We start from the raw sequence: 53,447 nt of genomic DNA, 5'->3' as shown, positions 1-53,447 counted from the left end.
GCCAAGGTCCGGGTCTTGAGCGCCGCGGCCCTGGCGGAACGCCAGCGCATCGCGAGCCTGCACCTGGCGAAGCCCGCCGCCGCGAGCACCGCGCTCGCCACCGCGACGGAGGCCGCCACGGCGCTGGACCTTGCCCCGGGAGTCGTGACGAGCGCCCAGCTCACGAGCCTGAATCCCCAGGCGGCGATGGTGGCCCCCGAGTACGGCGACATCAAGCCGCGCAAAGGTGCCTCGCTGTTCATCATGAGCACGGGCAACATCAATACCGCCAACCTTCCGGAGCCGGGCACGGACTACCCGCCCCTGGGCACCGAAGGAGACGCCGTCGTCTTTCGCGTCACGCTCAACGTGCCGCGTGGCAGCAACCGCATGGCCTTCGACTTCAGGTTCCTGAGCGCGGAGTCCCCCGAATACGTCGGCACGCAGTTCAACGACACCTTCTCCGCGCGCGTCGTGGATCCGCTGGGGACGCGCACCGTCGTGGACTCGTCGGTGAACAGCGCCACCTTCTTCGACGTGTCCTCGACGCGCGCGGCGGGCACCGGCTACGACGTCCTGTTCGCCGATGATCCGTCGGGGGTCGACCTCTTCCCGGGCAACTACCCGCCCGAGATCATGCTCTTCCCGGACGCGGGCATCACGGACTTCAGGACCGTCAACTTCGAGGTCGCCAGCGGTGGCCCCGTCACGATTGAGTTCACGATCAGCGACCTGGGCGATGGCGTCCTGGACTCCGCGGTGGTCATCGACAACATCACGTTCGCCAGCATGGAGGCCGTCAACCCGAACCCGGTCCTCATCCACGAGTTCCTGGGCACCGTCGTCACGGACCCCGTGAAGCTGGTGAACGCGTCCGTGGCGGTTGCGCCGGTCCAGGGCGTGGCGGCGGACGGCGTGACGCAGGTCCTCCTGCGCGCCAAGGTGCCCTCGGCGGGAACCATGACCTTCACCGTCAGCGGGACCAGCCCGGCCAACGGCGGCGTGGGCGCGGTCGGCTCTTCCACCCGGACCGGCTCGGTCACCGTCCCCACCGTGCCCGTTGGAGGGGTGCACTACGCGTTCGCCCTGTACACCAGCCCCGCGGACTTCGACAGCGGGGGCTACGCGAACGTCTCCACGCGTCCGTTGACCCTCTCCGGCCAGTACGTCCCCACCACGGGAACGGGGTACACGTCGCAGGTCGAGCTCTCCATCGTCCGGCCGCCGCTGGTGCTCGTCCACGACCTCTGGTCCTCGTGCCTGTCCTGGCAGGGGGTGGGCGGAATCGCGGCCAGCTCCCTCTTCAAGGTGCACTGCGCGGACTACTCTTCGACGAGCTCGGCCCGCATGGACTCCGAGGAGAACACGCTCGCCGTCCCCAATGCGATCTACGAGGCCTTGCAGGAGATGCGCCTCGAGCAGATCGCCGTCACCCAGGTGGATGTCGTCGCCCAGGGCATGGGCGGACTGCTCACCCGCAAGTACATCGACTGGCCCAACTACCGGCGCCACGTCACCTTCAAGGAAGGGGACATCAACCGGCTCATCACCCTGAACACCCCCCACGGGGGCACGCGCATGGCCAATGAACTCGCCACCATGCGCGATTTCATCAAGGTCGAGGATCCCACTGTCTGGGACACGATCAAGGACGCCCTCGTCCTGGCGTCGCCGTCGACGAAGCTCCAGTTGGAAGTCGTGGGAGGCGCGGCCATCGACGACCTCAAGGTGGGCAGCCCCGCCATCAGCGGCATCAAGCAGACGGATGTCCCTTCGCACTTCATGGTCAGTCAGGGCGCACAGACCCTGCCGCGGACTCCCACCTCGGCCCTGCTCCCTGGTCCAATCAAGGTCCTGTACACCAAGATGGAGACCTACCACCCACGGGTCTTCGGCAACCAGGATGCGATGACGCGGCAAAGGCTCATCCTGGGCGTGGACAGCATGCTGTTCTGCGGAGACCCGCACGACACCTTCGCGGGAACGGCGGAACAACAGGGCGGTACCGCGACGGGAAGCACGGCCATCAGCACCTTCACCGTGGCGCTGGCGAATACGAAGTCGGGGCACTTCGAGGTCCAGAACGACGTGCCCCACCGCGACCGGATCATCCAGTTGCTCAACAGCCCCGTCAGCGGTCCGAACTTCGTCTCTTCCATTCCCAGCCCCAGCACCGTGCCCCCGGTGAATCAATGCACGGGCCTCACCGCGCGGCCCGAAGGCGACGGGACACCGCCGGACCTGGGGTTCTTCCGTCAGGCCCGCGCCAGCGCCGTGGCAGGCAGTCTGGCCATCACCTCCCCCGCGCCTGGCACGCAGGTCACGCCGGGCAAGCCGGTGACGGTGACCCTCTCCGCCTCGGGGGGCTTCCAGCCCGAGACCGTCATCATCGTGGGCGGGGGAAGCGCGACCATCCTCGAAGTGGCGCCGTTCACGACCCAGTTCCAGATTCCCGTGCAGGCCATCGGTTCGGTGGAGCTCGCCGCGTTCGGCATCGACTCGCTGGGACGGCTGCTTTCCTCCCCCCACGTCATCCTGCCCGTCGTCTCCTCGGCGCAGCTGAGCTCCATCCAGGTCCTCAACGGCGACGCCACCCTGCCCGGCCAGGGCTCGAAGCGGAAGCTGGTGGTGAACGGCAAGTACACGGACGGGGTGCTGCGCGACATCTCCTCGCCTGCGCTCGGGACGCTCTACTCGTCGTCGAACAACAGCGTCGCCACCATCACCGCCGATGGCACCCTGACGGGCGTCTCCAAGGGCGTGGCCACCGTCATGGTTCGCAACGGGACGGTGCTCACCAGCATCACCGTCACGGTGGGCGACGCAAGCGCGGCGCCCTGCATCGCGGTCCGCCTCGGTGAGTACAACCTCTTCGTGCTGGAGGACTACCTGCAGGGCAATGAAGTCCAGGGCAAGCTGGCCGCGGGCCGCAACGTGTCCCTCCAGAACTTCTCCGTGGGCGCGATGCTGTCGGAGAAGGACACCACCAACGTCCTGGTGGCGGGCGGGAACCTCTCCCTGGCCAATGGCAGCGTCTGGGGCGAGGCGCGGTATGGCTTGAAGCTCACCACCGACACCAACGTCACCTTTCCCCGCGGCAACGTGGCGCGAGCGACCCCCATCAACTTCGCCACGCAGGGCAGCTCGCTGAGGACCCTCTCCTCCGACCTCGCCGCACTCCCCGCCAACGGCACCACCACCGTCGAGTCCTGGGGCGGCGTCCTCCTGGCCGGCACCCACCCCAAGGTGAATGTCTTCAACGTCAATGCCAGTGCCTTCAAGGGCGCCACGCTGCTTTCGATCCAGGCCCCCGCGGACACCCTGGCGGTCATCAACGTCCGAGGGACGTCGCCGCTCTTGACCAACTTCGGCCACGCGTTCAGCGGCGGCATTGATGAACGCGGCATCCTCTTCAACTTCCCGGACGCCACCACCCTCACCGCCTATGATTATGGTTTCTACGGCACAGTGCTTGCACCAAACGCCAACGTCACCTTCAATGGCGGGAGCTGGGTGGGGGGAATCTATGCGCGTTCCCTGAAGGGCAATGCCGTGGGCCATCTCAGCCGGCTGCGGGACACCGACATCTGCAAGTGATGGCAGGTTTCAGCAGTGCGTGGACGAACCGCGACAAAGGGGTCCCTGGTGCTCAAAAATCCGAGGAGCAGCACGTCCACCCTGCTGGTGACGCTCGCATTCTGGATGGGCTGCGCGGTGGAGCCCTCCGGTGAAAGCCCTCCCGGCCTGGAACCCCAGGCGGGGGGGGCCGCGACGGCATTGCAAGGGCTCACCGTCACCGCCAGGGACCCGGAGCGCGACGTCCCGACGATGGTGTGGGCCAGAGCGGGGCAACCGCTTCCGCCCCTGGAGGCGCACACGCCCCAGGCGGCGGCACGGGCGTACCTGGAGCGGCATGCGGCCCTGTACCGGCTGTCTCCCGAAGCGCTGGGAGCCGCCTTTGTGCACCGCGTCCATGACACGGGCCAGGGCGGCATCATCGTCTTCTTCCGGCAGCGCGTGGGCGCCATCGACGTGGTCCGCAATGAGCTGAAGGTGCTCATGACGCGCGACCTGGAGCTGGTCGCCATCACCGGCAGCCTGCATGACGGGGTGGGCCAGGCCCTGGCCGAGGCCCGGGGAGCCCGGAGCACCTTCCGGGGCTCCCCCTCACAGGCCGTGGTGGGGGCGTTGGGCGACCTCCATGGGGTGTCGCTGGCGGAGGACGTCGCGGTCGAACAGGTGGGGGCCGCCCGGGCGGATCGACAGCGGTTCGAGCTTGCCCCCGGCAGCACGGGAAGAAGCGCTGGCATCTCCCTGGTCATCCCCGCCGAAGTCAGGCGGGTGTACTTCCCCACGGCGGACCGGCTCGTGCCCGCCTATTCCGTGGAGCTGCTCGCCGAGCGTGCCGGTGAGGAGACCCGGCGCGGCTACGAGTACGTGATGGATGCGGAATCAGGCGGCACGCTGCACCGCCGCAATCGCATTTCGCATGACGGCCATTCCTACCGGGTGTGGGCGGACGCGGACGGGACCCCCCGGGATGGGCCCCAGAAGGACTTCACGCCGCATCCCACGGGGCTCCCGGATGAAACCTTCGAGCCTGGCTTCGAGCTTCCACGCGACATCTCCGTGGAGGGGCGCATCCACACCGGCGGGGTGGACCCCTGGCTTGCCCCGGGGGCGACCTTCACTTCAGGCAACAACGTGTCTGCCTATGCCGACCACTACAACCCGGATGGCTATACCGAGGGCACCGACGTGCGGGCCCTGGTGAGTCCCGGCACCCGCGACTTCCATTACGATTACGACACCAGCCTCGGGGCCCTGGCGCGGCCATCCCAGACACACGCGGCGATCACCAGCCTCTTCTACACGACCAACTGGCTGCATGACTATTTCTACGCCTCTGGCTTCACGGAAGCCGCGGGCAATGCCCAGCAGGAGAATCATGGGCGGGGAGGCCTGGAAGGCGACGCGCTGCTCGCCGAGGCCCAGAACCAGGGCCCCAATCCCCGCATCCGCAACAACGCCTCCATCTATGTTCCCAAAGACGGCCAGAGTCCCCGGATGGAGATGTACCTCTGGGAGATGCCAGAGCTGCGGTCCTTCCGCGTCGCGAGTACGGACTACGCCACGGGCAGGGCCGAGTTTGGCAGGCAGGACTTCAACCTGGGCCCCGCCCGTCTCGTCCTGGCCAATGATGGCACCCCCGGGGTCTTCACCGGTTGCACGGCATTGACCAACGACGTCACGGGCGCCATCGTCCTGGCGGACCGCGGAGGCGGCTGCTCCTATGAGCTCAAGGCGGTGACCGCGCAGAACGCGGGCGCGGCCGGACTCATCGTCCTCAATCACACCCCAGGCGCCGCGCCGCCCGACATGTTCGAGGCGGACGCGACGCTCAATCCCACCCTCCCTGTGCTGTCCGTTTCCTTCGAGGCCGGCCAGGCCCTCAAGGCCCTGCTCGGCGTGGGCTCCGTGACGGGAACGATGGCGCGCATCCCTGGCCCTGAACGGGACGGGACCATCGACAACACCATCGTCGCCCACGAGTGGGGGCACCTGCTTCATCTCCGCCTGGTGGATTGCAGCGAAGCGCAGTGCGGCGCCCAGAGCGAAGGCTGGGCCGACTTCATCGCCCTCCACATGATGGTCCGGCAGAACGATGGGTTCGGATACAACGGCACCTATGGGGTGGGCGGCTACGCCGCGTATGTCACGGGTGACAGCCCCTACCATGGCATCCGACGAGCGCCGTACTCGCGCGACCCCACGAAGAACGCGCTCCGGTTCCGCCACATCAGCGACGAGGAGCTCCTCCCCGTGGAGCACCCGCTCCGCGACAATGGGGTGCTCAACTCCGAGTTCCACAACGCAGGAGAAATCTGGGCGTCCATGCTCTTCGACGGCTATCTGGCCCTGCTGGATGAAGCCCGGAAGCCGGACTCGCGCTTCGCATCCTTCGCCGAGGCGAAGCGGCGCATGGCGGATTACGTCGTCGCCGGGATGATGCTGGCCCCCGCGAACCCGACCTTCACGGAGCAACGTGACGCCCTGCTCATGGCGGCCAGGAGCTGGAAGCCCCAGGACCCGCGGGACATGCTCCTGCTGGCCGAGGCCTTCGCCAGACGCGGCGCGGGCACCTGCGCCAGCGCCCCCCCGCGAAGATCGCAGAACTTCACCGAGGTGAAGGAGGGGTACCAGGTTCAAGCGGACCTGCGCTTCGAGTTCGTGAAGGTGGATGACGGTCGCCGCGCGTGCGACGCCGAGGCCGACGGAGTCCTCGACGCGGAGGAGGCCGGTTCACTCCACCTCAAGGTCACCAATCTGGGGCCCGTGGCCGCGACGGGCGTCACCCTCACGGTCACCAGCAACAGGGCCGGCGAGCTGTCACTGCCCACGGGGGAGCTCTCCCTTCCCCCGGTGCCTCCCCTGGATTCCATCCCGCTGGTCATCCCCATCGAGCTGGCCTCGTCCCCCGCGTTGCCGCGAGACCTGGAGCTCACGCTCACGCCTGGCGGCGCCGGCTTCTGCCAGGGCCCCCTCCCCCAGAAGCACATCATCAAGCTCGACCATGACCTGGGCTCCTCCACGACGGACACGGTCGAGAGCCCCACGACGCAATGGCATTTGGAGGTCCTGAAGGGGGGGACGGACCAGCGCTGGCAACGGGTGCTGGCCCCGAACAGCACCGGGGACGCGGCCAACCACGTCTGGTTCATCAAGGACGGGGCCGACTTCGCGGATACGGCGCTGATCACCCCCCGGCTGACGGTGGTGGACGCCGCGCCCTTCAAGGTGACCTTCGACCATCGCTATCGCTTCGCCTTCGATGTCAACTCCCAGACGGGCCGGAAGACCTTCTGGACGGGAGGGGTCATCGAGCTCACCCTGGATGGGGGAAAGACCTGGGAGGACGTGAGCCGCTATCTCGACCCGGGTTACGGCGGAACCCTGGACTCGACCACCAGCAACAACCTGGGCGGACGGCAGGCCTATGTGGCGCAGAACAGCGCCTGGCCCCAGATGAACACAGGCAACACCCTGGACTTCGCATCGCAGCTCAGCGGGAAGACCGTCCAGCTGCGGTTCCGCTTTGGCTCGCCCTGGTTCGCGGAGGCCCATGGCTGGGAGATTGACAACATCACCGTGTCTGGCGTTCGCGAAGCCCCCTTCGATGCCATCGTCGACGATGTTGGCACCTGTCAGCCGAGCGCCAACGCCGGTGAGGACCGGCTCGTCGAGAGCGGCGCCTCCGTCACCCTTCACGGGTCGGGGAGCTCGACTCCGGTGGGGAGGGCGTTGACGTATTCCTGGCGGCAGCTCGATGGGCCTCCCGTGGAGCTGGCGGAGAGCGACACCGCGAGTCCCCACTACACCGGGCCCAACGTTTCGACCGAAACGCCGATGCACTTCGAGCTGAGCGTTGGCTTTGGACCGTTCTTCGCCAAGGACACGGTGGAGATCCGGGTCAAGCCAACGGAGCCGCAGGAGCTGCTGCCCCCGAATGTGGGAGGCGGCGGCGGCTGCGCCAGTGCTGGGGCGGGACGTGGGCCTTCTTCCTTCCCCCTGTGGCTGGCCGGTACCCTGTCGGCGCTGGCCATGGCCCGGCGCCGCCGCGCCAGGAAATCTGAGGCGCGCAGCCAGGTGCCTCCGGAGAAGAGGGAGGCACCTGGCGCTCGTGCCTCCCGTCTCGCTACGGCGCGACGGTGAAGATGCCGCGCAGGTTCTCGCTGCGGCTGATGGGCTTGTAGAGGGCGCCGTTGCAGTTGCTCGTGCAGTTGCTCCACGAGGTGATGCGCCACTGGTACGTCTGGCCCGTCAGCAGGGCCGGACCGTCGTAGGCCTTGGAGGTGGCATTCTTCGGGGCCTGGACGGCGGGCATCAGCGTCGTGGAGGGCTCGCTGCCCCAGATACGGCTGCCGTACGCGTCGAAGAGTTCGAGGCCGTAGAAGGTCTCGCTCGAGTCGTCCTCCCAGCGGAACGTGAGGCCCGCGGCGGCCACGCCGGGCTCATTGGGCACGTCATCGCGGCCCGGCGAGACGATGCTCACGTCGCCCGTCACCTTGAAGGTGCCCACGTCCAGGCTGCCGCTGGGCGCGTCTGCGGGCAGCGTGATGCGGATGGGCCGCGGGAGCTGCTGCGGATCCGGATCCAACACCAGGTTGTCGTTCGTGTACGACGCGAGGATGTCGTAGGTGCCCGCGGGGATGCCGACGAGGCTGAAGCGCTGGCCGGACGTCTGGATGCTCAGCCCGCGCGGCACCTCGCCGGTGGAGGCCAGCGCGAGCACGATGGACGTCTCATTGGCACCCGCAGGGGCGTTGACGAGGTTCACGCCTCCCGCCAGCGTGGTGAGCGCCGGGGCCGCGTCCGCGTTCAGGTTGACGCCGAGCTTGTCCTCGGCCGCCGCCAGAGAGAGGGCCGCCACGGGCGCGAAGCCCTTGCCCTGCACGAACGCCTTCACGTCATACGTGCCCGCCGCGAGGTTGAGCAGCATGAAGCTGCCGCTCGTGTCGGTGACGGTGGACGTGGCGCCCGAGGTGCCATTGACGCCTTCGGCCACCACCAGCACGCCGCCCTGCCCCGCCGCGCCTTCGGCCACCTTGCCGGCGATGGAGCCCAGCTCGGCCGGGTTGACGCCGGTGAGCGGCAGCAGCGCCACGTCACGCACGTTCTGCGCCGGCGCATTCGCGTCATCCGCGCGGTTCACCGTGAGGGGAATGGCCTGGCGGATGGCGGAGGGGAAGCCGAGGAAGCCCTCGGACTCCACGCGCAGGGTGTAGGTGACGGACTTCACGTCCGCCGCCGTGTCCGTGGATCGCGTGAGCTTCACGGGGATGCGGTAATTGCCCTGCGCGTCGGACGTCACCACGGTCGTGGCCGCTGCGCTCGTCGTGGCATCCAGCGCCACCAGGCGCGCGCCCGCCACGGGCTGCTGGCTCGTCGCGTTGAGGACCTTGCCGGTGATGGCCGTCTCGGGGAAGCACTGGGGCTTGCCGCCCTGCACCTCCTCGCACACCAGGCCCCCCCCGCAGGCGTCGGCCTTGCTGAGGTCGCAGCCCTCGTCGTCATCGCCACCACAGGCGCTCGTCATCACCGCCGCGAGCGCAGCCAGCAGCATCCTCTTGGACATCGCGTTCCCCATTCCCGCACGTGTTCAGGAGGAGGACCCCGGCCATGCGCCAGCGGACACTTTCACCGTGTCGTTTGACGGAGCGGCGGTGTGGGTGAGGACGGACAGGCAGGGCCGGAGGTGATGGGGCTCACCGGCCCTGCATGCCCTTGAGGTGCTCCCGCGGGCTACTCGCAGACGCCCGTCGGGTTGTTGCAAACCCCCGTGATGCAGGAGTACGTCCACGTAGGGAAGCCTCCATCCGGACTGCTGAAGCGGCAGCGCTCGCCGAGGCGCGGCTCCGGGGCGCAGGTGCCCCCATCCTCCCCGCGCGCGCAGACGAGGTATTTCGCGCAGGCCTCGGGACTGTCACAGGCGGCCCCCAGGGCCTTGCCCTCCGTACACTGCCCGTCGCGGCAGCGCTCGGCCCAGGGGCACTCCACGTCGTAGCGGCACTCGCCCGGGCCCGCCGCGATGCACGCGCCCAAGGCGCCAGGGCCGGCATCGCCCTTGTCGCACAGCAGGCCGTCCATGCACTCACCGGGGCCATCGCAAGTCTCCCCTTCGCTGAGCGAGGCGGGATCGATGCAGAGGCCGTTGGGTCCGACGCACAGCTGGCCGGGGCCGCAGCCCCTGCCCCGGAAATCGCACCGCACGCCTTCCGGCTGGCACTGCGCGGGAACCGAGGCATCCGGGCTCATGAAGGTGCAGAGCTGGCCGGACACGCACGTTCCCAGATTGCAGCCCGGCAGCGGCATGCCCTCGCACCTGGCACCGGGGGCCTGTCCGCACGTCTCGCCAGACTCCCTGTACGCACGGCAGGTGCCGAAGCCCGACATGTCCTCGGGGGCAAGGGGCCGACACCCGGGCGACGTGGCCTTGTCGCAGGGCACGGGCTCGATCATCCCCATCCTGCAAGCCTCCCCCGCGTTGGGCCGAGGCACGCAGCATCCCTGCGAGCAGTAGCCGTGGTCATCACACGGCGCGTCCCCCAGCTGTCCGCAGGCGCTGCCCACGGGACGCCGTTCCGGACAGGCGACGCAGACGCCCGCATCGCTCTCATCCTTGAGGCAGTAGCCCGTGCGGCAGTCGGCGTCCACGCCGCAGGCGCCGCCCACCGAGGAGCGCACGAAGGCACAGCGGCAGGCCTCGGACGACGGGTTCACGTCCCCCGTCAGGCACGCGGACGCGGCTTCGGGCCAGTACGTGAAGAAACCCGCATCCCGGACCGAGCGCGGGAAGCGGGACTCGCAAGTCCGCCGCTCACGCTCGAAGCAGCCCGACTCGGCCGTGGGGTCCACCGTGCCGGCGTCCACCCCGGCCGCGCACAGCAGGCGCGCGGAGTCCTCACACCAGCGATCCGCGGGAGGCACCGGGCCCGCCGCCGGCAGCACCAGCGAAGCGCACGTATCCGCCGGCAACCCGGTCCCACAGCGGCTGGCCCACGGGGCCCCCTGGGGCACAGGTACCGTGCAAGCGACACTCGCATCCGGCACCGAGCCGTCGCCGGACCCCGCATCGGGCGGTCCCACGCCTCCGTCCGTCACGGTGCCTGCGTCCTCGATTTCGTCCGGCGGGATGACCTCCGTGTCCGGGCAGGCGGCTCCCACGGTGAGCGCCAGGGCAAGGGCCACCCCCAGGAGTGCGTGGCGACCCCATCGCGCTTGAGTAACAGTTCCACCGTTCATGACCCGGCCTCCGGAAGCCGTTGGACAGCATTCTTCGTCCCCTGCCTGCCAGGGACCCGCCACACACGGATACGGTCACAGACGAACGGCCGGGTTGTTTCACCGGAAAGAAGCGTGCTGGCGTCCCGAAGGGATTGAAACGCTTCAGCCACGTCCTGCCTTCAACGACTTCACACCGGGCCAGGGACCGGGAGGGACACGCTCCCCCTCCCGGCAGGACTCACGGACCCGGAGGCCCGTGGGGTCCGTCAGATGTCACACTTCGTCCCGTACTCCGTGCAGATGGGAGAGGTCCGTTCCTTGCGGTCCGTCTGCTCCGTGCCCGCGCCGGACAACAGGCGGACGGTCTCGCGCTTCAGGCTCAACTTCTTGGGCTTCTGGTTGTCCTGCTTGTCCATGACATGCCCCTTTCGTTGCGGTCCTTGACGGCGTTTACTGCAAGGCCAAGTCAAGCACCTGCATTCCAGATAGACAAGCAATCCAAGCAAGAACCATGGGACTGTGGATTTCCTCTCCCCCTGGCATGGGAAGACGACATGCGACGCGCTGCTGCCTGGAAACCCTTGCTGCACGGAGTCGAGCACGAGGCAGCCGTGGAAGCGCTCGCGGCGATTGTCGAGGCGCTGTCGGATATTCCCGCCCATTCCCTGCCCCTGGCCTCCCTGGCGCGCGGGGACGCGGGCTGCGCGGTGTTGTTCGACGCGCTCGCACGCGTCCCCCTCCAGGCTGACGCGCGGCACCGCGCCCGGGCCGACGCCCTGCTGGAGCGCGCCACGGATGCGCTCGCCACGGAGACGCTGGGCGCGGACCTGTATGACGGCTTCCCGGGAATCGCCTGGGCCGTGCAGCGCGTGCAGCCTCCCTCCGAATCACCCGACGCGGATCCGCTCACGGAGCTCGACGCCGCGCTCGAGGACTTCCTCCAGACGCGGCCCTGGCCGCACCGCTACGACCTGGTGAGCGGGCTGGTGGGCATGGGGACGTACGCGCTGGAGCGCCTTCCCCGTGACGGCGCACGGCGCTGCCTGGAAGCGGTGGTCGCGCGGCTGGGGGAGCTGGCCGAGCGGACACCGGAGGGACTGCGCTGGAAGACGCAGGCCCTCCACGTCGAAGCCCGGCTCCGGGGAGAACATCCCGAGGGCAGCTACAACCTGGGCGTCGCGCACGGCATGGCGGGCGTGCTCATCGTGCTGGGAGGCGCGGTGGCCGCGGGCGTCGCAAGGCCTGCCGCGCGCGGGCTGCTCGAAGGCGGATGGACGTGGTTCATGGCCCGGCGCGCAGAAGACTCCGCCCCCGCGCGCTTCCCCTCGCGCGTGGATGCGCGGCATGAACCGCTCACCTGGCCGCGCCGTCCGGCGTGGTGCTACGGCGATCCCGGCGTGGCGCTCGGGCTGCACACGCTGGCGCGCGCGGTGGGAACCCCCGCGTGGGAAGCCCAGGCCCTCGCGCTCTGCCGGGAGGCCGCCTCGCGCTGGCAGGACGTCGCTTCCGTGCTGGATGGTGGGCTCTGCCATGGATCCGCCGGGCTCGCGCACCTGTACAACCGCCTGTTCCAGACCACGGGCGAGCCCGCCTTCGAGACCGCGGCCCGCTTCTGGTTCCGCCAGCTGCTCTGCGTTCACCGCCAGCCCGGCCAGGGCGTGGCCGGCTTCCGGATCCTGGAGCGCTTCGACGACGGCACCGAGGGTTGGACGGACCACGCGGGCCTGCTCGCGGGTGCCGCCGGCATCGCCCTCGCGCTCCTCGCGGCGACCTCCGCGGTGGAGCCGGAATGGGACCGCCTGCTGCTCATGTCCCTTCGCCCCACCACCCTGGACGCTCCATGACGACGCCACCGGGCTTCGCGCCCTCCGGATTCTTCGTCCTGCGCACCCCGCTGCTGCCCTTCGACGAGCTGCGGGCATGGGGCCAGGGCCTGCTCGCTCCCACCGCGCGAGGGGCGTCCACCGCCGAGCTGGACGCGGCGCTCGCCCGGGACCGCGAGCTGCTGCGCGAGCGGCTCGCGTCTGTCATTGCCCGGCCGGAGGTGCGGGAGGCGCTGTTCCTCGCGTCGCCCTCGCTGGAGGAGAACCTGCCCGCGTGGACGTCCGCGCCCGGGAGTCCTCACGCAGAGAAGCTGGAGCGCACGCTGGTGCGCTACTGGCAACGCATGACGTCGCGGGCCACGCCCTTCGGCCTCTTCGCCGGCAACAGTCTGGGCACGCTCACCCAGGCGACCCGGCTGCAACTGCCAGCCCGTGAGACGTACCGCCGCCATACGCGGTTGGACATGGATTACGTCGATGCACTGACGGACGGGCTCGCGGGGCTGCCCGCGCTGCGCGGGGCCTTGAGCTACCGGCCCAACTCCAGCCTGTACCGGGCGGCGGGCCGGCTGCGCTACGCCGAGTCCCGGCGCGACGGTGGCTCGCGCAGCTACCAGCTCGTCGGCGTGGAGCCCACGCCGTACCTGGAGGCCACGTTGGAGAGGGCCCGCGCGGGGGCGTCGCTCGCCGCGCTCGTGCAGTCCCTGGTGGACGCGGACCCCGACGTGTCCCGCGAGGAGGCCACGGAGTACGTGGACATGCTCGTGGCGCACCAGCTCCTCGTGCCGGAGCTGGCGCCGCTCGTCACGGGACCGGAGCCGGTGCGCGAACTGCTCACGTGCCTGGAAGCCGTGCCGGCGATGGCCGAGCCCCACCGCGTCCTTGCGCACGTGCAGGGCGTGCTGACGCAGCTGGATGGTTCACCTCCGGGCGCGGAGCCCTCCCGCTACCGTGCGCTCGCGCGCGGCCTGGAAGCCCTTCCCGCCCCCGTGAACGCAAGCCGCCTCTTCCAGGTGGACCTGCGCAAGCCCGCCGAAGCGCTGACGCTGGGACCCGCCCTGGTGGACGCGATGAGCCAGGGCGTGGCCCTGCTGCACCGCCTCAGCCCGGCCTCGGAGTCCGCCACCCTGAGGCGCTTCCGCGAGGCCTTCGTCCAACGCTACGAGGCGCGCGAGGTGCCCCTGCTGGAGGCCCTGGACGAGGACGTGGGCATCGGCTTCGAGCTGGCGAGCCCCGAGTCAGCGGAGGCCTCTCCCCTCTTGCGCGACCTCCCCTTCCCCGCGGCCCGCGCCGACGAGCAGATGTCTTGGGGCAAGGCGCAGGCCCACCTGCACTACCGGCTGTCGGAGGTCCTGCGCACGGGGGGCCCGCTGGAGCTGGACGCGGAGGACCTGGAGGCGCTCGCGAACCCGCGCCCGGGGCCGCTGCCGGAGGCCTTCTCCGTCATGGGGACCGTGCTCGCGGCCTCGCAGGAGGACGTGGACGCGGGGCGGTTCCAGTTCGTCTTCGAGTCGATGATCGGCCCGTCGGGCGCGGCGCTCCTGGGCCGCTTCTGTCACGGCGACCCGGAGCTGCTGCGCCACGTGACAGCGCACCTGCGCGCGGAGGAAGCCCTGCGTCCGGAGGCCCTCTTCGCGGAGGTCGTGCACCTGCCGGAGGGGCGCGTGGGCAACATCCTCTGCCGCCCCGTGCTGCGCGACCACGAGCTGGTGTACCTGGGGCGCTCGGGTGCGCCCGCCGAGCGACAGCTTCCGCTCACCGACCTGTTCGTCAGCGTCCAGGGCTCCCGCATCGTCCTGCGCTCGGCGAGCCTGGGCCGCGAGGTCCTTCCCCGCGTCACCCACGTCCACAACTTCGGCCGAGCGCACCTGCGCCCCTACACCTTCCTGGGCACGCTCCAGCAACAGGGAGCGACCCCCGGCCTGCGCTGGCAGTGGGGGCCGCTCGCGAGCAGCGCGTTTCTTCCCCGGGTGACGGCGGGCAGGCTCATCCTCTACCGCGCCCGCTGGCGGCTCCAGGCGTCCACGCTCCGCGCGTTGGGGGAACGTGAAGGCGCCGAGCGCTTCCGGGAGGCCGGGCGGCTGCGCGAGCGGCTGGGGCTTCCGCGCCTCGTGGGCCTGGTGGATCAGGACAACGTGCTGCCGGTGGACCTGGACAACGTGCTCAGCCTGGACACCTTCGTCCACCTGGTGCGGCAGCGGACGGACGTGGTGCTGGTGGAGCTGCTCGCGGACGAGGGCCTCTGCGTCCAGGGCCCGGAAGGCCGCTTCGTCCACGAGGTGGTGGTGCCCTTCGTGCGCGAAGCCCCGGCGGTGCCCGCGCCCGCCGTGCCGCTGCCGAAGCCGCCGCGGCTGCAGCGCTCCTTCCCCCCGGGCTCCGAGTGGCTCTACGTCAAGCTCTACACCGGCACGGCGCTCGCGGACCGCGTGCTGGCGGAGGCCGTGGCGCCCCTGGCCCGCGAAGCGCTGGCCTGCGGCGCGGCGAAGCAGTGGTTCTTCCTGCGCTACGGTGACCCGGACTGGCACCTGCGCGTGCGCTTCCAGGGCGACCCGCGACGGTTGCACACGGAGGTCCTGTCACGGCTCCACGCGCTGCTCGCCCCGTTGCGCCAGGACGGCGTCGTCCACCGCGTGCAGGTGGACACGTACGAGCGCGAGCTGGAGCGCTATGGCGGCGACGCGGGCCTGCCCCTGGCGGAGCAGTGCTTCCACGCGGACAGTGAAGCGGCGCTGGAGCTGCTCGACACCGTCTGCGGCGAGGACGGCGCGGACGCGCGCTGGCGGCTCGTGCTGTGTGGCATTGACCTGCTGCTCACGGACCTGGGCTTCGACCTGGAGGGCCGTTGCCGGCTGCTCGCCGGCTTGCGCCAGGGCTATGGCCAGGAGTTCAGCGTGGACGGAGCCTTCGAGCGGCGGCTGGGCGAGCGGTTCCGGACGCACCGGCAGGAGCTGGAGGCCCTGCTCTGGCAGGCAGGGCCCGCGGAGGGGCCATTGGCTCCGGGACTCGCGGCGCTGCGCCGCCGCTCCGAACGGCAGGGGCCGGTGCTGGCACGGCTGCGAGCGTCCGCGGACCAGGGGCAGCTCACCCAGCCCCTGGAGCGCGTGGCCGCGAGCCTCGTCCACATGCACACCAACCGGATGCTGCGCACCGCCGCCCGCGCCCAGGAGCTGGTCCTCTACGACTTCCTGCACCGCCTCTACACGTCCCGGCAGGCCCGCGAGAAGAAGCGGTCCTGAACGCCCGCGAGCGCCCCAACTGCATCTGCACGAACGGGCCTTCCGGGCCCAGGACACCGCCCACAACACTTAGCCCTTGCGCTAAGTATCCCAACGCCATACCCTGCCGCATGGAACAGCATCCGCGGCAGATGGACGGCCTCTTCCAGGCGCTTGCCGACCCCACGCGTCGCGCCGTGTTGCGGCGGTTGGGCCAGGGTCCGGCAAGTATCAGCGAGCTGGCGAAGCCATTCGACATGGCATTGCCTTCCTTCATGAAACACATCCACCTGCTCGAGGAGAGCGGCTGGATCCAGACGCGCAAGGAAGGCCGCGTGCGGACGTGCGCCATCGAGAAGAAGCCGTTCGCGGTTGTCCAAGCCTGGCTGTCTGAACAACGCGACCTCTGGGAAGGCCGCACGGACAGGCTCGAGCAGTTCGTCACCAGGACCCATGGAAAGGGAGAACCCAGATGAGCGCATCGGTACATCCAGAACTCGACCTGACGATTTCACGGATCATCAAGGCACCCCGCCCGGCCGTGTGGAGCGCGTGGACGGACCCCGCGAGCCTCGAACAATGGTGGGTCCCGGCTCCGGCCCGCTGCAAGGTCCTGCAGTTGGAGCTCCGCCCTGGCGGCTCGTTCCTCACCCAGCTCAGTGAGGACGGCGGCGACTTCATGCCGCACATCCAGGGGTGCTTCCTCGCCATCGACCCGCAGGAGCGACTCGTCTTCACGACCGCCCTGGTCGCGGGATGGCGCCCCGCGGAAGAGCCCTTCGTGACCGCCATCATCACGCTGAAGGACCATCCCCAGGGCACCGAGTACGCGGCCCATGTGATGCACAAGAACCAGGCCGACAAGGCCATGCATGAGGAGAAGGGCTTCTACGACGGCTGGGGCACCGTCACGAGGCAACTCGCAGAGTTCGTCGAAAAGCAGGCCTGAGCCTGCCAGCTCGCCCGGGTGGGTCGTGGTGCGCATCCAGGAGAACTCCTGCCCGCCGGAATGAACCCATCCTTCATTCTTGAACAGCGGAGGTCGGAACCTCGAATTTGGGTTTGAAATCCCTGACGTCCTGCCCCATGGAGTGGCATCCATTCCGCTGACTCCAAGTGGAGCGAGGTGTCCCCATGCCGATCCGCCGCCGCTCGTCGTCGTCTCCGCCTCCGTCTCGTACGCCCAAGCTGCCCCCGGCCAAGACGCTTCCGGACTCGGTCAAGCTCACCGACAACAAGCAGTACGGGGTCCACGACGGACTGAAGAAGCCGGATGCCACACAACGCGCTTCCCTGTTTGTCAATACGAGCGTCCCGGCCAGCGCGGACAAGCAGAAGTACATCACCCAGCAGTCCGACCTGAGCCCGACCCGGTACAGCAGGAACGACGACACCTTCGAGCGCCATCAGTTCAAGAAGGGGATCCCGGACTGCATGCACAATGGGGAGGAGATCATGCATGGCCGGCGCCTGCCGGTTCCGACCGAGACCACGTACACCCTCGCCAGCAAGGAGAAGGTGACCCAGAAGGTCATGGGCGAGAGCGACGAGAAGAACATCGCCCACTCCCAGGAGGCCAAGCGGTTGGATCCGAACGGGGTGGAAGTCCGGGCCTCACCCGCCGTGGGCGAGGCCTACGACATCATCCGGCAGGGCTCGACCCCCAAGGGAAAGTCTCCCTACCACTCCGCCCCGGTGGTGGCCCGTGACGGTCAGCAGACCGTCACGGTGGAGCAGTCCGCGGGCTCGACGGATGGGACGAAGCGCAACACCTTCCCCACCGTGGACCTCTACCGCGTGGGACATCCGACGGAGTCCTTCCAGGGGCGGTACGGCACCCGCGAGGGCTACGGCAAGGATGCCATCACCGTCGTGGCGCAACCGCACGGTCCCGAGTCGCGCCAGGTCCCTGACGGCGAATAGCCCGGCTCACCCGGCGCGGGCGTACTGCTTGCGCCGCGCGCCCCTGAGCATCCAGGCCGCGAAGAGCAGGCTCCCCGCCACCGCCGCGGAGCCACCTCCGCCCGTGGTGCAGCCGCCGGTGGGCCCACCCCTGCCCACCGTCTCCGGGTCCGGGTCCACGCCCGGCGGGGCCGTGGGCGCCTGCTGGGGCGGTCCCCCCGTGCCCTCCTCCGGCGGCGTGCCCGCGTCTGGCGGGGTGCCCGCATCGGGAGGTGGCGCCTCACCGGCGGTCAGTTCCTGGTAGCGGTGGATGAGCCGCAGCCGCGCCGCATCGAACGCGGCGCCGTCATCCGAGACGCGCGACGCGGAAGGGATGAGCTCCCGCGCCACCTTGCGCGCGAAGCCGGGGTCGCCCGCGTCGCTCACCGCCTTGAGCCACTCGTAGTCCTGCATGCCCTGACGGATGAGCTTCAGTCGCAGGGACGCCACCGGCACGTGCGTCGTCCCGCCAATCGCAGCCGGGGTGCCCGGGTAGAAGAGCGTCCCGTCCCCGTTGCCATTGAAGCGGTACTGGTCCGTCCACGCCGTGGAGAGCATCCCCACCGACTGGTAGTACAGCTCCCCCGTCGCGCCCTGGAGGAACGTCACCCACTCCATCGCGCGAGCCTTCGCGGCCGAGCGGTCCAGCATGTACGACGGCCAGCCCGCCCCCGGCTTGTTCTCCGGGGCGTTGGTCCCATACGCACAGCCGTGGCTCATGCAGCTCTGATACATCCACAACGCAGTACCAGGGCGCTTCAGGAAGTCCGTGTACGTGTCACGCTGATCGCCCCGGAAGGTGCCCTCCGTGCCGTCCAGGTGGTTCACCAGCGGCACCACGGCGTCCACCAGCCCTTCGAGGTCATTGCGGGCCATCTCGTGCGAGTTCGTCGTCAGGAGCGTGCGCAGCCCGGGCGCCGCCTCGCGCACCAGGGCCGCCGTCGCGTGCACCTGCTCGAAGCTCGTCCCGTAGGGCGGCTCGTCGCCCAGCTGCACGTAGGCCCGGTCCAGCCAGCCCTTCGCCTTCATGTGGCCCGCGAAGTCCCTCAGGTTCTCCGCGTCGAGCGGGCCCACGTACTCCAGGCTCGTCATCCGCGCGCCGGGCAGCCGCGTGGGCGCGGTGCCCTCCAGGAACGGGCCCCACGCCGCGTCGAAGTCGCTCCACGCGGGCGGCCACGGCTTGCGCGGGAAGAGGCTGGACAGCGTGAAGCGGTGCTCCAGCGCCAGCTGCTGGTAGCGCTCCAGCAGCGGCTGAAGCTCCTGCGGCGAGCAGTCCTCCCGGCCCGTGTGCGCGCGGCACACGTGCGGCGGCCACAGCAGGAACGCTGACGGCAGCGAGGACGTGCTCGGCAGCGCCGCGTCCACCACCGTCAGCCTCGCGGTCACCTGCCGCTGGAAGCCTCCGGCCGCCTCCACCGTCACCGTGCCGCGGTAGTCACCGGGGGGCGCATCCGCGGGCACGTGCACGTCCACCCAGAGGGCGCGCGCCTCGCCCGCGGGCACGTCGAAGGGGAAGGCATTGCGCTGCTCTCCGGCGACCTCGTCCGTGTCCGGCACCAGGCCGTCCGGCCAACGGCCCACGGGCTCGCCTGCCACCGAGGCCTTCTTCGTGGTGACGAGCGCCTCGCGGTACAGCGTCACGTCCGGCCCCGTCAGGGTCGCGGGCCCCTCCAGCGCGGGCAGTCGGGCGCGCACGCCCTGAAGGCCGGCATCCCCTCCATGCAGCGCCACCTGGAAGGAGACGAACTCGTTGCGCGCCGCGGTCAGCCGCACCTCGGTGGCGCTCCGGGCCGTGGTCTCTGGCCGCACCTTCACCATCAGGCCTTCGCCCCACACGGCAGGGCCGGCCGCGAAGGCTGGCAGGGCCATGGACAGGGAGAGCAGGGCGAGGCGCAGCGGTCGAGTCGAAGGCATGGAGAAAGAAACGCTCGCAGGCCCTCGGCGGCTTCCCCTCGGGAGGGCTCCTGACAGTCAGGCAGACAGCCAGCCAGGCGCAGGGACGGTGGCAAGCCTTTACACATGGGCGCGGGGCGGGAGCAGGCCCCACCTTGGCGGAAGGCAACATCACCACCTCAGGAGGCCGCCATGGAGCATGAGCCCAAGCCCTCACCCCCTCCGCGCAAACGCCACGGGGACGTTCTGGACGACACGCTCCGCAAGAGCAACCTGACCGGAGAGGAGGACACCACGTCCCCCAAGCGCGAGGGACAGCCGCAGGAAGGCACGGAGGCGCCGCGGGAGCCGGCGTCCTAGGCTCCGCGCGGTAGCGGTTCTTGCGCGAGGCTGTTGATGTCCGGGTTCTCGAGCAGGCGCTTCGGGGCACCGTGGCGGGCGACCTGGAGCATCGCGCGTCCGACCCGCCGCGTGTCCGTGATCAGCTTTGGAAAGAGCGCCTTCAGCACGGGGGTGAGCGGCGCCATCACCGCATAGCCCACCCGGTATGCCCTCGTCTGGGACTTGATGCCATCCAGCGGTTGGATGATGCCCGGGCGAAACATGTAGCTGTCCTTGAAGGGCAGCTTCATCAGCGCGTTCTCCGTCTTCCCCTTCACGCGCGCCCACATGCTGCGGCCCTGTTCGGTGCTGTCGGTGCCCGTTCCCGACACGTAGAGGAACGTCATGCCCGGGTTGCGCTTCACCAGCGTCTTCGCCGCCGCGAGCGTGAAGTCATACGTCACGCGGTGATAGTCCTCCTCCTTCAGGCCCGCCGCGGAGACGCCCAGGCAGAAGAAGCATGCGTCGTAGCCCGTGAGTTCCTCCTCCACGGAGGAGAAGTCCATGAAGTCCTGATGCACGAGTTCGCGGAGCTTCGCGTGTTGCTGGCCCGTCGCCTTGCGCCCCACGGTGAGGACGCGCTCCACCTCCGGGTCCAGCAGGCACTCGCGCAGGACGCCCTGCCCCACCATCCCGGTCGCGCCAAAGAGAATGACTTTCATGCCGTGGGTCCTTCCATGGAACTGGCGGGAGCATGCCCCAGGGAGCGGGGTGCCGGCTGGACAAGGTCCGCGAAGCGCAGTACCGGTGCCCTTCCCGCCCCGGGTGAACGCATGTTCGTGGCTCTTGGAGTCCTTGCTGGTGTCGCCGTCGCCGTGCCCGCCCTGCGAGCGTGGTTGATGAACCGCGTGGGCACGCCCTGTCCGGGCGAGTCCTTCGACGGACACATCTATCGAATCGGCAAGTCGGTCATCGCCGAGCGGCGCTGCGAGCAGCCCCGCGCCACGGTCATTGGCATGCACGGCTTCGTGGCCGACATGCGCTACTTCACGCACCACTACCGCGACCCCGACCTCCAGCTCATCCTCGTGACGAGCTGCGACTACCACCTGCCCATCACCGACCCGCGCGAACAACCGGCGCCCTGGGCCCGGGAGCCGGCGGAGCCGGACGGCACCATCGCCCACGATGCCGCCGTGCTGGTGCAGGCCCTGGAGCACCTGCCGAGGACGGACCTCGTGCGCGTCCACGGACATTCGCGTGGAGGCGCCGTGGTCCTGGAGGCCGCGAAGCAGCGGCCGGACCTGTTCCAGAAGGTGGAGGTGGTGCTGGAAGCGCCCGTGCTTCCGCAGGCCCGCCCGTACAAGAGCCTCACGAGCGTGCAGCTGTGGCTGCTGCCGTTCCTCATCCCCTTGTGGCGCCTCGCGCCCATCGCCCGCCACAACCGGGGGGCCTGGGGGCCGCTGGAGGATTCGCGCAAGCGCGAGCTCATCATGGCCTTCCCGACCAATCCCAAGCGGGTGGCGACGATGGTGGCCAACCTGCTGGACATCACCGCGTGGAGCCAGAAGCACGATGCATCGCTGTTCCGCAACGTGCGACGCGGCACGGTGCTCGTCCCAGGGAAGGACCGCGTGCTGGAGTCGTCCTCCATGAGGGAGAGCGCCTTGCGCGCGAAGCCGGAGTTCGACGTGGTGGAGCTGGACGGATGCAGCCACTTCGTCCTGTGGGACCGTCCTGACGCCATGCCCATGCTTGCCCGCCCCACCGGCAACGGCTGAGCTTCGGCACCCCTTCGATTGTAAAGCACCGCTTAAAAGCCCATGGGCCTTGCTCCGCATAGTCATGCGCGGGGCAGGGCCCTATTTCTATGGGCGAACGGGGCGAGCAGCGGGCTGGGCCGCCAGGTCGAATGAAAAGGATGAATCCGCATGCGCAAGCACCCGCAGCGTTCCAGTAGCCTGAACCGTCGCCAGCTCCTTGTCGCGGGACTGGGATTGGCCGCGGTCGCCGCCAGCTCAAGCGCCACGGGCGCACCTCCAGCGCAGCCGGCCGACCCGGCGGGCAAGACTCCGGAGCGGGGACGGGGCGCGCAAGCCATGCGGCTCGGTGTCATCGGCGCGGGCTGGCTGGGCGCCACCGTCGGACGGCTCTGGGTGAAGGCCGGGCACGAAGTCCTGTTCTCCTCCCGCCATCCCGAGGAGCTCGTCTCGATGACCCGCGAGCTCGGTCCGCGCGCTTCGGCGGGCACGCCGCGGCAGGCGGCCGAGTTCGGCACGGTCCTGTTGTTCGCCGTTCCGTATGAGGCCTTGCCCCAGCTCGGGCGGGACCTGAAGCAGGCGCTGCGCGGCAAGGTCGTGCTCGATGCCTGCAATGCGCCTTCGGGAAACGACCACGCGCTGTCCCGTGAGGCGCAGGCCGAGGGCGTCGCCAGGACGTCCGCGAAGTACCTGCCGGGCACGAAGCTGGTGCGCGCCTTCAGCGCCGTCGATGCCACCGCCATCGAAGCCTCCGCCAAACGGCAGAGCGGCAAGCTGGGGGTTCCCGTCGCCGGAGACGACGCCCAGGCGGTCCAGGTCGCGCTGCGACTGGTGCGCGATGCCGGCTGCGAGCCGGTGATGGTGGGAGGACTGGCGGCAGCCAGCAGCTTCCAGCGAGGGGGCCCGGGCTTCCGGGCCAACACGACGGCGCCAGAACTGCGCCGCCTGCTCGGCCTTCCCCAGGGCCCATAGCGAAGAGGAGTGCTGTACATGCGCAATGTCTTGATTCTTGGAGCAGGCGGGCAGATTGCTCGTGTTGCGATGGACCTGTTCCTGAAGACAACCGATGCCCGGCTGACGCTCTATCTGCGCAACCCTCGCATTGTAAAGCTGGCGGTGTCTCCGGACTGGGAAGCCCGTCGCAGCCTGGGCGTGAACCAACCCATGCGTCGGTCCTGACGCGAAAAGGAAAGACAATGCAAAAACGCAAGTTGGGAAAGAGCGGGCTGGAGGTTTCAGCCATCGGCCTTGGCTGCATGGGATTGAGCTATGGCTACGGCCCTGCCACGGAGACGCAAGAGGCCGTGCAGCTGATCCGGTCGGCCTTCGAGCGCGGCGTCACCTTCTTCGACACCGCCGAGGCCTACGGCCCCTACAAGAACGAAGAGCTGCTGGGCGAAGCCCTGGCCCCCTTCCGGGACCAGGTGGTGATCGCCACCAAGTTCGGCTTCGAGTTCGACGCGAGTGGCGGGCAAAGCGGCTTGAACAGCCGGCCCGAGCACATCCAGCAGGTCGCGGACGCAGCGCTCCAGCGGCTCAAGACGGACCGGATCGATCTCTTCTATCAACACCGCGTCGACCCGAACGTGCCCATCGAGGAGGTCGCGGGCGCGGTGAAGGAGCTGATCCAGGCGGGCAAGGTGAAGCACTTCGGCTTGTCCGAAGCAGGCGTGGAGACGATCCGGCGCGCTCATGCGGTCCAGCCCGTCACCGCCCTCCAGAGCGAATACTCCCTGTGGTGGCGAGCCCCCGAGCAGGACGTCCTACCGACCCTGGAGGAACTTGGGATCGGCTTCGTGCCCTTCTCTCCCCTGGGCAAGGGCTTCCTCACGGGAGGGATCAGCGAGAGCACGACGTTCGACAGCAAGGACTTCCGCAACATCGTCCCGCGCTTCACGGCGGAGGCCCGGAAGGCGAACCAGACCCTGGTGGATCTCCTCGGCGAACTCGCGGCCCGGAAACAGGTGACACGGGCCCAGCTCGCCATCGGGTGGCTGCTGGCCCAGAAGCCGTGGATCGTTCCCATCCCAGGGACCACCAAACTGCACCGCCTGCAGGAGAACATCGGAGCGGCCGCCGTGGAGCTGACGCCCGAGGACCTCCGCGACATCGAGGGCGCCCTCTCCCACATCACGGTGCAAGGCGAGCGGTATCCCCCACACCTTCAGGCCAGGGTCGGTCGCTGAGCCGTCGGCCCGGGACTTGCGAAGGAGCCTCCGTGAAATGGGGGCATGGATGGGGATACGTGCAGGAGTGGTGGGGGCAGGATTCGCGGTCATTGCTTTGCTGTCAGGGGGTTGCAACGACGAGCCCCGGACAATCGACCCGGACGGGGAGCCGATCCCGGTGGGGGACGAGGGAAATGAAGTTCCCACCCTCCCCCCTCCGGATTCCTCTGCCGATGCCGGAACGCTCCCACCCGACGAAGATGGTGGAACGACGCCCGATGCGGGCGGAACACCCGACGCGGGCCCGACGCCCGACGCGGGCGAGCCGCAGAACGCAGGGCCCTGGCCCGTGGATCCGGTGCTCGACTACACGCGCACGTTTGGCGTTGGCACTCCGCAGAGCGTTGGCATTGATGAAGGGTTGAACGTCTGGCTCCTGGATGGCTACCGCATTGGCGTGCTGCGCCCCGGCGACAAGGCGCCCACGTGGACCTCCGGTGTCGGGCAGGCGCGCCAGCCGTTCAGCCCGGACTCGCTCGCGACCGACTCGACGGTCATCTGCGGCGGTGAGGCCGGGCGCGCGTACGTGGGGTATCGCGCCAACGAGATGAAGCGTGCGCCGGGCATCGAGCAGCGCTCGTACATCCCCGGCCCCGGCGAGGCGTACTACACGCCCGAGCGCTACGCCGAATACCAGAAGGGAGACCTCGACGCGGTCCGCCTCCAGCCCGACGGGAAGGTCGCGCTCGAGGAGCACCTCTGGCGCACCGTCAAATCATCGAACGAGGGCAAGCAGCTTGGCATCCACAACACCAATGACTTCCACTACGAGGAGGACCGCTCCGTCCTGAACTGCGCTCGCGTGACGCGCGGCCGCGACCGCGGCGACCTCTACATCACGACCAACCACGGTGTGACGCGCATCCAGGGGCTCGTCTACAACAGCCACCGTCACCCGGGCTGGTATCTCTACGAGAACGGCTCGGAGTGGGGCTCGCTGCAATGCCCATACATGCACGGGCTGGGCATCGCACCGAACGGAGACGTCCTCGTCGCGAACGAGCAGATGCTCGGAGTGCTGGTGCCCAGCGACAAGCTGGAGGACTGGGACCGCGAGTTCACCTGGGAGGGGCCCACGCCCTGGAAGTTCAAGAGCTTCAACGAGGCGCTCAATGGGCAGGCCACGGATGACTACTGGCGCGCCTTCGAGCAGGTGACCGCGGGTCGCTACTACCTGGGGAGCGCGGAGTACGGCGTCTGGGCGATGACGCCCAAGTCACGCTCGGCGGGGAACTGGCAGAAGCTCGCGGGGCTGCCCACCAATCGCATCCTCTCGCTCAAGGCGACGGACGACGGCGCGCTCTACATCGGCACGAATGGCGCGGGCCTCTGGCGGCTGGAGCCGGACGGGACGACGCTGGCGCCCGTGCGTCAGGTGGCCGGGCAACGCGTCCTACAGCTCGTCTACGAGCCCACGGTGACGCCCCGCATGCTGCTCGTCCTCACGGATCAGGGGCTGACCACCCTCCGGGGGCCGTAGGCACAACCCTCCACGGGCGCTTCTGGCTGGGAACAGCCGGGGGCGCCCGTGCTTTGTTTCGCGGGGCCGCGCAGGGCTTTAGAGTCCTCGCGATGCCCCTGCTCCCTCGCCTCCAGCTCTTCGAATTCCTCGACCAGTCGTGGCTGCCCGAGCTGTTGCGCCGTGGCGAGGTCGACTACCTGCGTGTCGTGCTCGACCGCGTGCGCCCCTACGACGGCGTGGCGAAGCTCCTGGCGGAGCTGCTCCGCACGTCGGGCACGAACCGCGTCGTCGACCTCTGCTCCGGCGCGGGAGGCCCGTGGCGCACGCTGCTTCCGGTGCTCCAGTCCGTGCACAGCGGGGCGGAGGTGGTGCTCACCGACCTGCATCCCACCCCGGGCCTGGAGCTGCCTCCCGGCGCGCAATACAGGGACACCCCGGTCGACGCCACGCGACTCCCGGAGGAGCTGACGGGGGTGCGGACCCTCTTCGAGGGGCTGCACCACTTCCCTCCGGAGAAGGCCCGCGCCCTGCTCGCGGACGCCGTCGACAAAGGCGTCCCGTTCGCCGCCTTCGAGCTCACCCAGCGCTCGCTGCCGTACCTCCTCATCCAGCTCCTGCTCGTCGTGCCCCTGGTGTGGGGCTTCACCCTGCTCATCCGCCCGGTGCGCTGGTGGCGCCTGGTCCTCACCTACCTGGTGCCCATCATCCCGCTGCTCGTGCTCTGGGATGGCGTGGTGTCCTCGCTGCGGACCTATGCGCCCGCGGACCTGGAGAAGCTGACCGCGGGGCTGGACGCCAACGGGTACCACTGGAACAGCGGGGTGCATCGCGCGCAGGGGATGGTCATCACCTACCTCATCGGGCAGCCCGGCCGTTCGGAGTGAGGCAGGGTCAGGAGAGCGCCGCGAGCGAGGGCAGCACCTCGCCGCTGCGCCCCTGGACGAAGTGGTGGAAGCGCTCCGTGTTGGCGGCGGACTCGAAGTTGACGAGCCACGTGTCACCGCGCACGGCGCGCACCTGATCCACCAGGCCCGCCGCCGGCCACACCGCGCCGGACGTGCCCGCGGCCAGGAAGACGAGCCGGGTGCCGTCCCTGCGCGAGATGAAGTCGCCGATGCGCTCCAGGTCCTCGGAGGCGAGCGACTCCCCGAACCAGACGATGTCGGGTCGCAGCCGGCCGTTGCACTGGTCGCACCGGGGCACCGTGCCCGACGGGTGGACGGAGGTGTCGTTGAAGGGCGCACGCCGGCAGTCCGCGCACTTCGTCCGGAAGAGGTGGCCGTGCATGGCCACCACGCGCTGGCTGCCCGCGCGCTCGTGCAGGCCGTCCACGTTCTGGGTGGCCAGGAGGAAGCGGTCGCCCAGGTGCTGCTCCCACCGCACCAGCGCGTCATGGCCCGGGTTGGGCTTCACGTCGGCGGCACCGCCCCGGCGCTGTGAGTAGAAGCGCCACACGAGCGCGGGGTCCGCGTCGAAGCCCTCGGGGGAGGCCACGGCCTCCACGGGGTGGTTCTCCCACAGGCCGTTCATGCCCCGGAAGGTGGGCACCCCGCTCTCCGCGGAGACTCCGGCACCGGTGAGCACGAGCAGACGGGTTCGCGAATCCAGGACGAGCGGTTCCACACGGCCTCCTGTGCCTGCGGGCACGAGGGTTGTTAGAAGAGGGCGGCAAATCCCTCCCGAGGACCCCCATCATGGCGGAAGTCACCCTGGACCTGCGCGGTCAGCCGAAGACCGAGGCCTATGCCGAACTGAAGACGCATGCCGTCGCCATCCTCGAGGGCGTGGACGACGACATCTGCGCCATGGCGACGATGAGCTGCCTGCTGCACCACGCCTTCGGCCACCTGTGGACGGGCTTCTACCGGGTGGTGACGCCCGGAAAGCTGCTGCGCGTGGGCCCCTACCAGGGGACGCTCGGGTGCCTGGAGATCACCTTCGGCAAGGGCGTGTGCGGCACGTCCGCGGCGAAGGGGGAGACGGTGGTGGTGGCGGACGTGCACGCCTTCCCGGGCCACATCACCTGCGACGGGCGCTCCGCGTCGGAGATCGTCGTGCCGGTGTTCGGCCGCAACCGCGAGCTGCTCGCCGTGCTCGACATCGACTCCGAGCACAAGAACACCTTCGACGACGTGGACCGCGCGGCGCTGGAGGACCTGGTGTCCTGGTTCCAGCACCGCGAGTCCTGAAGCAGCGGCCCGGAGGCTCAGCGCTTCGCGAGGCGTGCGTAGGCCACGGCCAGCGCCCCCGCGAAGCGCGCGTTGTTCACGAGCAGCGCCAGGTTCGTCTTGAGGCTCTTGCCCCCGGTGCGCTTCGCCATCTCCCCCAGGAGGAACGGCGTCACCGCCTTGCCGCGCACGCCCTGCCGGTCCGCGTCCGCGAGCGCCGAGGCGATGTGCAGCTCCACGTCGTTGCGTGCCAGCGCGGCCTCCTCCGGCGGAGGCACGGTGTAGAGCACGCCGCCCTGGCCCAGCAGCTCGAAGCGGGCATGGGCGATGCGCGCGGCGGCCTCCGGATCATCCGCGCGGTGTTCCAGCGTGAGGCCGGACTCGCGGCTGTAGAACGACGGCAGCTCGTTCGTGCCCACGCCGATGACGGGCACACCCGCGGTCTCCAGGAGTTCCATCGTCTTGGGCAGGTCCAACACGGACTTGGCCCCCGCGCACACCACGGCGACCGGGTAGCGCGACAGCGCGGCGATGTCCTGGGAGATGTCCCAGTGCTCGGCCGCGCCACGGTGCACGCCACCGATGCCGCCGGTGGAGAAGACGCGGATGCCGGCCGCGGCGGCCAGCTCGCAGGTGGCGCTGACGGTGGTGCCGCCGCTGGCGCGGGTGGCCACCGCCACGGCCAGGTCGCGCGAGCCCAGCTTGAGCAGCTTCTCGCGGCCCTCGGCCAGCCTGCGCATGGCGGCGTCCTCCAGGCCCACCCACACCTCGCCATCCACCACGGCGATGGGCGCGGGCACGGCGCCAGCGCGGCGCACGGCCTCTTCGCACGCGCGAGCGGCGGCAAGGTTGTCGGGGTAAGGCAGGCCCTGCGCGACGACGCTCGTCTCCAGCGCCACCAGCGGCTGCCCGGAGTCCTTCGCGCGTCGCACCTCGTCCGAATAGCGGAAGTCCATGGGCGGGCATTTACGACACGGGCGGGCCGGCCGGACAAGCACGGGCGTGGGGAAACGTCGACGTTGCGTCCGGAACAGTGACGCCCTATGCCCCGCCGCCGTGAGCACCTCGTCGCCCGCCGTCGCAGCGCCTGCCCGCCTCCTCTCCACGTCCGACCTGGCGATGATCGCCGTCGTGGTCATCTGGGGCACGAACTACACCCTCGTGAAGGACGCGCTGGAAGGCATGCCGCCCCGGGCCTTCATGGCGTTGCGCTTCGGGCTCGCGGCGCTCGCGATGGGGCTGGTGCTGGGGGCGGTGGAGGGCTGGAAGCCGATGCCGTGGAAGGTGTTCCTGCGGCTCACTGGCCTGGGCTTCGTGGGCAACACGCTCTACCAGCTGTGCTTCATTGAAGGCCTCGCGCGGACGACGGCGGCCAACAGTGGGATGCTCACGGCGGTGAGCCCGGTGGTGACGGCGGCCCTGGGCGCGGCGCTCGGCATCGAACGCCTGCGCCGTCCGGTCATCGCCGGCCTGTCGCTGGCGGTGGTGGGGATGCTGCTGGTGGTGGGCGCGAGAGGCCCGAACCTGGGCGCGGAGACCTGGGTGGGGGACGCGCTGATCGTCGGCAGCTGCGTGTGCTGGTCCATCTACACGGTGGGGACGCGCGCCGTGAGCGCGGATGTGTCCGCGCTGCGCGTCACGGCCATCACCATGCTCACGGGTGCGCCGGGAGTGGTGCTGGCCGGCGCCTCTCAGGTTGTCTCGATGGACGCGTCACGCGTGAGCACCGCGGGGTGGATTGCCCTCGTGTACTCGGCGCTGGGGCCGCTGGTGCTCGCCTACTTCGTCTGGTTCCGCAGCGTGCAGCGGGTGGGCACCAACCGCACGACGCTCTACGGCACCGGCATCCCCGTGGTCGCGGCGCTCACCGCCTGGGCCGTGCGAGGCGAGCGTCCCACCCTGCTCCAGACGCTCGGCGCGGCGCTCATCCTCACGGGCGTGCTGCTCAGCCGTCGCAAGGAAGCAGCGGTCGTGAAGGCCTGAGCCGTCCGCGGACTCCGTCCCGGGCGACCGGTGCGCTCAGCCGCGAGTCCCCCGCTCCAGCGTCAGCCCGTACTCCTCCATCTTCCGGTCGAGCGTGGGCCGGCTGATGCCCAGCTGCTCCGCCGCGCGGACCTTCTTCCACCCGGACTCGCGCAGCGCCTCCGCGATGGCATCGCGCTCCAGCCGGGCCACCTGCTCCTGCAGCGTGCGCGGCGCCTGCCCGACCGCGCCTTCACGGACCTCGGGGGGAAGCTGCGGGATGCCCACGTGGCCCGCCGCGTACACGCGCCCCAGCCGCTCCGCCACCAGCTCCAGCTCGCGCACATTCTGGGGCCACGGGTACTCCGCCAGCAGCCGGCGTGCCTCCGGTCCAAGGACGGGCGCCTCCCGTCCGCCCTGCCGTGCCGCGCGAAGCGCGAAGTACTCGAGCAGCACCGGCACATCGCCCCGTCGCTCGCGCAGGGGTGGAACCTCCAGCTCGAAGCCCGTGAGCCCGCGCGCCAGCGCCGCGTCGAACTCACCGCGCGAAGCGAGCCGGGACACCGGAGCGGAGCTGGTCGCAACCACCCGCACGTCCACGGGCTCCTCGCCGCCCTGTCGCGCCGGTGCCGCACGCCGGGCGAGCATCCGCGCCAGCCGCTCCGCCGCCGGACGGGGCAGCGCCTCCACGTGGCGCAGCAGCAGGGTCCCCGCATCCGCGCGCAGCACCGCGGACGTCACCGGAGGCTGTCCTGCCGCCCCGGCCCGGCCGAAGAGCGCCACCTCCACCGCCTCCAGCGGCTGACGGCACTCCACCGTCACCCACGGCCCCAGCGCCCGCGGCGAGCGCCCATGGAGGAAGCGCCCCAACAGCGCCTTGCCAGTGCCCGGCTCCCCGTGCAGCACGACGGGAGCGGCGCTGCCCGCGGCCCGCCGAGCCTCTTCCACCAGCCCGCGAAACGCCCGCGACGTCCCCAGCGGAGTGACCCACGGCATCTCCGCGGCCTCCGCCTCACCGCGCGAGCGCACCGCCGTGTACGCCTCGCCCCCCAGTCGCCCCAGCGACGCGAGCAACTGCCCCTCGCCCTCGGTGAAGGGGGACTCCTCACGCTCCACGTACAGCACGCCAAAGGGCATGCCGCCCGAGGCCACCAGCGGCGCGCACAGCGCCGTGTCCGCGCGTCCCAGCTCCTTGCGCTCCAGCGCGGCCTGCACCAGCGCGCGAGGCACCTCCACGGACGCGGCCCCCGACACCGCCGCGGTGCGCAGCCCCTCGGGTCCGCTCAGCAGCGCCGCGGTGCGATCCGCGTTGAGCGCGTGCGCGGTCTCCTCCGCCAGCCGCCGCAGCACCATCGCCTCGCTGGTGGCACCCAAGAGCGCCGTCCCCGCCGAGTACATCGCCGCGGCCGCGCCCACGTGCGGCAGCACCTCCTCGATGGGCACATGCCCCGTCTCCGGCGCCGGCGTGCCGGAGGGCTCATCGACGATGGACACCGGCGGCGGCTCGAACACCGCGATGGTGGCGCCCACGCGCATCCGGTCGCCCGGCCGCAGCACCGCCTCCTCCTGGAGGGCCAGCCGCTGCCCGTTGAGGAGCGTGCCATTGGTGGAGCCCAGGTCCCGCAGCCGCACCTGTCCCGCGAGCGTGTCCAGGAAGAGCTGCGCGTGGCGGCGCGACACCTGGTCGTCTTCCAACGGGATGTCGCACGACGGGCTGCGCCCGAGGGTCAGTTGGGTGACGACCTCGTACCGGCGCCCCGCGGAGGGGCCCGTGAGCAGCAGGAGTGCCGGCATGCGGTGCGGGAGCCTAGCAGCGCCCGGCGGGGCGCCAGCAAGGACCGGAGCCTACATGGGGCGTTCAGCGGTGAGCAGGGCCCGCAGCTCGGGCTCGTTGAGCGGACGGCCCTCCCGCGCGATGGCCAGGGCGTTGATCTGCTTCTCCTCCACCTCGACGTGAGCGCCCTTGCGCCACTCGGTGGTGTGCACCGCGCCATCCACCAGCCGGCCCACCACGGAGCCCTCGTCGCGGGTCACGACCTCCAGCCACAGATTCTCCACCACCACCTCGCCCTCCGGGTGCGTCTCGAAGGGGGCGCGCACCAGGAATGTCAGGGGCTCCATCAGCCCCTTGCGCTGGAAGCGCGCCAGGAACGCGGGCAGCAGCGCCTGCGCCTCCTCGTGCATGGCCTTCGTCTGCTCCGCCGGCTCCTTGGTGAAGCGCTCCCGGTAGGTCGCCAGCAGCTCCGCGGTGTTGTGCCGGCCCAGGGGCGACACCACGGTGAGGAACAGCCCCTCATGGCCCTCGAAGGCGTCCAGCGGCACGCCCAGCAGGTTGGCCCGGGCCTCCTCGGACGGCACCATCGTGAAGCTCTGGCCCTCGCTGGTGGACACCTCCGAGCGCAGCGCCGGCCCCTGCGCGAACGCCAGGTCCGTGCACAGCTCGTGGAGGAAGCTCTCCGCAGCCAGCAGGTCGCCCTCGCCCAGGTGGAAGATCTCCACGTCGCGCGCGCCGAACTTCTCCATCCCGTGCGAGTGCACCCACAGGGGCGTGTCGCCTTCCGCCAGCTCGATGGCGTGCAGGTGCACGTGGTCGCGGATGTCGAAGTCCAGCTCGGTGATCTCCACCACGTCCTCGGGCTCGTGCAGCTTGAACGCCGTCACGTCCACGAGCACGCCGGGCACCTGCTCCATCAGCGTGCGCACCGTCCACAGCGCCTCGAAGACGGGCAGCGTGGGCTGCGCGCCCCCGGGCTCCAGCAGGAACGCGTAGCAGGCCTGGGCATTCTCCACGCGCGCGAAGGCCTCCGGGCTGCCACTGAACAGCTCCGGAGTGACGCGCGGGCGGCCCTCGTTCTCCGGCTTGAGCACCACGCGCACCTCCGAACCGTCCGCGCGCACGGTGAAGCCCTGCCCGTCCTCGTGCGGCACGAACTCCACCTCGTCGGTGGCGAACGCGGCGCGCAGCGCCTCCAGGGGCGGCGGTCCGGACCGCTCGGTGGCCAGGACGTAGACCTCCTTCACAGGTGCTTCTCGATCTGTCGGAAGAGGTCCACGCGGTCCACCAGGTCGGTGAGGTAGTCCAGCTTGTCCGTCCCCAGCACCAGCACCGGCGACAGCGAGTAGCCCTCGAACCACTCCTCGTACAGCGCGTTGAGGCGCTTGAGGTACGCGGTCGGGATGTCCTTCTCCATGGTCCGCCCCCGCAGGCGGATGCGCTCACGCAGCGTGGCCACCGGGCAGCGCAGGTAGATCATCAGGTCCGGCGGCGTGAGCGCCTGGGAGATGGTCTGGTACAGCTCCCAGTACGTCCCCCAGTCCCGCTTGTCGATGAGCCGCTGTCGGTGGAGGTTCTTGGCGAAGATTTCCGCGTCCTCGTACAGCGTCCGGTCCTGCAGCACCGTGCCTGACGTGCGCTCCAGTTCCCGGTGCAGGCGGAACTTGTGCGTCAGGAAGAAGAGCTGGGAGCGGAACGCCCACGTCTTCATGTCCTTGTAGAAGTCCGCGAGATAGGGGTTCTGGTCATTGGGCTCGAAGGACGGCGTGAGGCCGTACTTCCGGCACAGGAAGGACGTGAGCTCCGTCTTTCCGGCCCCGATGTTGCCCGCGATGGCGATGAACTTTTTCCTGGCCACGCCACCCTTGCTTGTAACCCCTGCGAGCGACACACACCAGAAACAATGGTGCCCTGGCCCGGGTCGGGATAAAATGCGTGCCCCCGCCCCGTCCCGCACGTCCAGGTGCCCGCGCCGCGTCCTGACAGTGTCGCCCGGCTGCCCGTCTGGTGAGCGGTACCCCCGGTTCCGCCTCATCTCACGAGGCCGCCGGTAGGAGGAAACCCGACGCATGCTGCGCAAGCTCTGGTGCATCTTGGTGGCCACGGTCTGGTCGGCCGTCAGCTTCTTCATCTCCATCACGGCCATGATCGTGACGTTCAACCCGGCACGCTCGGTGTGGGTGGCCCGGAAGATCTGGTCCCCCGTCCTCCTCTGGGCCGGCGGTGCGCGACTGGAGGTCATCGGAGGGGAGAACGTGGACCCCAAGCGCGCCACCATCTACGTGGCCAACCACCAGTCCACGCTCGACATCCCGGCCCACTTCATCTCCGTGCCAGCGGACTTCCGCTACGTGGCCAAGAGCCAGCTGCGCTTCGTGCCCTTCATCGGCTGGTACCTCTGGCTGGCGGGCCACATCTTCGTCAACCGCAGCGACCGGGCCTCCGCCATCAGCTCCCTGGAGCGCGCCGCGAAGAAGGTCCGCGAGGGCACCAGCATCTTCCTGTACCCGGAGGGCACCCGCTCCGAGGACGGCCGCGTGCTGCCCTTCAAGAAGGGCCCGTTCGCGCTCGCGCTCAAGGCCCGCGTGCCCATCTGCCCCGTCACCATCGAGGGCACCAGCACGGTGATGCCCAAGAACTCGTGGAACATCACCCCCGGGCCGGTGCGCGTGAAGATTGGCCGCCCCATCGACACCACGGCCTTCGCGGAGAACGACCGCGAGGGCCTGGCCCGCGCCGTGCGCGCGCAGATCATCGCCGACAACCTCTCCCTGGGAGGCAAGGGCGGTGACACCGACGACGCCATCGCCCCCCAGGGCCAGGAGGGCGTCGGACAGAAGCGCCTCCCGACGCCTCCGCCCCCCTCCAAGAAAGCCTCCTGAGCGAGCCCTCCGTGCCCCTGATGCCCACGAACCGCCTCCGCTGGACCCGCGTCACCCTGTTGGGCCTGGGCCTTCTCGCCACCGGCTGCGGCCACGGCAAGGCGGCGGGGCCCGCGCTCACGCCCCAGGCCCAGGCGCGCGCCTACCTGGACGAGAACCAGCCGGAGAAGGCGGTGACGCTGCTGCGGGAGCTGCACGCGCGCACCCCGGACGACGTGGACGTGGCGAGGGCCCTCACCGAGGCCCAGGTGAAGGCGGGCCACGCGGACGCCTGGGCGGAGGAGCTGCGCCAGGCCATCGCCCGGAACGAGCGCGCCATGGACCAGTACATGCTGGGCCTGACGCTCTTCTCCCGGGCGAAGGACGCGGGCCAGCCCACGGTGGCCGCCTTCGAGCGCGCCATCGCCCTGTCCCCCACCACCGCCGAGTTCCACTACCGCCTGGGCGTCGCGCGCCTGGAGTCGGAGCAGTACGCCGCCGCGCTGGGCCCGCTGCGCAAGGCCGTGGAGCTGGCCCCGGAGCGCGCGGGCTGGAAGCTGCCCCTGGCCAAGGCCCTGGCCCGCACCGGCGACACCGCGGGCGCCGTGGAGGCCCTGGGCACCGTCGTGCGCGGCAAGCCCACGCCCGGGGAGGTCGCCACCGCGCGGGCGCTGATGAACCAGATCGCGGACCCCTTCCAGGGCTTCCCCAAGGCGGCGGAGGCGAAGCTCGAGGAGGGCATGCGCTTCCTGCACGAGCAGGACGCGCCCCAGCACGCCCTCATCGCCTTCGAGGAGATCCTCCACGACTACCCGGACCTGGCCGTGGTGCACGCCCTCCTGGGGCTCGCCTACCAGCGCCTGGACGACGCCGGCCGCGCGGTGGACGAGTTCAAGCAGGCCATCGAGCGCGCCCCGCAGGACGGCAAGAACCAGCTCTACCTGGGGGAGCTGTACCTGTCGCGCCAGCGTCCAGACGCGGCCCGCGCCGCCTTCGAGAAGGCCGTGGTGCTCAACCCCCTGCTGGAGCTCGCGTGGTTCCGCCTGGGCGACCTGCGCCTGGAGCAGCGCGACATGGCCGCGGCGAAGGACGCCTTCCAGGTCGCGGTGACGCTGCAACCGGACTCGGTGCCCGCGCGCGGCAAGCTGGCGCTCGTGTACCAGCTGGAAGGCGACTACCCGGCCGCCCAGCGGGAGCTGAAGTACGTGGCGGAGAAGAACCCGGAGAACACCGAGTTCGCCCTGCGCTTGGGCCTGCTCTACACCGACGAGTCGCAGAAGGCGCGCACCCCGCAGGAGCGCCAGAAGGCCACGGCCGAGGCGGAGCACTGGCTGGGCAAGGTGCTGGAGACCCAGCCCGACAACGCGGTGGCGAGCCGCGCCCTGCAGCTGCTGAAGGGCCAGTAGCCACCGGCGCACCGCGCCCTCTACACTCCGCTTCCGATGAGCGACGCGCGCAAACCTTCTCCCCCCACCACGCAGCCGCCACGGCCGACGTCCTCTGCCGCCCCTCCACCCCGGGCGGCCACGAGCCCCGGCATGCGTGCCGTGAGCGCCGCGCGCACGGAGCCCCTGGAGAAGCAGAAGGTGGAAGGCCCGCTGGGCAAGCGCGTCGCCTCGGAGGCTTCCAACGTCGTCCTCAACACCTTCTCCGTCCTCAAGGAGCAGTTGGCGGGCTTCCGTCAGAGCGACCGCTTCTTCAAGTACAAGGCAGGCATCGTCGCGGGCTGGGTGGTGCTGTCCATCGCCAGCTTCGCCATCGCGTGTCCGGGCCGCTCCCTGGAGACGGGGGACATGGACGCGCGCCTGGTCCTCAGTGACAAGCTGGACCGGCCCTCGGTGACCATCTGGAACGAGAGCCAGGACGTCTGGCGCGACGTCACCATCATCGTGAACGACCAGTACCGGGCCGCGGTGGCGGAGGTGCAGCCCGGCAACTTCGTCACCATCACCCCCAAGCAGCTCCTGGGCGCCAGTGGCGTCACCGCGCCGGCGGACCTGCGCTTCCAGTCGCTGAAGATGCGCAGCCCGGACGACAACGCCGACCTCACCCAGGACCTCCAGGTGGAGTGGGAGCGCCTCCGCGCGCCGAAGCAGTAACCCGGCGTTGTGGCGCGGGCCCCCAGGCCCTGGAAACACAAAGGGCGCCCTCCCAAGCCGGGAAGGCGCCCTAAGTGCTGATACGGCCCGAGGTGAGTCGGACCGGGGGCGGCTAGCCCTCGGACTTCGTCTCGGCGGGCGCTTCCGTCTCAGCGGCGGCCGGGGCCTTCGCGGGACGGTCCACCAGCTCGATGAGGGCCATCTCCGCGGCATCGCCCCGGCGGAAGCCCAGGCGGATGATGCGGGTATAGCCACCCGGACGGGAGGCGTAACGCTCCTTGTACTCGCTGAACACCTTCTGGAGGACCACGCGGTCCTTCACGGTGCGCGCCGCGAGGCGAACGTTGGACAGGCCCCCGCGCTTGGCGAGGGTGATGATGCGCTCCGCCAGCGGCCGGACTTCCTTGGCCTTGGGAACGGTGGTGCGGATGGCCCCGTGCTCCAGCAGCGAGGTGACCATGTTGTTGAGCATCGCGAGCCGGTGGCTCGTGGTGCGGTGCAGCTTCCTTTGTCCGACCTTGTGGCGCATGCGCGTGCTCCGGGGCCTCGATGAGAACCCCACCACTCCGGCCGTGTCAGGTACCGGGTGGGAATGACGGCCCCGACACCGGGGGCCGCCGTTGAATCGGGCCCTGTGTACCAGGGCCCCCTGTCCCGCGCCACCGTGACGCCGTGTCGGTGGGATGCGGGACAGGTGCTGCGACGACGGGAAGCGACTGCGACTAGGCCTTGGGCGCCGCGGGAGCCGGCGCGTTCTTCGGCGGCCAGTTCTCCAGCTTCATGCCCAGCGACAGACCCATCTCCGCGAGGATCTCCTTGATTTCCTTCAAGGACTTGCGGCCGAAGTTCTTCGTCTTGAGCATCTCCGCCTCGGTGCGCTGGACCAGGTCACCGATGGACTTGATGTTCGCCTGCTGCAGGCAGTTGGCCGAGCGCACGGACAGCTCCAGCTCATCCACCGAGCGGAACAGGTTCTCGTTGAGCTTGGCCTCTTCCTTCGGCGCCTCGGCGACGACCGGCTCCTCGGTCTCGTCGAAGTTCACGAACACCGTGAGCTGCTCCTTGATGATCTTCGCCGCGTACGCCACCGCGTCCTGCGGCACCACGGAGCCGTCCGTCCAGACCTCGAGCGACAGCTTGTCGAAGTCCGTGACCTGACCGACGCGCGCGTTGGTGACTTGGTAGTTCACCTTGCGGATGGGCGAGAAGAGCGAGTCGATGGGGATGGTCCCGATGGGCGCACCCGGCACCTTGTTGGTGGACGCGGCGACGTAGCCACGGCCCCGGCGGCACGACAGCTCCATGCGCACCTTGCCACCCTCGGACACGGTGCAGATGTGGTGACCCGGGTTGAGGATCTCCACGTCGGCGTCCGCGATGAGGTCGCCCGCCTTGACCTCCTTCGGGCCCTCCACCTCGATGCGCAGCGTCTTCGGCTCGTTCGTGTGCATCCGGAGGAGGACCTCCTTCAGGTTCAACACGACGTCCGTGACGTCCTCGGCCACCTCGGGGATGGTCGTGAACTCGTGGTCCACGCCCTCAATCTTCACGGACGTGATGGCCGCGCCCTGCAGCGACGACAGCAGCACCCGCCGCAGCGAGTTGCCCAGCGTCGTCCCGAAACCGCGCTCCAGCGGCTCCGCCACGAACTTCCCGTACGTGGTGCTGAGCGAGTCCTGATCCACTTCCATGCGGCGCGGTTTGATGAGGTCGCGCCAGTTCTTCGCAACGAACGTGTCAGCCATGTGTACGGCTCCTCGGGTCGTGCGCCATCACCAACATCCCCGCCGGAGTGACGGGAGGACGGGCACGCGGGGGACTGCGTAACGGCGTCGGCCGGCGCGCGCAGGACGCGCATTCCGGACGACCAAAGCAATGACGCCCCGGCCTCATCGGCCAGGGCGTCCACTGCGGGAGGGGCCCGTTGAACCGGACCCGGCACCCAGGACTACTTCGAGTACAACTCGACGATCAGCTGCTCCTGGATCGGCATGGTCAGGTCCTCGCGGTTCGGGACCGTCTTCACCGTGCCCTTGAACGCCTTCTTGTCCAGGTCGATCCACTGGGGAATGCCACGGCGGTCCACGGTCTCCAGCGCCTCGGAGATGCGCAGCACCTTGCGGCTCTTCTCCAGCACTTCCACGGCGCTGCCCGGCTTCACGGAGAACGACGGGATGTTCACCCGGCGACCGTTGACCTGGAAGTGACCGTGACGCACCAGCTGGCGCGCCTCGTTGCGCGTGTCCGCGAAGCCCATGCGGAACACCACGTTGTCCAGGCGGAGCTCCAGCTGCTGCAGCAGGTTCTCACCCGTCTTGCCCTTGGCCGCGGACGCGCGGTGGTAGTACCCGCGGAACTGGTTCTCGAGCAGGCCGTACATGCGCTTGACCTTCTGCTTCTCGCGCAGCTGCACGCCGTAGCCGGAGAACTTCACGCGGCCCTGGCCGTGCTGACCGGGGGGATAGGGGCGGCGCTCGATGGCGCACTTGTCCGTGTAGCAACGGTCGCCCTTGAGGTACATCTTCAGGTTCTCACGCCGGCAGATACGGCAGGCGCTCGCGGTGTAACGGGCCACGGAAATTCTCCTTGCAGATGGTCTGGAGCCGGCTCGCGAGGACGCGAGCCTGGCCCGAAGCGGTGATTAGACGCGACGACGCTTGGGCTGACGGCAGCCGTTGTGCGGAATGGGCGTCACGTCGCGGATGAGGCTGATCTTCAGGCCGGCGGCGGCCAGCGCGCGCAGCGCCGACTCGCGGCCCGCGCCCGGGCCCTTCACGAACACCGTCACGGTCTTGAGGCCGTGCTCCATCGCCTTCGCCGCGGCGTCGCCAGCGGCCACCTGCGCCGCGAACGGCGTGGACTTGCGGCTGCCCTTGAAGCCGCGCGCCCCGGCCGACGACCAGGAGATCACGTTCCCGGACACGTCCGTGATCGTGATGATGGTGTTGTTGAACGTGGACTGGATGTGGACCACGCCGTTGAGGATGTTCTTCTTGCCCTTGCGCTTGTTCTTCTTCGCCGCAGGGGCCTCGCCGCCCTCGGCACCGGCCGGCGCGGCGGCGGTATTGATCTCGTCAGCCATGTGAATCGCTGCTCCTGGGAGTAGGTGATCAACGCCCGCGCCTCACGAAAGGAGGCTGCGGGCGCCAGAGGGTTTAGCGGGCCGGAGCGGCCGGCTTCGCGCGAACGATGCCGCGCTTGGGACCCTTGCGGGTGCGCGCATTGGTGTGGGTGCGCTGGCCGCGGACCGGAAGACCCTTGCGGTGACGCAGACCCCGGTAGCAACCCAGGTCCATGAGCCGCTTGATGTTCATGGTCACTTCGCGCCGGAGGTCACCCTCGACCTTGTAGCTCGCCTCGATGATCTCACGGATCTTTCGAGCCTGCTCCTCGGTGAGGTCCTTGGTCCGAGTGGTGAGATCGATGCCCGCCGCTTCGATGATATCGTGCGCGGTCTTGTTACCGATCCCGTAGATGTACTGGAGCGAGATCACCGCACGCTTGTTGGGCGGCAGATCGATGCCGGCGATACGAGCCATCTTCGGTCTTCCTTCGTTTTGGAGTTGGTCTGAGGCTTACGGTCCCCGTGGGACCGTTAGCCCTGGCGCTGCTTGTGCCGGGGGTTGGAAGCGCAGATGACGCGCACGATGCCCTTGCGGCGGACAACCTTGCACTTGTCGCAGATCTTCTTGACGGACGCCCGAACCTTCATGGAGCGAACTTCCTTCCTTCAGCGGAGAAAACACAACAGCCGGTCCGCGAAGGCGGCCGGCACGAATTACTTGGCCCGGTACGTGATCCGTCCGCGGGTCAGGTCATACGGAGACAACTCGACCTTCACCTTGTCGCCCGGGAGGATGCGGATGAAGTGCATCCGCATCTTGCCCGAGATGTGCGCGAGGACCTTGTGGCCGTTGTCCAGCACCACGCGGAACATCGCGTTCGGTAGGGGTTCCATAACGGTCCCCTCGACTTCGATGGAATCATCCTTCGGCAAGCGTCAACCTTCTTCCCGGACCACGAACCTTCTGGAAGCGCGGCGGGATAACACTTTGGTCCGTAAGTAGCAAGCGCCGCGCGAATCGAAACTGGGACTCCTATCAACAACCCCTGACATCACCGTATTTCACCCCGGGTCCGGGAAGCCAGCAGGATCACCGGGTGAGCACTTCCGGGCCCCGCTCCGAGATCAGGATGGTGTGCTCGAAGTGCGCGGACAACTTGCCGTCCACCGTGACGGCCGTCCACTCGTCCTCCAGGACCTCCACGTCGGCTGTGCCCTGGTTCACCATCGGCTCGACCGCCAGGACCATGCCCGGCCGAAGCTTCATCCCCGCCCCCGCCTGCCCGTAGTTGGGCACCTGGGGCGGCTCATGGAGCTTCCGCCCGATGCCATGCCCCACGAAGTCCCGTACCACCGAAAACCCTCGGGCTTCCACATGGCTCTGCACCGCGTGCCCGATGTCGCCGATGCGGTTGCCCGCCTGCATCACCTGGATGGCCTTCTCTAGCGACTGACGGGTGGCATCCACCAGGGCCTGGGCCTCGGGCGTCACCTTGCCCACCGGCACCGTCCGCGCTGAATCCCCGAAGAAGCCCCGGTACACCACCCCGAAGTCCAACTTCATCAGGTCCCCGGCCACCAGGCGGCGCTTACGGCTGGGGATGCCATGGACCACTTCCTGGTTCACGGAAGCGCAGAGCACCCCCGGGAAGCCGTGGTAACCCTTGAACGCCGGCCTCGCGCCCTTCTTTGCGATGAGCTTCTCCGCCAGGGCATCCAGCTCCCAGGTGGAGATGCCGGGAGCCACGGCCTTCTCCAACTCGTCCAGGATTTCACAGACGATCCGCCCCGCCTGCCGCATCAGGGCGATCTCATCAGGGCTCTTGATCTCCACCGGGTTCATGCGCCTCTTTCCCTACCAGCATGCTGCCTTCGGGAACGCGTGGCCGGTGGAGCGGCAGTCCGGACCTTCCCTACCCCCGCCCCGCTGCCTGGTTCCTGCTCAGGCAGGACGGCCGGCGGCCTTCTTGATCTCCTCATAAATGCCTTCGGGGGACCCGACGCCATCCACGCTCTTGAGGAGCCCCTTCTGGGCGTAGAAGTCCTTCAAGGGGGACGTCTCCGCGTCGTACTTCCGCAGGCGCCGCTCGATGACCTCGGGCGTGTCGTCCTCGCGCTGTACGAGCTCGGAGCTGCACTTGTCGCACAGGCCCGCGCGCTTCGGAGGGCTCTGGGTGACGTGGTACACGGCCCCGTCATTGGGACATACGCGCCGCCCGGACCCGCGCTCGACGAGCGTGGAGTGCGGAACCTCCAGGGACACGACCGCGTTCAGCTGACGGCCCAGCCGGGTGAGCATCCGCTCCAGCGCATCCGCTTGCCCGGGGGTGCGTGGAAAGCCATCGAGCACGAAGCCCTGGGCCACGTCCGGCTCCTTCAGCCGCTCTTCCACGATGCCGATGACGACGTCGTCCGGGACATACTGCCCCGCGGCCATCAGTGGCCCGGCGACCTTGCCCAACGCCGTGCCATCCTTCACGGCCTTGCGCAGGATGTCCCCGGTGGAGATCTGCGGGATGTGGAAGTCCGCGTAGAGCTTCTTCGCCTGGGTTCCCTTCCCGGCGTTCGGCGGCCCCAACAGGATGAGGTTCATGTCGCTCCTTTGCACCAGCGTCCATCCTTGAACGACGAGGCGCCCCTCCCCACCATTGGAGAGAGGCGCCCGGAACACAGCCACCAGCCGTCAGGCCGCCACGCGAACCCGACCGCGGATGCGCGGACCGCGCGGACCCGCGAAGCCCTCGTAGTTGCGACTGATGAGATGGCCCTCGATCTGCTGAACGGTGTCCAGCGCCACGCCCACCACGATGAGGAGCGCCGTGCCACCGAACGTGAACTGCACGCCCAGCAGGGTGCTGATGATGGTGGGAATCACACAGATGATGGCCAGGTAGATGGCGCCACCGAACGTGAGGCGGTTGAGCACACGCTCGATGAACTCCGCCGTCTGACGGCCCGGGCGGATGCCGGGGATGTAGCCACCCTGCTTCTTGATGTTGTCCGCCACGTCATCCGGCCGGAAGGTGAGCGCCGTGTAGAAGTAGGAGAAGAACACCACCAGCAGGACGAACAGACCGTTGTAGACCCAGAGGCTGCCCTCGATGCTGCGCTGGAAGCCCTGCAGGAAGGGGAACCACGCGCCCAGCGTCGCCGGGAACGACAGCACCGCGCCGGCGAAGATGGGGGGAATCACACCCGAGGCGTTCACCTTCATCGGGAAGTACGTCGCCTGCCCCGCGAACATCCGCCGGCCCGCCATGCGCTTGGCATACTGGATGGGCACGCGCCGCATGCCGCGCTCCACGTAGACCACCAGACCGATGATGAGGAGCATGAAGAACAGCAGGCCCAGCACCGCGGCCGCGTTCACCACTTCCTGCGTCGTCAGGTCCAGCAGCTGCTTCGCCCCGGGCAGCACGCGCGCCACGATGCCGGCGAAGATGATGAGCGAGATGCCGTTGCCAATGCCGCGTTCGGTAATGCGCTCACCCAGCCACATGATGAAGGCCGTGCCCGCGGTGAGGCTGACCACCGTCATGAAGGTGAACCAGAGGTTGTCGTTGGGCACGACCACCTGGTTGAAGCCACCCTGGCCCGCGTCGGAGCGGCCCAGCGAGGCCAGCCACCGCGAGATGCCGATGCCCTGCACGATCGACAGCACGATGGTGCCGTAGCGCGTGTACTGGTTGATCTTCTGCCGCCCCGCGGCGCCTTCCTTCTGGAGTCGCTCCAGGCTGGGCACCACGACCGCCAGCAGCTGGAAGATGATGGAGGCGCTCACGTACGGCATGATGCCCAATCCGAAGATGGACATCTGCTCCAGCGCGCCGCCGGAGAAGAGGTTGAACAGCGACACGAGGCCGCCCGATTGCTTCTGGGCGTCCATGAACGCGTTCATCGCGGAGCGGTCCACGCCCGGCGTGTTGATGAAGATGCCGATGCGATAGACGGACAGCAGCACGAGCGTGTACGCAAGCCGGCTGCGCAGCTCCGCGATGCGGAAGACATTGGCGAAGGCGTTCAGGGCCACGGGAAAGCCATCCTCTTCAAGAGGTTCTGCCAGCAACAACAAACGCCCCTCTCCGGTTCCGGAAAGGGGCGCGGAAGCCTACACAAGGCTGAGGGCGCGCACCACATCACCGTGATGCGCGCCAATCACGCCTACGCCCGGGGCTGGCGAGGAGCCTTGACGCCCTTGCCAGAGTGCGCCTTGGAGGCCGACTCGGGCTTGTGCGCCATCAGCGGAAGCTCCTCCACGGAGCCCCCCGCCTTCTCGATGTTCTCGCGAGCCGCCGCGGACACCTTGTTCACGCGCACGGTGAGCTTCTTGGCGAGCTCCCCGTGGGCCAGAACCTTCACGCCGTCATAACGGCCCTTGACCAGGCCCGCCTGCTTCAGCGCGGCCTCGTCCACCGTCGTGCCCGCGTCGAACACCTGCTCCAGGTCGCCCAGGTTCACCACCGCGTACACGGTGCGATTGGGCGGGTTGAAGCCGAACTTCGGAAGGCGGCGCTGCAGCGGGCTCTGACCGCCTTCGAAGCCTTCGAACCGCATGTTGCCGGAGCGGGCCTTCTGGCCCTTACCGCCGCGGCCGGCCGTCTTGCCGAGGCCGCTACCCTGGCCACGGCCAACGCGCTTCTTGCGGTGCCAGGAGCCCTCGGGACGCTTCAGGTTTGTCAGGACACTCATGTTGGATCCTCGTTCCTCAGGCCTTGGCCTTGGCGGCCAGGTGCTCCAGGGCGCGGTCCCGGGCGACGATCTTCCGGGGCTTGCGACGCTTGGGCGCCGGGGCCTCCTGGGTGACCGTCTCCAGGGAGACCAGGTGCTTCACCTTGAACACCATGCCGCGCACCGCCGGGGTGTCCTTCAACAGCCGCTCGTCACCGAACTTCTTCAGACCGAGGCCACGGATGGTGGCCAGCATGTCCTCGGAAGAACCCGAGAAGCTCTTCATCAGCTTGACCTTGAGCGCCATGGCTAGCCCCTCGCCTCGCCCGCGAGCTTCTGCGTCTCGACGTCCTTGCCACGCAGCCGCGCGACCTGCTCCGCGCTGCGCAGCAGCTTCAGGCCGGCAACTGTGGCCTTCAGCACGTTGTGCGGATTCCGCGAACCCTGGCTCTTGGTCAGGATGTTCCGGATGCCCGCTGCCTCGAGGACCGCGCGCACCGCACCACCGGCGATGACGCCCGTACCTTCGCTGGCCGGCTTCAGGAGCACCCAGCCGGCACCGAAGTGCCCCAGGATCTCGTGCGGGATGGTGTGACCCATGCGCGGAACGCGGAACAGATTCTTCTTCGCGTTCTCGCCTCCCTTGCGGATGGCCTCGGGGACTTCGTTGGCCTTGCCCAGGCCCACGCCCACGTGCCCGTTGCCATCGCCCACCACGACGAGCGCGGCGAACGAGAACCGACGGCCACCCTTCACCACCTTGGCCACGCGGTTGATGTTCACCACGCGGTCGGTCAGGTCCAGATCGTTCGGATTGATCGGAGTTGCCACTTGAGGAATTCCTTTCTGGTACCTAGAACTTCAGGCCGGCTTCGCGCGCGGCGTCAGCCACGGCAGCGATGCGCCCATGGTAGGGGAAGCCGTTGCGGTCGAAAACCACCGCGTCGACATTGGCGGCCTTGCACTTCTCCGCGATGAGAGAACCCACCCGCTTGGCGTCAGACTTCTTGTCGCCCTCGTCCTTGCCCTTCAGTTCCTTGGACAGGGAGGAAGCATACGCCAGCGTGCAGCCGGTAGAGTCATCCACCACCTGCGCGTAGATGTGCTTGAGGCTCTTGTACACCGTCAACCGCGGGCGCTCGGTGGTTCCCGAGAGCTTCTTGCGGATGCGGTTCTTCCTCTTGAGACGCTGATCGACCTTGGACATGGCTGCTTCCTTTTCCGTCCGGCGGCGATGCGGCCTTCCGCCGCCGGATGATTCCGCCTGGCCCCAGGGCCCGGCAGGGTTGAACTATCGGCGAAGACGGGACGACGACTACGTCGTACCGGTCTTGCCCTCCTTGCGACGGATGCGCTCCTCGGAATACTTGATGCCCTTGCCCTTGTAGGGTTCCGGCGGACGCAGCGAGCGGATGTTGACCGCCGTGGCGCCCAGGGCTTCCTTGTCCGCCGAGCGGAGCGTGAGCCCCACCGTGGGAAGGCTGTCCTCGGTCCGAGATGCCTTGTCGACTTCCGCCGTCACGCCTTCCGGCAGGTTGAACACCACCGGGTGGGAGTAGCCGAGCGAGAAGTGGATCGCCTTGCCCTTCACTTCCGCGCGGAAACCAACGCCGCGGATGTCCAGGCGCCTCTCGAAGCCCGTCGACACACCCTTCGCCGCATTGGCGAGGATGGTGCGCGTCAGGCCGTGGAGGCTGCGGGCCTCGCGAGAATCGTCCTCGCGCTGCACCGTCACCTGGCCGTCCTTCACCTCCACCTTCACCTTGGCGGGGAGCCGGACGGACAGCTTGCCCTTGGGGCCTTCGAAGTTGACCTGCTGATTGGCGACATTGACCTTCGTCTTGTCGCCAAGCTTGATCGCCAGTTTTCCAATCCGACTCATGATTGCCTCGTGCTGTCGTCGCCTGGGGCGCGCTCCTCGCGGGGCGCAACACCCAGACTCCTGGCTAGTAGACCTTGCAGAGCAGCTCGCCGCCGACCTTCTGCTTCCGGGCCTCGGTGTCCACCAGGATGCCGCGCGAGGTGGAGAGGATGGAGATGCCCATGCCTCCCAGCACCTGCGGGATCTCGCGGACCGCCACGTAGCGGCGCAGACCGGGCTTCGACACGCGGTGGATGCCGGTGATGGCAGGGCTGCGGTCCGGGCCGTACTTCAGCTGGACGGAGATCTCGCTCTGAGGCGCGAGCTCGTGGATGGTGAAGTCGCCGATGTAGCCCTCGTCCTTGAGGACCTTGGCGATCTCGACCTTGAGCTTCGAGTGGGGGATGACGACCTTGTCGTGCCGCGCGCGAGAAGCATTGCGCAGGCGGGTCAGCATGTCGCCAACGGGATCATTGACCGGCATGAAACACCTTCCGAAGCGGCGTCCCCTTCAGGGCGACTCCGCGCTCGCAACCACCGCGCCTGCCGGGCCCATCCCGGGGGTTCGCGATGACTGCCACTGCTCATCTACAACTGCGGTACGACGCCCTGCCCTCTTCAGGACAGGGCCTGTACCACGGGTCCAACGTCTACCAGGACGACTTGGTGACGCCGGTGATCTCGCCGCGCAGCGCACGGTGGCGCAGGCAGATACGGCACATCTTGAACTTGCGCAGGAAGGCGCGAGGACGACCGCACAGCGGGCAGCGGTTGTACTGGCGCACGGGGAACTTCAGCTTGCGCTTTGCCTGGGCAATCTTGGAGAGCTTGGCCATGATCGATGGGAGTCCTGAACTCGGTCCTACTGACGGAACGGCATGCCGAAGTGACGCATCAGCGCCAGTCCTTGCTCGTCGTTCGGGGCGGTGGTGACGAAGCTGATGTTGAGCCCCTTCACCTTCTCGATCTGATCGTAGTTGATTTCCGGGAAGATGATCTGCTCGCGCACTCCGAGCGTGTAGTTACCCTTCCCGTCGAAGGCCTTCGGAGACACGCCCTTGAAGTCACGCACGCGCGGCAGCGCGACGGAGATCAGACGGTCCATGAACTCGAACATACGGTCGCCACGCAGCGTGACGGCGGCGCCGATGGCCTGGCCCTGGCGCAGCTTGAAGTTCGCGATGGACTTGCGCGCGCGCGTCACGACCGGCTTCTGACCGGTGATGGCAGCAAGCTGGTCCACCGCCGACTCCAGGATCTTGTTGTTGGCGAGCGCCTCGCCCAGACCCATGTTGACGACGATCTTCTCCAGCCGCGGCACTTCCATGGGGTTGTCGAGCCCCAGCTCCTTCATCAGCGCGGGAACGCCTTCCTTGCGGAAGCGGTCCTTCAGGCGCGCCGAGCGGGCCTTCAGGCCCTCCTCGATGTTCGCGGCGAAGCCGACCTTCTTGGCTTCTTCCTTGCGACCGCGCTTCTTTTCCTTCTTTTCCTTCGGTTCGGCCTTCTTCTCGTCAGCCATTTTTCAGTCCTCTGCTTCGGAGCGCCGTCGTGGACCCAGCGCGCCCGATCAGTCCTTCTTCTGGAACTTGGAAACACCTGGAGGGCTCAACAATTTCAGCCCTCCAGACGTGCATGCCCGCCTGCCCCACCTCAAGGTGGGGCAAGGGGCGCGCATACATGCCCGAACACGGACCCCTAGTCAATCAGGGCGTCACACTGCTTGCAGAACCGCTTGAGGGACTCCCCCTCCGTGCGGATGCCGACGCGGGTCGGCTTGTCACACTTGGCGCACACCACCTGGACGTTCGAGAGCGCGATGGTGCCCGGCTTCTCGATGATGCCGCCCTCGGGGCTCTGCGGCGTCTTGCGCATGTGGCGCTTGACCAGGCGCAGGCCCTCGACCGTCACGCGGCCCGCCTCCCGGTCGACCTTCAGCACCTTGCCGCGCTTCGTCGCCGGCGTCTTCTCCGAGCGCTCGGACCCGGAGATGACCTGGATCGTGTCACCGACTTTCAGCTTCTGCATGGCTTCCTCACTCTGGCTGTTCGCCGTCCGGCCTGCGTCCTTTTAGAGGACCTCGGGCGCCAGCGAGATGATCTTCATGAACTTGCGGGCACGCAGCTCACGGGCCACCGGCCCAAAGATGCGCGTCCCGATGGGCTCCAGGTCCTTGTTGATGAGGACCGCCGAGTTGCCGTCGAACTTGATGTAGCTGCCATCCGCACGACCCACCTCGCGACGGGTGCGAACGATGACGGCCTTGGCCACGTCACCCTTCTTCACCTTGGAGTTGGGCAGCGCCTCACGGATCGACACGACAATGACGTCGCCGATGGAGGCATACTTGCGCTTGGAGCCGCCGAGAACCTTGATGCAAAACACCTTCTTGGCGCCCGAGTTGTCGGCCACATCGAGCACACTCTGCATCTGAATCATGTGAAGTCTCCTCTTGCTCGAACCAGGCCGCTCGCTTCATGGCGCGCGGACCCGGTGTGGCCTACCTAGACGTTCTTGCTCTTCTCCAACACCTCAACCACGCGCCAACGCTTGTCCTTCGAAGCGGGCTTGGTCTCGGCGATGCGCACCCGGTCACCCTCGTTGATGGTGACCTTCTTCGGGTAGTCGTGATCCTCGACGTGCGCCTTGTACTTCTCGCGCAGGCTCATGATCTTCCCGTACTTCGGGTGGGGAGCGCGGCGCTGGACGGTGACGACCACCGTCTTCTGCATCTTGTTGGAGGTGACGATGCCCACGCGGGTCTTGGGACGACCCCGGGTGGAGGTCTCGGCAGCGGGCGTTTCGGTCGCTTCAGCCATGTTGGTTCTCACTGTCTGTCATGCACCCGGGCCCTCTGCCCGGATGGCCGCGGACGCCCGGTGAGCCCGGACGCCATCGCGGATGCACTGCTACAACTACCCCGCCTTCGCGGCCCGGGCCTTTTCGCCCAGAACGGTGAGGATGCGGGCCAGATCCTTGCGATGCTGCACGCCCTCTGCAGGGCTGTCCAGCGAGCCGGTCCGGCGCTTCAGTCGATCCTGGACCAGCGTGTCGCGCAGTTCCTTCGCGCGATTCTGCAGGTCTTCCGTCGACAGGTCCTTCAATTCCTTCGCAGTCGCCATCTTGTCTCCTCGGCGCGATGCGGACGCCCTCCCTGTTACGAGGGGGGACGCCCGCCGCGGTGCGTGACTACAGCGAGAGATCCTTGCGCTGCACGATCTTGGTGAGCAGCGGCAGCTTCGCCTGCGCCAGCTTCAGCGCCCCTCTGGCGATCTCGTTCGTCATGCCCTCCATCTCATAGAGGACGCGACCCGGCTTGACCACCGCGACGTAGTACTCCACGCCACCCTTGCCGGTACCCATTCGGGTCTCGGCGGGCTTCTTCGTGATGGGCTTGTCCGGGAAGATCCGGATCCAGATCTTGCCACCGCGCTTCACGTGGCGGGTCATCGCGATACGGGCCGCCTCGATCTGTCGCGAGGTGATCCAGCCCGGCTGGAGGCTCACCAGGCCGAACTCACCATACGTGAGGTCGCTGCCCCGGTGGGCCGCGCCGCCCATGCGGCCCTTCTGCATCTTTCGGTATTTGGTTCGAGCAGGCTGAAGCATCGTCGCTGTCCTTCGTGCCTCACGGACAGGGCGGGTCTTTCAACCCGCCCCGCTGAGGGCGTCTTACCGGTTGGTGGGCAGGGGGGCCTGGCCGCCCTTACCCGGGAGGACCTCGCCCTTGCAGATCCAGACCTTGCAGCCAATCTTGCCGTAGGTCGTCTTGGCCTCGGCGAAGCCGAAGTCGATGTCCGCACGAAGGGTGTGCAGGGGCACGCGGCCCTCGCGGTACCACTCGTAGCGCGCCATTTCGGCGCCACCCAGGCGACCCGAGCAGGCGATGCGGATGCCCTTGGCCCCGAACTTCATCGCCGTCTGCAGCGCCTTCTTCATGGCGCGGCGGAAGGCAATGCGGCGCTCGAGCTGCGTGGCGATGTTCTCCGCCACGAGCTGCGCGTCCGTCTCGGCCTTGCGGACCTCGACGATGTTCAGGAAGACCTCGTTCTTGGTGAACTGCTGGAGGTCCTTCTTGACGGTCTCGATGCCCGCGCCGCGCTTGCCGATGACGATACCCGGCCGAGCGGTGTGGACGTTGACCTTCACCTTGTTGGCGGCGCGCTCAATCTCCACCTTGGAGACGCCCGCGTGATTCAGTGACTTCTTCACGAACTCGCGGATGCGAATGTCCTCGTGGAGCCACTGGGCGTAGTTCTTGTGCTCGAACCACTTGGAGTCCCAGGTCTTGATGACGCCGAGCCGGAACCCGATCGGATGTACTTTCTGTCCCAAACTGATTCTCCTTGGTGCGTCCGGGCAGGGCCCGACGGGTCCTACTTCTTGGAGTCTGCCAACACGACGTGAACGTGGGCGGACTTCTTCTGGATGGGCGTCGCGCGCCCCATGGCGCGCGGCATGAACCGGCGCTGGGTGGCGGCCTGATCCACGGAGATGGTCTTGACGTAGAGGGTATCCACGTCGACCTGCCCCTTGGACAAGTCCGTCGCGTTGGCGACGGCGCTCTTGATGAGCTTCTCCACCGGCCGCGCAGCAGCGCGCGGGGTGAACTTCAGGATGTTCAGGGCGGCCTCAACAGGCTTGCCCCGGATGAGCGCCGCTACGAGAGAAAGCTTGCGCGGGCTCATGCGCAGGTGACGCAGATGTGCAGTCGACTCCATGGTCATCTCCTCAGGCTCTCAGGCGTGCGAACGGGCTACTTGCCCGGGGCCTTGGCGACCTTCTTCTCCGCCGAGTGGCCACCGAAGGTACGCGTCGGAGCGAACTCGCCGAGCTTGTGGCCCACCATGTTCTCCGTGACGAACACCGGAATGAACTTCTTGCCGTTGTGCACGGCGAAGGTGTGACCCACGAACTCAGGGAGAATCGTGGAGCGCCGGGACCAGGTCTTGACGACCGCCTTCTTGTTCGCCGCGATCATCCCCTCGATCTTCTTGAGGAGGTGATCATCGACGAACGGACCCTTCTTGATCGAACGAGCCATGTTTCAAGTCCTCTTACTGGCTGCGCGCGCCCTGACGGCGGCCGCTCACGATGAATTTGTCGGTGCGCTTGTTGGTGCGCGTGGTGAGGCCCTTGGTCTTCTTGCCCCACGGAGACACCGGGTGCGGGTTACCCTGGCCGGACTTGCCTTCGCCACCACCGTGCGGGTGGTCAACGGGGTTCATCGCCAGACCGCGGACGGTGGGACGGATGCCCAGCCAGCGGCTCTTACCCGCCTTGCCGATGCGAATGATTTCGTGCTCGATGTTGCCCACCTGGCCCACGGTGGCGCGGCACTCGATGAGCACCTTGCGCACGGCGCCCGACGGCATGCGGACCTGGGCGTAGCGCTCTTCCTTCGCCATCAGCTGGCCAGAAGTGCCCGCGGAGCGGATGACCTGGGCGCCACGGCCCGGCTTCAGCTCCACGTTGTGGATGACGGTGCCCACCGGGATGTTGAGCAGCGGGAGGCTGTTGCCAGGCCGGATGTCGGAGGTGGCGCCGGCGAAGACGGTGTCGCCCACGCTCAGGCCGACAGGGGCCAGGATGTAGCGCTTCTCGCCATCCGCGTAGTGCAGGAGGGCGATGTTCGCGGTGCGGTTCGGGTCGTACTCGACGGCGACGACCTTCGCAGGCACGCCGTCCTTGTCCCGACGCTTGAAGTCGATGGTGCGGTAACGACGCTTGTGACCGCCACCCTGGTGACGACGGGTGATGTGCCCGTGAACGTTGCGGCCACCCGAGCGCTTGAGCGGCTCGGTGAGGGCCTTCTCGGGCGAGTCCTTGGTGATGTCCGCGAAGTCGGACACCGTCATCAGACGGCGGGCGGCGCTGGTCGGCTTGTACTTCTTGATGCCCATGGTGTGTTCCTCGTCTCAGGCTGATCTGTCGCCAGTGGCGTCAGACCGCCCCCCCCTCGAAGAGTTCGATCTTGTCACCTTCCTTGAGGGTGACGACCGCCTTCTTGAAGTTGGGGCGCTGGCCGATGCTCTTGCCCACCCGCTTCGTCTTGCCGCGCACGATGTTGGTGTTGACACCCTCCACCGTGACCTTGAACAGGGCCTGCACCGCGCGGGAGACGTCGTGCTTCGTGGCCTTGCGGTCCACGATGAACGAGTACTGGCGGAACTTCTCGCGGGCCTTGTCCAGCTTCTCCGTGATGAGCGGCCCCTTGATGACGTCGTTCAGGTTCATGACAGGGCCCCCTCGAGCGCCTTCGCGGCCGCGGAAGTCAGGACGAGGTGCGAGTGCTTGAGCACGGACTCGAGGTTCAGGCCCTCGGGCGGCAGCACGTCGAACTTCGCCAGGTTGCGCACGCTGCGGTGCAGGTTGGTGTTGCCACGCTCGTCGATGACCAGCGCGTTCTGGAGCTTCAGCCGGCGGGTGAGGACCTCGAAGGCCTGCTTGGACTTCGGGGCGTCCAGCTTGAAGCCGTCCAGGATGATGATCTGCTTCTCCCGGGCGCGCAGGGACAGGACGGCGCGCAGCGCCCCCCGACGAACCTTGCGCGGCGGACGGTAGAAGTAATCACGGGCCTTGGGGGCCATCGCCTTGCCGCCGCCCACCCAGTGGGAAGCACGGATGGAACCCTGACGGGCCCGGCCGGTGCCCTTCTGCTTCCAGGGCTTCTTGCCGCCGCCACTGACGAGCGAGGTGTTCTTCACCCCGACCGTTCCGCGGCGCCGGTTGATCTGCTGCATCTTCGCCACCTCGTAGAACAGGTGGGTGTTCGGTTCGGCACCGAAGATATCGTCGGAGAGTTCGATCTCCGAAACCTTCTTCAAATCCAGGTCGACTACGTCAAACTTCGCCATGGCACTTTCCTCGGGGGTCAGAGTGAAACCACTCCGACGCCATCCCGCTTCCTAGGACTTGATCTCGACGTCAACGCCGGCAGACAGATCCAGCTTCATCAGCGCATCCAGCGTCTGCTGGGTCGGCTCAAGGATATCGAGCAGGCGCTTGTGCGTGCGGATCTCGAACTGCTCGCGGCTCTTCTTGTCCACGTGCGGCGAACGCAGCACGGTGAACTTGTTGATGCGCGTCGGCAGGGGGATCGGACCGGCCACCTTGGCGCCCGTGCGCTTGGCCGTCTCGACAATCTCCCCAGCACTCTGGTCCAGGAGCTTCGAGTCGTACGCCTTCAACCGGATGCGGATCTTCTGTGTCGCCATTCGAAAGAACCTCTTTGAACGACCTCTGAACCGAGAGGCGGTACGCCCGTCAACGCCTGGATTTCAGAGAACCGTTTCTTCGGAACGAAGGGGCGCGGTGTGTACCACCACACCCCGTGGGTTGCAACTGGTTTCCCACCTGCTCTCCAGAACTGCCCAGAAGGGCATTCCGGAGAGCCCGGTGGCCTGAGTGCTACGCGATGATTTCGGCCACGACGCCCGCGCCCACCGTGCGGCCGCCTTCACGAATGGCGAACCGCAGCTCCTTGTCCATCGCCACCGGGGTGATGAGTTCCACCTCGATCGCGATGTTGTCGCCCGGCATCACCATCTCGACGTTCTCCGGCAGCTTCACCGTGCCCGTCACGT

General features: G+C 68.5%; 60 protein-coding genes. 19 read left to right on the top strand and 41 right to left on the bottom strand.

The window, feature by feature from the left end; translation table 11 throughout:
* Together D7X12_RS05650 and D7X12_RS05645 are read left to right on the top strand one after the other, a co-directional pair.
* The coding region (locus tag D7X12_RS05650; RefSeq protein WP_208718836.1) for a choice-of-anchor A family protein at positions 1-3,576 on the top strand (3,576 nt) is incomplete at its 5' end.
* A 48-nt stretch (positions 3,577-3,624) separates the two neighbouring features.
* Complete coding sequence (locus D7X12_RS05645; RefSeq protein WP_147443534.1) at positions 3,625-7,692, top strand: M36 family metallopeptidase; 4,068 nt, start codon at positions 3,625-3,627, stop codon at positions 7,690-7,692.
* On the opposite strand, the gene D7X12_RS05640 is transcribed toward D7X12_RS05645, so the two are convergent.
* From D7X12_RS05640 to D7X12_RS42820, 3 genes are all read right to left on the bottom strand, one after another.
* Complete coding sequence (locus D7X12_RS05640; protein WP_120624228.1) at positions 7,676-9,115, bottom strand: carboxypeptidase-like regulatory domain-containing protein; 1,440 nt, start codon at positions 9,113-9,115, stop codon at positions 7,676-7,678. The genes D7X12_RS05645 and D7X12_RS05640 overlap by 17 nt on opposite strands.
* Before the next feature lie 167 nt (positions 9,116-9,282).
* Entirely contained in the window at positions 9,283-10,728 is a 1,446-nt protein-coding gene (locus D7X12_RS05635; RefSeq protein ID WP_147443533.1) for a hypothetical protein, read from the bottom strand.
* Between the two features lie 302 nt (positions 10,729-11,030).
* Entirely contained in the window at positions 11,031-11,180 is a 150-nt protein-coding gene (locus tag D7X12_RS42820; protein ID WP_158619970.1) for a hypothetical protein, read from the bottom strand.
* A gap of 138 nt (positions 11,181-11,318) precedes the next feature.
* Between D7X12_RS42820 and D7X12_RS05630 the strand changes: the two genes are divergently transcribed.
* The 5 genes from D7X12_RS05630 to D7X12_RS05610 all read left to right on the top strand — a co-directional run bounded on the left by D7X12_RS05630 (position 11,319) and on the right by D7X12_RS05610 (position 17,725).
* Complete coding sequence (locus D7X12_RS05630) at positions 11,319-12,608, top strand: lanthionine synthetase C family protein (RefSeq protein WP_158619969.1); 1,290 nt, start codon at positions 11,319-11,321, stop codon at positions 12,606-12,608.
* Positions 12,605-15,823: a lantibiotic dehydratase gene (locus tag D7X12_RS05625; RefSeq protein ID WP_120624225.1), complete on the top strand. Its 3,219-nt coding sequence runs from the start codon at positions 12,605-12,607 to the stop codon at positions 15,821-15,823. Before D7X12_RS05630 ends, D7X12_RS05625 begins: the two co-directional genes overlap by 4 nt.
* Before the next feature lie 131 nt (positions 15,824-15,954).
* Positions 15,955-16,278, top strand: a complete 324-nt coding sequence (locus D7X12_RS05620; protein ID WP_244224367.1) for an ArsR/SmtB family transcription factor — start codon at positions 15,955-15,957, stop codon at positions 16,276-16,278.
* Positions 16,275-16,751, top strand: coding sequence for an SRPBCC family protein (locus D7X12_RS05615; RefSeq protein ID WP_120624223.1), 477 nt, complete (start codon positions 16,275-16,277; stop codon positions 16,749-16,751). Before D7X12_RS05620 ends, D7X12_RS05615 begins: the two co-directional genes overlap by 4 nt.
* Before the next feature lie 185 nt (positions 16,752-16,936).
* Positions 16,937-17,725 (top strand): hypothetical protein, encoded by a 789-nt coding sequence (locus D7X12_RS05610; protein ID WP_120624222.1) that lies wholly within the window; start codon positions 16,937-16,939, stop codon positions 17,723-17,725.
* Positions 17,726-17,731: 6 nt separating this feature from the next.
* On the opposite strand, the gene D7X12_RS05605 is transcribed toward D7X12_RS05610, so the two are convergent.
* Positions 17,732-19,657 carry a DUF4091 domain-containing protein gene (locus D7X12_RS05605; protein ID WP_120624221.1) on the bottom strand — a complete coding sequence of 642 codons (1,926 nt, stop codon included), beginning with the start codon at positions 19,655-19,657 and terminating at the stop codon, positions 17,732-17,734.
* Between the two features lie 171 nt (positions 19,658-19,828).
* Here D7X12_RS05605 and D7X12_RS42815 point away from each other — a divergent pair, with 171 nt between their 5' ends.
* The gene (locus D7X12_RS42815) at positions 19,829-19,996 is read left to right on the top strand and encodes a hypothetical protein (protein ID WP_158619968.1); all 168 of its coding nucleotides are present in this window, start codon (positions 19,829-19,831) and stop codon (positions 19,994-19,996) included.
* Here the strand turns inward: D7X12_RS42815 and D7X12_RS05600 are convergent.
* On the bottom strand, positions 19,993-20,679 hold the full coding sequence (locus D7X12_RS05600) for an NAD(P)H-binding protein (protein WP_120624220.1): 687 nt from the start codon (positions 20,677-20,679) through the stop codon (positions 19,993-19,995). The two genes, D7X12_RS42815 and D7X12_RS05600, sit on opposite strands and share 4 nt — an antisense overlap.
* Before the next feature lie 153 nt (positions 20,680-20,832).
* Between D7X12_RS05600 and D7X12_RS05595 the strand changes: the two genes are divergently transcribed.
* The 6 genes from D7X12_RS05595 (at position 20,833) to D7X12_RS05570 (ending at position 26,291) form a co-directional block, all read left to right on the top strand.
* Positions 20,833-21,738, top strand: coding sequence for an alpha/beta fold hydrolase (locus D7X12_RS05595; RefSeq protein ID WP_244224366.1), 906 nt, complete (start codon positions 20,833-20,835; stop codon positions 21,736-21,738).
* 150 nt (positions 21,739-21,888) lie between these two features.
* Positions 21,889-22,689, top strand: coding sequence for an NADPH-dependent F420 reductase (locus tag D7X12_RS05590; protein WP_244224365.1), 801 nt, complete (start codon positions 21,889-21,891; stop codon positions 22,687-22,689).
* A gap of 18 nt (positions 22,690-22,707) precedes the next feature.
* A complete protein-coding gene (locus tag D7X12_RS43670; RefSeq protein WP_208718834.1) occupies positions 22,708-22,896 on the top strand; it encodes a hypothetical protein in 189 nt (62 codons plus the stop codon).
* A 17-nt stretch (positions 22,897-22,913) separates the two neighbouring features.
* Positions 22,914-23,903, top strand: coding sequence for an aldo/keto reductase (locus D7X12_RS05580; RefSeq protein WP_120624217.1), 990 nt, complete (start codon positions 22,914-22,916; stop codon positions 23,901-23,903).
* Between the two features lie 403 nt (positions 23,904-24,306).
* Positions 24,307-25,425, top strand: coding sequence for a hypothetical protein (locus D7X12_RS05575; RefSeq protein WP_244224364.1), 1,119 nt, complete (start codon positions 24,307-24,309; stop codon positions 25,423-25,425).
* A 92-nt stretch (positions 25,426-25,517) separates the two neighbouring features.
* A complete protein-coding gene (locus tag D7X12_RS05570; protein ID WP_120624215.1) occupies positions 25,518-26,291 on the top strand; it encodes a hypothetical protein in 774 nt (257 codons plus the stop codon).
* Between the two features lie 7 nt (positions 26,292-26,298).
* On the opposite strand, the gene D7X12_RS05565 is transcribed toward D7X12_RS05570, so the two are convergent.
* Entirely contained in the window at positions 26,299-27,030 is a 732-nt protein-coding gene (locus D7X12_RS05565) for an SIR2 family NAD-dependent protein deacylase (protein ID WP_120624214.1), read from the bottom strand.
* A 71-nt stretch (positions 27,031-27,101) separates the two neighbouring features.
* On the opposite strand from D7X12_RS05565, the gene D7X12_RS05560 reads away from it, so the two are divergent.
* Positions 27,102-27,596 carry a free L-methionine (R)-S-oxide reductase MsrC gene (locus D7X12_RS05560; protein ID WP_120624213.1) on the top strand — a complete coding sequence of 165 codons (495 nt, stop codon included), beginning with the start codon at positions 27,102-27,104 and terminating at the stop codon, positions 27,594-27,596.
* Positions 27,597-27,613: 17 nt separating this feature from the next.
* Here D7X12_RS05560 and D7X12_RS05555 read toward each other — a convergent pair whose 3' ends face one another.
* Positions 27,614-28,531, bottom strand: a complete 918-nt coding sequence (locus D7X12_RS05555; protein ID WP_120624212.1) for a pseudouridine-5'-phosphate glycosidase — start codon at positions 28,529-28,531, stop codon at positions 27,614-27,616.
* A 100-nt stretch (positions 28,532-28,631) separates the two neighbouring features.
* On the opposite strand from D7X12_RS05555, the gene D7X12_RS05550 reads away from it, so the two are divergent.
* A complete protein-coding gene (locus D7X12_RS05550) occupies positions 28,632-29,558 on the top strand; it encodes a DMT family transporter (protein WP_120624211.1) in 927 nt (308 codons plus the stop codon).
* Positions 29,559-29,594: 36 nt separating this feature from the next.
* On the opposite strand, the gene D7X12_RS05545 is transcribed toward D7X12_RS05550, so the two are convergent.
* From D7X12_RS05545 to D7X12_RS05535, 3 genes are read right to left on the bottom strand one after another with little or no spacing between them, the layout of a single operon-like run.
* A complete protein-coding gene (locus D7X12_RS05545) occupies positions 29,595-31,331 on the bottom strand; it encodes an FHA domain-containing protein (protein ID WP_120624210.1) in 1,737 nt (578 codons plus the stop codon).
* A 51-nt stretch (positions 31,332-31,382) separates the two neighbouring features.
* Positions 31,383-32,558 (bottom strand): DUF2314 domain-containing protein, encoded by a 1,176-nt coding sequence (locus D7X12_RS05540; RefSeq protein ID WP_120624209.1) that lies wholly within the window; start codon positions 32,556-32,558, stop codon positions 31,383-31,385.
* On the bottom strand, positions 32,555-33,169 hold the full coding sequence (locus tag D7X12_RS05535) for a deoxynucleoside kinase (RefSeq protein ID WP_120624208.1): 615 nt from the start codon (positions 33,167-33,169) through the stop codon (positions 32,555-32,557). The genes D7X12_RS05540 and D7X12_RS05535 overlap by 4 nt, the downstream gene beginning before the upstream one ends.
* A 214-nt stretch (positions 33,170-33,383) precedes the next feature.
* On the opposite strand from D7X12_RS05535, the gene D7X12_RS05530 reads away from it, so the two are divergent.
* The 3 genes from D7X12_RS05530 to D7X12_RS05520 all read left to right on the top strand — a co-directional run bounded on the left by D7X12_RS05530 (position 33,384) and on the right by D7X12_RS05520 (position 36,271).
* Positions 33,384-34,193: a lysophospholipid acyltransferase family protein gene (locus D7X12_RS05530; RefSeq protein ID WP_120624232.1), complete on the top strand. Its 810-nt coding sequence runs from the start codon at positions 33,384-33,386 to the stop codon at positions 34,191-34,193.
* A gap of 20 nt (positions 34,194-34,213) precedes the next feature.
* Positions 34,214-35,578, top strand: a complete 1,365-nt coding sequence (locus tag D7X12_RS05525; protein ID WP_120624207.1) for a tetratricopeptide repeat protein — start codon at positions 34,214-34,216, stop codon at positions 35,576-35,578.
* A 132-nt stretch (positions 35,579-35,710) separates the two neighbouring features.
* Entirely contained in the window at positions 35,711-36,271 is a 561-nt protein-coding gene (locus D7X12_RS05520) for a hypothetical protein (protein ID WP_244224363.1), read from the top strand.
* A 112-nt stretch (positions 36,272-36,383) separates the two neighbouring features.
* Here D7X12_RS05520 and rplQ read toward each other — a convergent pair whose 3' ends face one another.
* The 31 genes from rplQ to D7X12_RS05365 all read right to left on the bottom strand — a co-directional run.
* Complete coding sequence (gene rplQ, locus D7X12_RS05515) at positions 36,384-36,800, bottom strand: 50S ribosomal protein L17 (protein WP_120543265.1); 417 nt, start codon at positions 36,798-36,800, stop codon at positions 36,384-36,386.
* Between the two features lie 193 nt (positions 36,801-36,993).
* Positions 36,994-38,016, bottom strand: a complete 1,023-nt coding sequence (locus D7X12_RS05510; protein ID WP_120612981.1) for a DNA-directed RNA polymerase subunit alpha — start codon at positions 38,014-38,016, stop codon at positions 36,994-36,996.
* A 203-nt stretch (positions 38,017-38,219) separates the two neighbouring features.
* The gene (gene rpsD / locus D7X12_RS05505; protein WP_120624205.1) at positions 38,220-38,846 is read right to left on the bottom strand and encodes a 30S ribosomal protein S4; all 627 of its coding nucleotides are present in this window, start codon (positions 38,844-38,846) and stop codon (positions 38,220-38,222) included.
* 66 nt (positions 38,847-38,912) lie between these two features.
* Positions 38,913-39,353 (bottom strand): 30S ribosomal protein S11, encoded by a 441-nt coding sequence (gene rpsK / locus D7X12_RS05500; RefSeq protein WP_120532353.1) that lies wholly within the window; start codon positions 39,351-39,353, stop codon positions 38,913-38,915.
* Between the two features lie 73 nt (positions 39,354-39,426).
* Positions 39,427-39,810: a 30S ribosomal protein S13 gene (rpsM, locus tag D7X12_RS05495; RefSeq protein WP_120532354.1), complete on the bottom strand. Its 384-nt coding sequence runs from the start codon at positions 39,808-39,810 to the stop codon at positions 39,427-39,429.
* A 56-nt stretch (positions 39,811-39,866) separates the two neighbouring features.
* Complete coding sequence (gene rpmJ / locus D7X12_RS05490; RefSeq protein WP_002633586.1) at positions 39,867-39,983, bottom strand: 50S ribosomal protein L36; 117 nt, start codon at positions 39,981-39,983, stop codon at positions 39,867-39,869.
* A gap of 66 nt (positions 39,984-40,049) precedes the next feature.
* Positions 40,050-40,268 (bottom strand): translation initiation factor IF-1, encoded by a 219-nt coding sequence (infA, locus tag D7X12_RS05485; protein WP_002614803.1) that lies wholly within the window; start codon positions 40,266-40,268, stop codon positions 40,050-40,052.
* Positions 40,269-40,425: 157 nt separating this feature from the next.
* The gene (gene map, locus D7X12_RS05480) at positions 40,426-41,178 is read right to left on the bottom strand and encodes a type I methionyl aminopeptidase (protein ID WP_120624204.1); all 753 of its coding nucleotides are present in this window, start codon (positions 41,176-41,178) and stop codon (positions 40,426-40,428) included.
* Positions 41,179-41,277: 99 nt separating this feature from the next.
* Positions 41,278-41,928, bottom strand: a complete 651-nt coding sequence (locus tag D7X12_RS05475; protein WP_120624203.1) for an adenylate kinase — start codon at positions 41,926-41,928, stop codon at positions 41,278-41,280.
* A gap of 90 nt (positions 41,929-42,018) precedes the next feature.
* The gene (secY, locus tag D7X12_RS05470) at positions 42,019-43,365 is read right to left on the bottom strand and encodes a preprotein translocase subunit SecY (RefSeq protein WP_120624202.1); all 1,347 of its coding nucleotides are present in this window, start codon (positions 43,363-43,365) and stop codon (positions 42,019-42,021) included.
* Between the two features lie 131 nt (positions 43,366-43,496).
* Complete coding sequence (gene rplO / locus D7X12_RS05465) at positions 43,497-44,024, bottom strand: 50S ribosomal protein L15 (RefSeq protein WP_120624201.1); 528 nt, start codon at positions 44,022-44,024, stop codon at positions 43,497-43,499.
* Positions 44,025-44,040: 16 nt separating this feature from the next.
* Positions 44,041-44,310: a 50S ribosomal protein L30 gene (rpmD, locus tag D7X12_RS05460; protein WP_120612987.1), complete on the bottom strand. Its 270-nt coding sequence runs from the start codon at positions 44,308-44,310 to the stop codon at positions 44,041-44,043.
* 2 nt (positions 44,311-44,312) lie between these two features.
* Positions 44,313-44,834 carry a 30S ribosomal protein S5 gene (gene rpsE, locus D7X12_RS05455; protein ID WP_014395877.1) on the bottom strand — a complete coding sequence of 174 codons (522 nt, stop codon included), beginning with the start codon at positions 44,832-44,834 and terminating at the stop codon, positions 44,313-44,315.
* A gap of 22 nt (positions 44,835-44,856) precedes the next feature.
* On the bottom strand, positions 44,857-45,210 hold the full coding sequence (rplR, locus tag D7X12_RS05450; protein ID WP_120624200.1) for a 50S ribosomal protein L18: 354 nt from the start codon (positions 45,208-45,210) through the stop codon (positions 44,857-44,859).
* 108 nt (positions 45,211-45,318) lie between these two features.
* The gene (gene rplF / locus D7X12_RS05445; protein ID WP_120624199.1) at positions 45,319-45,885 is read right to left on the bottom strand and encodes a 50S ribosomal protein L6; all 567 of its coding nucleotides are present in this window, start codon (positions 45,883-45,885) and stop codon (positions 45,319-45,321) included.
* A 64-nt stretch (positions 45,886-45,949) separates the two neighbouring features.
* Positions 45,950-46,348: a 30S ribosomal protein S8 gene (gene rpsH / locus D7X12_RS05440; protein ID WP_120624198.1), complete on the bottom strand. Its 399-nt coding sequence runs from the start codon at positions 46,346-46,348 to the stop codon at positions 45,950-45,952.
* Between the two features lie 166 nt (positions 46,349-46,514).
* The gene (locus tag D7X12_RS05435; protein WP_120523541.1) at positions 46,515-46,700 is read right to left on the bottom strand and encodes a type Z 30S ribosomal protein S14; all 186 of its coding nucleotides are present in this window, start codon (positions 46,698-46,700) and stop codon (positions 46,515-46,517) included.
* Positions 46,701-46,726: 26 nt separating this feature from the next.
* Entirely contained in the window at positions 46,727-47,383 is a 657-nt protein-coding gene (gene rplE / locus D7X12_RS05430; protein ID WP_120612990.1) for a 50S ribosomal protein L5, read from the bottom strand.
* A 176-nt stretch (positions 47,384-47,559) separates the two neighbouring features.
* Positions 47,560-47,889, bottom strand: coding sequence for a 50S ribosomal protein L24 (rplX, locus tag D7X12_RS05425; RefSeq protein WP_120612991.1), 330 nt, complete (start codon positions 47,887-47,889; stop codon positions 47,560-47,562).
* Between the two features lie 42 nt (positions 47,890-47,931).
* Complete coding sequence (rplN, locus tag D7X12_RS05420) at positions 47,932-48,300, bottom strand: 50S ribosomal protein L14 (RefSeq protein ID WP_014395870.1); 369 nt, start codon at positions 48,298-48,300, stop codon at positions 47,932-47,934.
* A gap of 65 nt (positions 48,301-48,365) precedes the next feature.
* On the bottom strand, positions 48,366-48,692 hold the full coding sequence (gene rpsQ, locus D7X12_RS05415) for a 30S ribosomal protein S17 (protein ID WP_169821648.1): 327 nt from the start codon (positions 48,690-48,692) through the stop codon (positions 48,366-48,368).
* 84 nt (positions 48,693-48,776) lie between these two features.
* Positions 48,777-48,983: a 50S ribosomal protein L29 gene (rpmC, locus tag D7X12_RS05410; protein ID WP_120624197.1), complete on the bottom strand. Its 207-nt coding sequence runs from the start codon at positions 48,981-48,983 to the stop codon at positions 48,777-48,779.
* Positions 48,984-49,050: 67 nt separating this feature from the next.
* A complete protein-coding gene (rplP, locus tag D7X12_RS05405; protein ID WP_120543255.1) occupies positions 49,051-49,470 on the bottom strand; it encodes a 50S ribosomal protein L16 in 420 nt (139 codons plus the stop codon).
* A 63-nt stretch (positions 49,471-49,533) separates the two neighbouring features.
* Positions 49,534-50,196 carry a 30S ribosomal protein S3 gene (gene rpsC, locus D7X12_RS05400; protein WP_120532367.1) on the bottom strand — a complete coding sequence of 221 codons (663 nt, stop codon included), beginning with the start codon at positions 50,194-50,196 and terminating at the stop codon, positions 49,534-49,536.
* A 41-nt stretch (positions 50,197-50,237) separates the two neighbouring features.
* A complete protein-coding gene (gene rplV, locus D7X12_RS05395; RefSeq protein WP_120624231.1) occupies positions 50,238-50,582 on the bottom strand; it encodes a 50S ribosomal protein L22 in 345 nt (114 codons plus the stop codon).
* 35 nt (positions 50,583-50,617) lie between these two features.
* Entirely contained in the window at positions 50,618-50,905 is a 288-nt protein-coding gene (rpsS, locus tag D7X12_RS05390; RefSeq protein WP_014395864.1) for a 30S ribosomal protein S19, read from the bottom strand.
* A gap of 13 nt (positions 50,906-50,918) precedes the next feature.
* Positions 50,919-51,764 carry a 50S ribosomal protein L2 gene (rplB, locus tag D7X12_RS05385; protein WP_120624196.1) on the bottom strand — a complete coding sequence of 282 codons (846 nt, stop codon included), beginning with the start codon at positions 51,762-51,764 and terminating at the stop codon, positions 50,919-50,921.
* 40 nt (positions 51,765-51,804) lie between these two features.
* Positions 51,805-52,098: a 50S ribosomal protein L23 gene (locus D7X12_RS05380; protein WP_120532370.1), complete on the bottom strand. Its 294-nt coding sequence runs from the start codon at positions 52,096-52,098 to the stop codon at positions 51,805-51,807.
* The gene (gene rplD / locus D7X12_RS05375; protein ID WP_120624195.1) at positions 52,095-52,718 is read right to left on the bottom strand and encodes a 50S ribosomal protein L4; all 624 of its coding nucleotides are present in this window, start codon (positions 52,716-52,718) and stop codon (positions 52,095-52,097) included. The genes D7X12_RS05380 and rplD overlap by 4 nt, the downstream gene beginning before the upstream one ends.
* 51 nt (positions 52,719-52,769) lie before the next feature.
* Positions 52,770-53,078 (bottom strand): 30S ribosomal protein S10, encoded by a 309-nt coding sequence (gene rpsJ, locus D7X12_RS05370; RefSeq protein WP_002633608.1) that lies wholly within the window; start codon positions 53,076-53,078, stop codon positions 52,770-52,772.
* A gap of 193 nt (positions 53,079-53,271) precedes the next feature.
* Positions 53,272-53,447, bottom strand: a 176-nt coding sequence (locus D7X12_RS05365) for an EF-Tu C-terminal domain-related protein (protein ID WP_500683233.1), incomplete at its 5' end; no start/stop codon positions are given.

It is taken from the genome of Corallococcus sicarius (assembly GCF_003611735.1).
Classification (GTDB): domain Bacteria; phylum Myxococcota; class Myxococcia; order Myxococcales; family Myxococcaceae; genus Corallococcus; species Corallococcus sicarius.
The sequence above is the reverse complement of the archived record's forward strand: the minus strand, read 5'-3'. Positions and strand labels throughout refer to the sequence as shown.

Excerpts from the sequence above, each read along its gene's own strand:
- D7X12_RS05640 (WP_120624228.1), bottom strand. The coding sequence starts at position 9,115 with ATGTCCAAGAGGATGCTGCTGGCTGCGCTCGCGGCGGTGATGACGAGC.
- D7X12_RS42820 (WP_158619970.1), bottom strand. The coding sequence starts at position 11,180 with ATGGACAAGCAGGACAACCAGAAGCCCAAGAAGTTGAGCCTGAAGCGC.
- D7X12_RS05630 (WP_158619969.1), top strand. The coding sequence starts at position 11,319 with ATGCGACGCGCTGCTGCCTGGAAACCCTTGCTGCACGGAGTCGAGCAC.
- D7X12_RS05625 (WP_120624225.1), top strand. The coding sequence starts at position 12,605 with ATGACGACGCCACCGGGCTTCGCGCCCTCCGGATTCTTCGTCCTGCGC.
- D7X12_RS05620 (WP_244224367.1), top strand. The coding sequence starts at position 15,955 with ATGGACGGCCTCTTCCAGGCGCTTGCCGACCCCACGCGTCGCGCCGTG.
- D7X12_RS05615 (WP_120624223.1), top strand. The coding sequence starts at position 16,275 with ATGAGCGCATCGGTACATCCAGAACTCGACCTGACGATTTCACGGATC.
- D7X12_RS05610 (WP_120624222.1), top strand. The coding sequence starts at position 16,937 with ATGCCGATCCGCCGCCGCTCGTCGTCGTCTCCGCCTCCGTCTCGTACG.
- D7X12_RS05605 (WP_120624221.1), bottom strand. The coding sequence starts at position 19,657 with ATGCCTTCGACTCGACCGCTGCGCCTCGCCCTGCTCTCCCTGTCCATG.
- D7X12_RS42815 (WP_158619968.1), top strand. The coding sequence starts at position 19,829 with ATGGAGCATGAGCCCAAGCCCTCACCCCCTCCGCGCAAACGCCACGGG.
- D7X12_RS05600 (WP_120624220.1), bottom strand. The coding sequence starts at position 20,679 with ATGAAAGTCATTCTCTTTGGCGCGACCGGGATGGTGGGGCAGGGCGTC.
- D7X12_RS05590 (WP_244224365.1), top strand. The coding sequence starts at position 21,889 with ATGCGCAAGCACCCGCAGCGTTCCAGTAGCCTGAACCGTCGCCAGCTC.
- D7X12_RS43670 (WP_208718834.1), top strand. The coding sequence starts at position 22,708 with ATGCGCAATGTCTTGATTCTTGGAGCAGGCGGGCAGATTGCTCGTGTT.
- D7X12_RS05580 (WP_120624217.1), top strand. The coding sequence starts at position 22,914 with ATGCAAAAACGCAAGTTGGGAAAGAGCGGGCTGGAGGTTTCAGCCATC.
- D7X12_RS05570 (WP_120624215.1), top strand. The coding sequence starts at position 25,518 with ATGCCCCTGCTCCCTCGCCTCCAGCTCTTCGAATTCCTCGACCAGTCG.
- D7X12_RS05560 (WP_120624213.1), top strand. The coding sequence starts at position 27,102 with ATGGCGGAAGTCACCCTGGACCTGCGCGGTCAGCCGAAGACCGAGGCC.
- D7X12_RS05555 (WP_120624212.1), bottom strand. The coding sequence starts at position 28,531 with ATGGACTTCCGCTATTCGGACGAGGTGCGACGCGCGAAGGACTCCGGG.
- D7X12_RS05545 (WP_120624210.1), bottom strand. The coding sequence starts at position 31,331 with ATGCCGGCACTCCTGCTGCTCACGGGCCCCTCCGCGGGGCGCCGGTAC.
- D7X12_RS05525 (WP_120624207.1), top strand. The coding sequence starts at position 34,214 with ATGCCCACGAACCGCCTCCGCTGGACCCGCGTCACCCTGTTGGGCCTG.
- D7X12_RS05520 (WP_244224363.1), top strand. The coding sequence starts at position 35,711 with ATGCGTGCCGTGAGCGCCGCGCGCACGGAGCCCCTGGAGAAGCAGAAG.
- rplQ (WP_120543265.1), bottom strand. The coding sequence starts at position 36,800 with ATGCGCCACAAGGTCGGACAAAGGAAGCTGCACCGCACCACGAGCCAC.
- D7X12_RS05510 (WP_120612981.1), bottom strand. The coding sequence starts at position 38,016 with ATGGCTGACACGTTCGTTGCGAAGAACTGGCGCGACCTCATCAAACCG.
- rpsK (WP_120532353.1), bottom strand. The coding sequence starts at position 39,353 with ATGGCTGACGAGATCAATACCGCCGCCGCGCCGGCCGGTGCCGAGGGC.
- rpsM (WP_120532354.1), bottom strand. The coding sequence starts at position 39,810 with ATGGCTCGTATCGCCGGCATCGATCTGCCGCCCAACAAGCGTGCGGTG.
- rpmJ (WP_002633586.1), bottom strand. The coding sequence starts at position 39,983 with ATGAAGGTTCGGGCGTCCGTCAAGAAGATCTGCGACAAGTGCAAGGTT.
- map (WP_120624204.1), bottom strand. The coding sequence starts at position 41,178 with ATGAACCCGGTGGAGATCAAGAGCCCTGATGAGATCGCCCTGATGCGG.
- D7X12_RS05475 (WP_120624203.1), bottom strand. The coding sequence starts at position 41,928 with ATGAACCTCATCCTGTTGGGGCCGCCGAACGCCGGGAAGGGAACCCAG.
- rplO (WP_120624201.1), bottom strand. The coding sequence starts at position 44,024 with ATGAGTGTCCTGACAAACCTGAAGCGTCCCGAGGGCTCCTGGCACCGC.
- rpmD (WP_120612987.1), bottom strand. The coding sequence starts at position 44,310 with ATGGCGCTCAAGGTCAAGCTGATGAAGAGCTTCTCGGGTTCTTCCGAG.
- rplR (WP_120624200.1), bottom strand. The coding sequence starts at position 45,210 with ATGTCCAAGGTCGATCAGCGTCTCAAGAGGAAGAACCGCATCCGCAAG.
- rplF (WP_120624199.1), bottom strand. The coding sequence starts at position 45,885 with ATGAGTCGGATTGGAAAACTGGCGATCAAGCTTGGCGACAAGACGAAG.
- rpsH (WP_120624198.1), bottom strand. The coding sequence starts at position 46,348 with ATGCCGGTCAATGATCCCGTTGGCGACATGCTGACCCGCCTGCGCAAT.
- D7X12_RS05435 (WP_120523541.1), bottom strand. The coding sequence starts at position 46,700 with ATGGCCAAGCTCTCCAAGATTGCCCAGGCAAAGCGCAAGCTGAAGTTC.
- rplE (WP_120612990.1), bottom strand. The coding sequence starts at position 47,383 with ATGGCTGACGAGAAGAAGGCCGAACCGAAGGAAAAGAAGGAAAAGAAG.
- rplX (WP_120612991.1), bottom strand. The coding sequence starts at position 47,889 with ATGCAGAAGCTGAAAGTCGGTGACACGATCCAGGTCATCTCCGGGTCC.
- rplN (WP_014395870.1), bottom strand. The coding sequence starts at position 48,300 with ATGATTCAGATGCAGAGTGTGCTCGATGTGGCCGACAACTCGGGCGCC.
- rpmC (WP_120624197.1), bottom strand. The coding sequence starts at position 48,983 with ATGGCGACTGCGAAGGAATTGAAGGACCTGTCGACGGAAGACCTGCAG.
- rplP (WP_120543255.1), bottom strand. The coding sequence starts at position 49,470 with ATGCTTCAGCCTGCTCGAACCAAATACCGAAAGATGCAGAAGGGCCGC.
- rplV (WP_120624231.1), bottom strand. The coding sequence starts at position 50,582 with ATGGAGTCGACTGCACATCTGCGTCACCTGCGCATGAGCCCGCGCAAG.
- rpsS (WP_014395864.1), bottom strand. The coding sequence starts at position 50,905 with ATGGCTCGTTCGATCAAGAAGGGTCCGTTCGTCGATGATCACCTCCTC.
- rplB (WP_120624196.1), bottom strand. The coding sequence starts at position 51,764 with ATGGGCATCAAGAAGTACAAGCCGACCAGCGCCGCCCGCCGTCTGATG.
- D7X12_RS05380 (WP_120532370.1), bottom strand. The coding sequence starts at position 52,098 with ATGAACCTGAACGACGTCATCAAGGGGCCGCTCATCACGGAGAAGCTG.
- rplD (WP_120624195.1), bottom strand. The coding sequence starts at position 52,718 with ATGGCGAAGTTTGACGTAGTCGACCTGGATTTGAAGAAGGTTTCGGAG.
- rpsJ (WP_002633608.1), bottom strand. The coding sequence starts at position 53,078 with ATGGCGACACAGAAGATCCGCATCCGGTTGAAGGCGTACGACTCGAAG.